At 63.4% G+C, this 55,910-nt stretch carries 60 protein-coding genes and 1 tRNA gene (2 of these 61 cut by a window edge); 31 read left to right on the forward strand and 30 right to left on the reverse strand.

Annotated elements, in window-relative coordinates; genetic code table 11:
• The 5 genes from HB681_RS22415 to folC all read right to left on the reverse strand — a co-directional run.
• A protein-coding gene (locus HB681_RS22415; protein ID WP_213957069.1) for an O-succinylhomoserine sulfhydrylase crosses the window boundary here: on the reverse strand, positions 1-915 show its 5' portion. 303 nt of this gene lie to the left of the window's left edge; 915 of the gene's 1,218 nt are visible here — the first part of the coding sequence; it begins with the start codon at positions 913-915; the stop codon falls past the left edge of the window.
• A gap of 8 nt (positions 916-923) precedes the next feature.
• Entirely contained in the window at positions 924-2,441 is a 1,518-nt protein-coding gene (gene purF, locus HB681_RS22420; RefSeq protein WP_213957070.1) for an amidophosphoribosyltransferase, read from the reverse strand.
• A gap of 12 nt (positions 2,442-2,453) precedes the next feature.
• Positions 2,454-2,939, reverse strand: a complete 486-nt coding sequence (locus HB681_RS22425) for a CvpA family protein (RefSeq protein WP_213957071.1) — start codon at positions 2,937-2,939, stop codon at positions 2,454-2,456.
• Between the two features lie 12 nt (positions 2,940-2,951).
• On the reverse strand, positions 2,952-3,866 hold the full coding sequence (locus tag HB681_RS22430; RefSeq protein WP_213957072.1) for an SPOR domain-containing protein: 915 nt from the start codon (positions 3,864-3,866) through the stop codon (positions 2,952-2,954).
• Positions 3,867-3,961: 95 nt separating this feature from the next.
• Complete coding sequence (gene folC / locus HB681_RS22435; RefSeq protein ID WP_213957152.1) at positions 3,962-5,269, reverse strand: bifunctional tetrahydrofolate synthase/dihydrofolate synthase; 1,308 nt, start codon at positions 5,267-5,269, stop codon at positions 3,962-3,964.
• A gap of 34 nt (positions 5,270-5,303) precedes the next feature.
• On the opposite strand from folC, the gene HB681_RS22440 reads away from it, so the two are divergent.
• From HB681_RS22440 to HB681_RS22450, 3 genes are all read left to right on the forward strand, one after another.
• Complete coding sequence (locus tag HB681_RS22440; protein ID WP_213957073.1) at positions 5,304-5,675, forward strand: ArsC family reductase; 372 nt, start codon at positions 5,304-5,306, stop codon at positions 5,673-5,675.
• 110 nt (positions 5,676-5,785) lie between these two features.
• A complete protein-coding gene (locus tag HB681_RS22445) occupies positions 5,786-6,349 on the forward strand; it encodes a hypothetical protein (protein ID WP_213957074.1) in 564 nt (187 codons plus the stop codon).
• Positions 6,350-6,377: 28 nt separating this feature from the next.
• Positions 6,378-6,695 (forward strand): pyrimidine/purine nucleoside phosphorylase, encoded by a 318-nt coding sequence (locus tag HB681_RS22450; RefSeq protein ID WP_213957075.1) that lies wholly within the window; start codon positions 6,378-6,380, stop codon positions 6,693-6,695.
• Between the two features lie 65 nt (positions 6,696-6,760).
• Here the strand turns inward: HB681_RS22450 and HB681_RS22455 are convergent, their stop codons facing one another.
• Genes HB681_RS22455 through murB form a run of 3 tightly spaced genes read right to left on the reverse strand, consistent with a single transcriptional unit; the run spans position 6,761 to position 10,107 of the window.
• A complete protein-coding gene (locus tag HB681_RS22455) occupies positions 6,761-7,582 on the reverse strand; it encodes a hypothetical protein (protein WP_213957076.1) in 822 nt (273 codons plus the stop codon).
• A gap of 13 nt (positions 7,583-7,595) precedes the next feature.
• Positions 7,596-9,014, reverse strand: coding sequence for a DUF945 family protein (locus HB681_RS22460; protein WP_256735060.1), 1,419 nt, complete (start codon positions 9,012-9,014; stop codon positions 7,596-7,598).
• A gap of 40 nt (positions 9,015-9,054) precedes the next feature.
• A complete protein-coding gene (gene murB / locus HB681_RS22465) occupies positions 9,055-10,107 on the reverse strand; it encodes a UDP-N-acetylmuramate dehydrogenase (protein WP_213957078.1) in 1,053 nt (350 codons plus the stop codon).
• Positions 10,108-10,159: 52 nt separating this feature from the next.
• Here murB and HB681_RS22470 point away from each other — a divergent pair, with 52 nt between their 5' ends.
• Together HB681_RS22470 and HB681_RS22475 are read left to right on the forward strand one after the other, a co-directional pair.
• The gene (locus tag HB681_RS22470) at positions 10,160-10,645 is read left to right on the forward strand and encodes a YajQ family cyclic di-GMP-binding protein (protein WP_213957079.1); all 486 of its coding nucleotides are present in this window, start codon (positions 10,160-10,162) and stop codon (positions 10,643-10,645) included.
• A 47-nt stretch (positions 10,646-10,692) separates the two neighbouring features.
• Positions 10,693-11,292, forward strand: coding sequence for a retropepsin-like aspartic protease (locus tag HB681_RS22475; protein WP_213957153.1), 600 nt, complete (start codon positions 10,693-10,695; stop codon positions 11,290-11,292).
• Positions 11,293-11,361: 69 nt separating this feature from the next.
• Here HB681_RS22475 and HB681_RS22480 read toward each other — a convergent pair whose 3' ends face one another.
• Genes HB681_RS22480 through HB681_RS22495 form a run of 4 tightly spaced genes read right to left on the reverse strand, consistent with a single transcriptional unit; the run spans position 11,362 to position 13,964 of the window.
• On the reverse strand, positions 11,362-11,715 hold the full coding sequence (locus HB681_RS22480; RefSeq protein ID WP_213957080.1) for a RidA family protein: 354 nt from the start codon (positions 11,713-11,715) through the stop codon (positions 11,362-11,364).
• A 6-nt stretch (positions 11,716-11,721) separates the two neighbouring features.
• Positions 11,722-12,360, reverse strand: coding sequence for a glycerol-3-phosphate 1-O-acyltransferase PlsY (plsY, locus tag HB681_RS22485; RefSeq protein WP_213957081.1), 639 nt, complete (start codon positions 12,358-12,360; stop codon positions 11,722-11,724).
• Positions 12,361-12,388: 28 nt separating this feature from the next.
• Entirely contained in the window at positions 12,389-12,880 is a 492-nt protein-coding gene (locus HB681_RS22490; RefSeq protein ID WP_213957082.1) for an aminoacyl-tRNA deacylase, read from the reverse strand.
• Positions 12,881-12,887: 7 nt separating this feature from the next.
• On the reverse strand, positions 12,888-13,964 hold the full coding sequence (locus HB681_RS22495; RefSeq protein ID WP_213957083.1) for an aldo/keto reductase: 1,077 nt from the start codon (positions 13,962-13,964) through the stop codon (positions 12,888-12,890).
• Between the two features lie 190 nt (positions 13,965-14,154).
• Here HB681_RS22495 and HB681_RS22500 point away from each other — a divergent pair, with 190 nt between their 5' ends.
• The 19 genes from HB681_RS22500 to HB681_RS22590 all read left to right on the forward strand — a co-directional run bounded on the left by HB681_RS22500 (position 14,155) and on the right by HB681_RS22590 (position 38,559).
• Positions 14,155-15,072 (forward strand): alpha/beta hydrolase, encoded by a 918-nt coding sequence (locus HB681_RS22500; protein WP_213957084.1) that lies wholly within the window; start codon positions 14,155-14,157, stop codon positions 15,070-15,072.
• Positions 15,073-15,221: 149 nt separating this feature from the next.
• A complete protein-coding gene (locus HB681_RS22505; RefSeq protein ID WP_213957085.1) occupies positions 15,222-18,719 on the forward strand; it encodes a response regulator in 3,498 nt (1,165 codons plus the stop codon).
• On the forward strand, positions 18,716-19,567 hold the full coding sequence (locus tag HB681_RS22510; RefSeq protein ID WP_345944726.1) for a protein-glutamate O-methyltransferase CheR: 852 nt from the start codon (positions 18,716-18,718) through the stop codon (positions 19,565-19,567). The genes HB681_RS22505 and HB681_RS22510 overlap by 4 nt, the downstream gene beginning before the upstream one ends.
• A 58-nt stretch (positions 19,568-19,625) precedes the next feature.
• The gene (locus tag HB681_RS22515) at positions 19,626-20,210 is read left to right on the forward strand and encodes a chemotaxis protein CheB (protein WP_213957087.1); all 585 of its coding nucleotides are present in this window, start codon (positions 19,626-19,628) and stop codon (positions 20,208-20,210) included.
• On the forward strand, positions 20,200-21,399 hold the full coding sequence (locus tag HB681_RS22520; protein WP_213957088.1) for a hybrid sensor histidine kinase/response regulator: 1,200 nt from the start codon (positions 20,200-20,202) through the stop codon (positions 21,397-21,399). The genes HB681_RS22515 and HB681_RS22520 overlap by 11 nt, the downstream gene beginning before the upstream one ends.
• Before the next feature lie 69 nt (positions 21,400-21,468).
• Positions 21,469-22,050 (forward strand): ABC transporter ATP-binding protein, encoded by a 582-nt coding sequence (locus HB681_RS22525; protein ID WP_213957089.1) that lies wholly within the window; start codon positions 21,469-21,471, stop codon positions 22,048-22,050.
• Positions 22,051-22,189: 139 nt separating this feature from the next.
• A protein-coding gene (gene prfB / locus HB681_RS22530) for a peptide chain release factor 2 (RefSeq protein WP_213957090.1) occupies positions 22,190-23,294 on the forward strand; the annotation gives its coding sequence in 2 pieces (ribosomal slippage) (positions 22,190-22,270 and positions 22,272-23,294; 1,104 coding nt in all).
• Positions 23,294-23,968 (forward strand): HAD family phosphatase, encoded by a 675-nt coding sequence (locus tag HB681_RS22535; protein WP_213957091.1) that lies wholly within the window; start codon positions 23,294-23,296, stop codon positions 23,966-23,968. The genes prfB and HB681_RS22535 overlap by 1 nt, the downstream gene beginning before the upstream one ends.
• Complete coding sequence (gene pepN / locus HB681_RS22540; RefSeq protein WP_213957092.1) at positions 23,955-26,639, forward strand: aminopeptidase N; 2,685 nt, start codon at positions 23,955-23,957, stop codon at positions 26,637-26,639. The genes HB681_RS22535 and pepN overlap by 14 nt, the downstream gene beginning before the upstream one ends.
• Before the next feature lie 15 nt (positions 26,640-26,654).
• Positions 26,655-27,662 (forward strand): class 1 fructose-bisphosphatase, encoded by a 1,008-nt coding sequence (locus tag HB681_RS22545; RefSeq protein WP_213957093.1) that lies wholly within the window; start codon positions 26,655-26,657, stop codon positions 27,660-27,662.
• Positions 27,663-27,672: 10 nt separating this feature from the next.
• Positions 27,673-27,748 (forward strand) — tRNA-Thr (locus HB681_RS22550).
• Between the two features lie 197 nt (positions 27,749-27,945).
• Entirely contained in the window at positions 27,946-29,688 is a 1,743-nt protein-coding gene (locus tag HB681_RS22555; RefSeq protein WP_213957094.1) for a class I SAM-dependent DNA methyltransferase, read from the forward strand.
• On the forward strand, positions 29,685-30,662 hold the full coding sequence (locus tag HB681_RS22560; protein ID WP_213957095.1) for a restriction endonuclease subunit S: 978 nt from the start codon (positions 29,685-29,687) through the stop codon (positions 30,660-30,662). The genes HB681_RS22555 and HB681_RS22560 overlap by 4 nt, the downstream gene beginning before the upstream one ends.
• A gap of 75 nt (positions 30,663-30,737) precedes the next feature.
• Entirely contained in the window at positions 30,738-30,995 is a 258-nt protein-coding gene (locus HB681_RS22565) for a hypothetical protein (protein ID WP_213957096.1), read from the forward strand.
• Between the two features lie 4 nt (positions 30,996-30,999).
• Positions 31,000-31,665, forward strand: coding sequence for a hypothetical protein (locus HB681_RS22570; RefSeq protein WP_213957097.1), 666 nt, complete (start codon positions 31,000-31,002; stop codon positions 31,663-31,665).
• Positions 31,666-31,675: 10 nt separating this feature from the next.
• Positions 31,676-34,828 (forward strand): DEAD/DEAH box helicase family protein, encoded by a 3,153-nt coding sequence (locus tag HB681_RS22575; RefSeq protein WP_213957098.1) that lies wholly within the window; start codon positions 31,676-31,678, stop codon positions 34,826-34,828.
• Positions 34,829-35,248: 420 nt separating this feature from the next.
• Entirely contained in the window at positions 35,249-36,277 is a 1,029-nt protein-coding gene (locus HB681_RS22580) for a hypothetical protein (RefSeq protein WP_213957099.1), read from the forward strand.
• A gap of 93 nt (positions 36,278-36,370) precedes the next feature.
• Positions 36,371-37,276: a hypothetical protein gene (locus tag HB681_RS22585; RefSeq protein ID WP_213957100.1), complete on the forward strand. Its 906-nt coding sequence runs from the start codon at positions 36,371-36,373 to the stop codon at positions 37,274-37,276.
• A gap of 80 nt (positions 37,277-37,356) precedes the next feature.
• Positions 37,357-38,559 carry a hypothetical protein gene (locus HB681_RS22590; RefSeq protein ID WP_213957101.1) on the forward strand — a complete coding sequence of 401 codons (1,203 nt, stop codon included), beginning with the start codon at positions 37,357-37,359 and terminating at the stop codon, positions 38,557-38,559.
• Between the two features lie 125 nt (positions 38,560-38,684).
• Here the strand turns inward: HB681_RS22590 and HB681_RS22595 are convergent, their stop codons facing one another.
• Complete coding sequence (locus HB681_RS22595; protein WP_213957102.1) at positions 38,685-39,047, reverse strand: GNAT family N-acetyltransferase; 363 nt, start codon at positions 39,045-39,047, stop codon at positions 38,685-38,687.
• Positions 39,048-39,312: 265 nt separating this feature from the next.
• Between HB681_RS22595 and HB681_RS22600 the strand changes: the two genes are divergently transcribed.
• Both HB681_RS22600 and HB681_RS22605 read left to right on the forward strand, forming a co-directional pair.
• Entirely contained in the window at positions 39,313-41,937 is a 2,625-nt protein-coding gene (locus tag HB681_RS22600) for a DEAD/DEAH box helicase (RefSeq protein ID WP_213957103.1), read from the forward strand.
• A gap of 221 nt (positions 41,938-42,158) precedes the next feature.
• Complete coding sequence (locus HB681_RS22605; RefSeq protein ID WP_213957104.1) at positions 42,159-42,572, forward strand: hypothetical protein; 414 nt, start codon at positions 42,159-42,161, stop codon at positions 42,570-42,572.
• Between the two features lie 324 nt (positions 42,573-42,896).
• On the opposite strand, the gene HB681_RS22610 is transcribed toward HB681_RS22605, so the two are convergent.
• The 5 genes from HB681_RS22610 to HB681_RS22630 all read right to left on the reverse strand — a co-directional run bounded on the left by HB681_RS22610 (position 42,897) and on the right by HB681_RS22630 (position 46,682).
• Positions 42,897-43,172, reverse strand: a complete 276-nt coding sequence (locus HB681_RS22610; protein ID WP_213957105.1) for a nucleotidyltransferase domain-containing protein — start codon at positions 43,170-43,172, stop codon at positions 42,897-42,899.
• Between the two features lie 11 nt (positions 43,173-43,183).
• Positions 43,184-43,822: a hypothetical protein gene (locus tag HB681_RS22615; RefSeq protein WP_213957106.1), complete on the reverse strand. Its 639-nt coding sequence runs from the start codon at positions 43,820-43,822 to the stop codon at positions 43,184-43,186.
• A 3-nt stretch (positions 43,823-43,825) separates the two neighbouring features.
• Positions 43,826-44,521: a hypothetical protein gene (locus HB681_RS22620; protein ID WP_213957107.1), complete on the reverse strand. Its 696-nt coding sequence runs from the start codon at positions 44,519-44,521 to the stop codon at positions 43,826-43,828.
• Positions 44,522-44,811: 290 nt separating this feature from the next.
• The gene (locus HB681_RS22625; protein ID WP_213957108.1) at positions 44,812-45,510 is read right to left on the reverse strand and encodes a hypothetical protein; all 699 of its coding nucleotides are present in this window, start codon (positions 45,508-45,510) and stop codon (positions 44,812-44,814) included.
• Positions 45,511-46,262: 752 nt separating this feature from the next.
• The gene (locus HB681_RS22630; protein ID WP_213957109.1) at positions 46,263-46,682 is read right to left on the reverse strand and encodes a hypothetical protein; all 420 of its coding nucleotides are present in this window, start codon (positions 46,680-46,682) and stop codon (positions 46,263-46,265) included.
• Positions 46,683-46,949: 267 nt separating this feature from the next.
• Here HB681_RS22630 and HB681_RS22635 point away from each other — a divergent pair, with 267 nt between their 5' ends.
• Together HB681_RS22635 and HB681_RS22640 are read left to right on the forward strand one after the other, a co-directional pair.
• Positions 46,950-47,219: a hypothetical protein gene (locus tag HB681_RS22635; protein WP_213957110.1), complete on the forward strand. Its 270-nt coding sequence runs from the start codon at positions 46,950-46,952 to the stop codon at positions 47,217-47,219.
• A 20-nt stretch (positions 47,220-47,239) separates the two neighbouring features.
• Positions 47,240-47,689, forward strand: a complete 450-nt coding sequence (locus tag HB681_RS22640; RefSeq protein WP_213957111.1) for a hypothetical protein — start codon at positions 47,240-47,242, stop codon at positions 47,687-47,689.
• Between the two features lie 5 nt (positions 47,690-47,694).
• On the opposite strand, the gene HB681_RS22645 is transcribed toward HB681_RS22640, so the two are convergent.
• Both HB681_RS22645 and HB681_RS22650 read right to left on the reverse strand, forming a co-directional pair.
• Positions 47,695-47,889 carry a hypothetical protein gene (locus tag HB681_RS22645; protein ID WP_213957112.1) on the reverse strand — a complete coding sequence of 65 codons (195 nt, stop codon included), beginning with the start codon at positions 47,887-47,889 and terminating at the stop codon, positions 47,695-47,697.
• Between the two features lies 1 nt (position 47,890).
• Positions 47,891-48,112 carry a hypothetical protein gene (locus HB681_RS22650; protein ID WP_213957113.1) on the reverse strand — a complete coding sequence of 74 codons (222 nt, stop codon included), beginning with the start codon at positions 48,110-48,112 and terminating at the stop codon, positions 47,891-47,893.
• A 51-nt stretch (positions 48,113-48,163) separates the two neighbouring features.
• On the opposite strand from HB681_RS22650, the gene HB681_RS22655 reads away from it, so the two are divergent.
• The gene (locus HB681_RS22655) at positions 48,164-48,610 is read left to right on the forward strand and encodes a hypothetical protein (RefSeq protein ID WP_213957114.1); all 447 of its coding nucleotides are present in this window, start codon (positions 48,164-48,166) and stop codon (positions 48,608-48,610) included.
• Between the two features lie 177 nt (positions 48,611-48,787).
• Here HB681_RS22655 and HB681_RS38260 read toward each other — a convergent pair whose 3' ends face one another.
• Positions 48,788-48,922, reverse strand: a complete 135-nt coding sequence (locus HB681_RS38260; protein WP_256735053.1) for a hypothetical protein — start codon at positions 48,920-48,922, stop codon at positions 48,788-48,790.
• A 433-nt stretch (positions 48,923-49,355) separates the two neighbouring features.
• Here HB681_RS38260 and HB681_RS22660 point away from each other — a divergent pair, with 433 nt between their 5' ends.
• The gene (locus HB681_RS22660) at positions 49,356-49,778 is read left to right on the forward strand and encodes a hypothetical protein (RefSeq protein ID WP_213957115.1); all 423 of its coding nucleotides are present in this window, start codon (positions 49,356-49,358) and stop codon (positions 49,776-49,778) included.
• 23 nt (positions 49,779-49,801) lie between these two features.
• On the opposite strand, the gene HB681_RS22665 is transcribed toward HB681_RS22660, so the two are convergent.
• Positions 49,802-50,197 carry a hypothetical protein gene (locus HB681_RS22665; protein ID WP_213957116.1) on the reverse strand — a complete coding sequence of 132 codons (396 nt, stop codon included), beginning with the start codon at positions 50,195-50,197 and terminating at the stop codon, positions 49,802-49,804.
• A 134-nt stretch (positions 50,198-50,331) separates the two neighbouring features.
• On the opposite strand from HB681_RS22665, the gene HB681_RS22670 reads away from it, so the two are divergent.
• Entirely contained in the window at positions 50,332-50,682 is a 351-nt protein-coding gene (locus HB681_RS22670; RefSeq protein ID WP_213957117.1) for a hypothetical protein, read from the forward strand.
• Here HB681_RS22670 and HB681_RS22675 read toward each other — a convergent pair.
• The 8 genes from HB681_RS22675 to HB681_RS22710 form a co-directional block, all read right to left on the reverse strand.
• Positions 50,679-51,254: a hypothetical protein gene (locus HB681_RS22675; RefSeq protein ID WP_213957118.1), complete on the reverse strand. Its 576-nt coding sequence runs from the start codon at positions 51,252-51,254 to the stop codon at positions 50,679-50,681. The two genes, HB681_RS22670 and HB681_RS22675, sit on opposite strands and share 4 nt — an antisense overlap.
• A 40-nt stretch (positions 51,255-51,294) precedes the next feature.
• A complete protein-coding gene (locus HB681_RS22680) occupies positions 51,295-51,462 on the reverse strand; it encodes a hypothetical protein (protein ID WP_213957119.1) in 168 nt (55 codons plus the stop codon).
• Between the two features lie 344 nt (positions 51,463-51,806).
• On the reverse strand, positions 51,807-52,307 hold the full coding sequence (locus HB681_RS22685; RefSeq protein WP_213957120.1) for a hypothetical protein: 501 nt from the start codon (positions 52,305-52,307) through the stop codon (positions 51,807-51,809).
• 121 nt (positions 52,308-52,428) lie between these two features.
• Entirely contained in the window at positions 52,429-53,394 is a 966-nt protein-coding gene (locus HB681_RS22690) for a hypothetical protein (protein WP_213957121.1), read from the reverse strand.
• Positions 53,391-54,278 carry a terminase small subunit gene (locus tag HB681_RS22695; protein ID WP_213957122.1) on the reverse strand — a complete coding sequence of 296 codons (888 nt, stop codon included), beginning with the start codon at positions 54,276-54,278 and terminating at the stop codon, positions 53,391-53,393. Before HB681_RS22695 ends, HB681_RS22690 begins: the two co-directional genes overlap by 4 nt.
• A 134-nt stretch (positions 54,279-54,412) precedes the next feature.
• Positions 54,413-55,246, reverse strand: a complete 834-nt coding sequence (locus tag HB681_RS22700; protein WP_213957123.1) for a hypothetical protein — start codon at positions 55,244-55,246, stop codon at positions 54,413-54,415.
• A gap of 1 nt (position 55,247) precedes the next feature.
• The gene (locus HB681_RS22705) at positions 55,248-55,454 is read right to left on the reverse strand and encodes a helix-turn-helix domain-containing protein (protein ID WP_213957124.1); all 207 of its coding nucleotides are present in this window, start codon (positions 55,452-55,454) and stop codon (positions 55,248-55,250) included.
• 75 nt (positions 55,455-55,529) lie between these two features.
• Positions 55,530-55,910: the end of a helix-turn-helix transcriptional regulator gene (locus HB681_RS22710; RefSeq protein ID WP_213957125.1), read on the reverse strand. 393 nt of this gene lie beyond the right edge of the window; the window shows 381 of its 774 coding nt (coding positions 394-774); its start codon lies beyond the right edge, outside the window — the gene reads right to left on this strand; its stop codon occupies positions 55,530-55,532.

Here is a 55,910-nt window from a genome sequence, read left to right on the forward strand (position 1 = left end):
CTGCATCGCCAGTGCATGCTGCGGATGCGATGCCAGGCCGGGGTAATAGACGCGCTTGACCGCTGGTTGGGTTTCCAACCACTTTGCCAATGCGAGTGCGTTGTCGCAATGCGCCTTCATGCGCAGGCCAAGTGTTTCGAGGCCTTTCAGCACGACCCACGCATTGAACGGCGAGAGCGCCATGCCTGCAGTGCGAACCACCGGTCCGAAGACTTCGTTGACGAGCTTTGCGCTCGTGCAGATGGCGCCGGCCAGCACGCGGCCCTGCCCGTCCAGGTACTTGGTGCCAGAGTGCAGCACGAGGTCGGCGCCAAACTCGATGGGTCGCTGCAACGCCGGCGAGCAGAAGCAGTTGTCAACCGCCAGCAGCGCGCCGACACCATGCGCGATGTCGGCCAGCGCGCGGATGTCGCAGACCTCGGTCAGCGGATTGGTCGGCGTCTCGGCGAACAACAGTCGCGTGCTGGGCCGGACGGCAGCGCGCCATTCGGCCACGTCGGACTGGGATACGAAGGTCGTCTCCACGCCAAACTTGGCAAATTCGCGGCCCAGCAGGTTGAAGGTCGAGCCAAACAGCGAACGCGAACTCACCACATGGTCGCCCGCCTTGAGCAAGCCCATGCACATCATGAGGATCGCGCCCATGCCGCTCGATGCGCCGATGGCTGCCTCGGTGCCCTCCAGCGCGGCCAGGCGGCGCTCGAAGCTGGTCACGGTCGGGTTCGATGTGCGGGTGTAGGTGAAGCCCTCCTCCGTGCCCGCGAAGCGTCGCGCCGAGGTCTCGGCATCCGGCTGCACGAAGCTGCTGGTGAGGAACAGCGCCTCGGAGTTTTCGCCGTACTGGCTCGGCTCCAAGGACGTGCGCACCGCCAGCGTGTCGCGGTGCAGGCCCGCGGGCAGGGATCGATCTGTCACGGGGTCTTTCAGTTCAGGTTGGGCAGTGCCAGGCGGGAGGCGTCTTCCTCGGTCTCTTCGACGCGCGGGCGGTTGTTGTTCATGCGGTTGATCGCATCGGTGTCGATGTCGCCGGTCACGTAGACGCCGTCGAAGCACGAGGCCTCGAAGCCCGCGAACTTCGATGCGCCTGCGGCCACGGGCGCGGCCTTCATCACCGCGCGCTTCATGGCGTCGACGTCCTGGTAGATCAGCGCGTCGCAGCCGATGAGGGCGCGGATTTCCTCGATCGTGCGGTCATGCGCCACCAGCTCGCCCTTGGTCGGCATGTCGATGCCATAGACGTTGGGATAGCGCACGGGCGGCGCGGCACTGGCAAGGTAGACCTTGCGCGCACCGGCGTCGCGCGCCATCTGCACGATCTCGCGGCTGGTGGTCCCGCGCACGATGGAGTCGTCGACCAGCAGCACGTTGCGGCCCTTGAACTCGCTCGCGATCGCATTGAGCTTCTGGCGCACCGACTTCTTGCGCTCGCCCTGCCCGGGCATGATGAATGTGCGGCCGACGTAGCGGTTCTTGACGAATCCTTCGCGGTAGGGAATGCCCAGCAGGTGTGCGAGCTGGGTGGCGCTGGGCCGGCTCGACTCGGGGATCGGAATGATCACGTCGATGTCGCTCGGCGGCACCGTCGAGACGACCCGCTTGGCCAGTGTTTCGCCAAGGTTGAGGCGTGCCTGGTAGACCGAGATGCCATCCATCGTCGAGTCGGGGCGCGCGAGATAGACGAACTCGAAGATGCACGGATTGAGCGTGGCCGCCTCGGCGCACTGGTGCGCATGCACCTGGCCCTGCATGTCGATGAAGACCGCCTCGCCGGGCGCGATGTCGCGCTCGAACTTGAAGCCCAAGCCTTCCAGCGCGACCGACTCGCTGGCCACCATCACGGTGCCTTCCGCATTGCGGCCGAGGCACAGCGGCCGGATGCCGTAGGGGTCGCGAAACGCGAGCAGCCCCTGTCCGGAGATCAGCGACACCACGGCATAGGAGCCGCGCAGGCGCTTGTGCATGCTCTTCACCGCGGTGAAGAGTTGCTCGGTGTGCAGCTGAACGCCGCGCGTGGCACGCTCCAGCTCATTGGCAAGCACGTTGAGCAGCACTTCCGAGTCGCTCTCGGTGTTGGTGTGCCGATGGTCGGTGGTGAACAGTTCGGCACGCAGCGCATGCGCGTTCGTGAGATTGCCGTTGTGCACCAGCACGATGCCGAAGGGCGCATTCACGTAGAAAGGCTGTGCCTCTTCCTCGCTGTAGGCATTGCCCGCGGTCGGGTAGCGAACCTGGCCGAGGCCCACGCTGCCGGGCAGCGCGCGCATGTTGCGGGTGCGGAACACATCCTTCACCATGCCCTTGGCCTTGTGCATGAAGAACTTGCGGTCCAGCAGGGTCACGATGCCGGCCGCGTCCTGGCCCCGATGCTGCAAGAGCAGCAGCGCGTCGTAGACCAGTTGATTGACAGGGGCGTTGCTGACAACGCCGACGATTCCACACATGAAGCGATCCTCTCAGGGCAAATAGCTTGCCAATTTCTCGGGCAACGCAGGCTTGATGGCCTGCAAGGCCGTATCCAGAACAGTGGCACTGCGCGACTCGCGCCACCAGGCACTGTCGCTCAGCGAAAAAAGGTGGATCCCTGTGGCCACCGCGAGCAATGCGACGGCCCCACGCACAAAACCAAAAGCGGCACCCAGGGTGCGGTCGACTGGCCGCAGGCCCGCCGCCACAACCATCTTGCGCACCAGCGCGGTGATCAGTCCGGCGGCGAAGGCCACCGCCACGAACACCAGCACGAAGGCCACCGCGTAGCGCCACACCGCATCGGGCGCCCCCACCGGCAGCCAGGCCGCGACAGGATCGGCGAACAACTGGGCACAGACGAAGGCCACGACCCAACCCGCCAGCGACATCAACTCGAACACCAGGCCGCGCACCATGCCGACCAGGACCGACAGCAACAGGAGCGCGACGACAACCCAATCCAGCAACGCCACGGAACGCGCTGCTTACAGCGTGAGCACGGCCGCGGACAAGGCCAGGCCCTTGACGCGGGCGGCGGCCTTGTCGGCATCGGCACGCGTGCTGAACGGGCCCACGCGCACGCGCGTGCGCTCGCCATCGGCCGTCTTCGCGACGTGCGTATAGGTCTTCAACCCGGCCCGCTCCAGTTTCTGGCGTACCTCGCGCGCCTTGTCGGCATCGGCGAAAGCGCCCACCTGCACCACGAAGCGGCCCGCTTCGTCGGCGGCCGATGCCGGCTTGGCGGCGGCGGCATCGGCAGACCGGCCATCGAGCAGGGCGCGAGCGCGTGCTGCATCGTCGTCGGCCGGCTTGGGCGTCTTGGGGTCGGGTTTGGCCTCTGCCTTGGCTTCCTTCGTGTCGGGCTTGGGCTTGGTCTCGGGCTTTGTCTCGGGCTTCCGTTCCGGCTTGGCCTCGGCCTTCTTGGGCTCGGGCTTGGGTTCGGGCTTGGCCTCCGGCTTCGGTTCCGGCTTCGCCTTGGCTTCCGGCTTTGGTTCGGGCTTCGGCGGCGCATCGGCCATTGGCTTCGAAGGCCCGATTTCCGTGCCGTCGGCTGCCTCTGTGATCATGCCGCCGCCCGGGGGAGCAGCCGCCACGCGGGTCGATGCGTCCTTGCCAGGCGCGGCGGATGTGGTGGGTGCGGGCGCGGCCGGCAGGGCCAGCGGCTTGACCTTGTTGCGGTCGGGGATCTCGATCGGGATGTCGACCGCCACGGGGCGTGGCTGCGTATCGAACAGCAGCGGGAATCCGACCACGCCCAGCAGCACCAGCACGGCCGCGCCGAGCAGGCGGTGGCGGGCGCGGCGGCGCATGGTTTCGACGCTTTCCGCAGGCACCGCACCGGCGACGTTGCGGGCTTCGTTGCCTTGCGGACCGCGTGCGCGGAACTTGAAAAACGCCATGAAAGTTCGATTCCTGATGGAGAGAAGCGTGGGTGCGATGATGCGGCGGAAATCAGGCCTTGTCAGGCCCTTCAGGTCCCATTTCAAGCCCCATTTCAAGCGTCTCGCAACAGGTGTCTGGCTTGCAGGCGGGGTGTTCCGTTTACGAGCACGCCACCGACGGTAAAGAACGATCCGAAGACCACGATTCTATCAGTGGGGTCTGCCTGATCGATGGCCGCCTGGAGGGCCTGCATGGGGCTGGCGCACGCCGTCCCGGACGCATCCTTGCGCGTGTTTTGCGCCTGCCAGCGCGCCAGCAGATCCGCGGCCGGCGCGGCGCGCGGCGTGGGCAGGTCGGTGAAGTACCAGCGGTCGATCAGCGGCCCGATGCGCGCGAAGATCGGACCCAGGTCCTTGTCCGCCATCACGCCGAACACCGCATGCGTGGTCGGATAGAAGCCCATCGCATCGAGGTTCTCTGCCAGCGCCGCCACGGCATGGCCGTTGTGTGCCACGTCGAGCACCAGCGTCGGCTCGCCCGGCACGATCTGGAAGCGGCCGGGCAACTCGACCATGGCCAGCCCCGTGCGCACGGCTTGCGCGGTGATCGGCAGCACGGGTCTCAGCGCCTCCAGCGCTGCAAGAACGCCCGCCGCGTTGATCAACTGGTTGGCGCCGCGCAGCGCCGGATAGGCCAGCCCGCTGTAGCGCCGGCCGCGACCGCTCCAGCCCCACTGCTGCTTGTCCCCCGCCACGTTGAAATCGTGGCCGAAGCGCCAGAGATCGGCGCCAATGGCTTGCGCGTGCGCGATGACGCTGTCCGGCGGCATCGGGTCGCTCACGATGGCGGGACGGCCGGCGCGCAGTATGCCGGCCTTCTCGTAGCCGATGCTCTCGCGATCCGGCCCGAGGAAATCCATGTGGTCCAGATCGATGCTGGTGATGACGGAGCAGTCGGCATCGACGATGTTGACGGCATCGAGCCTGCCGCCGAGGCCGACTTCGAGGATGGCGACCTCGACGCCGGTGGCCGCCATGCAACGCAGGAGCGCCAGCGTGGTGAATTCGAAGTAGGTGAGCGAGGTCGATCCGCGCGCCTCCTCGACCGCGGCGAAATGCGGCAGCAGCGCGGCGGCATCGACTGACTCGCCACGCAGGCGCAAGCGCTCCTCGAAGTGCACCAGGTGCGGCGAGCCATAGACGCCGGTCCGGTAGCCGGCATGCCGCAGGATCGATTCGAGCATGGCGCAGGTCGAGCCCTTGCCGTTGGTGCCGGCCACCGTGATGACGGGGCAGTCGAAGCGCAGGGCGAGCCGGTCGGCCACGGCGCGCACGCGGTCCAGGCCGAGGTCGATGTTCTTGGCGTGCAGTTGCTCGCAGTGGGCGAGCCAGTCGGCGAGGGTTTCCATGGCGGGCGGAATTGTCGCCGACCCGCCGACGCGGCATCATTCCGGGATGACAACAACCCTTTTCGGCATCCCCAACTGCGACACGGTCAAGCGTGCCCGCACCTGGCTGGACACGCAAGGCGTGCCCTACACCTTCCACGATTTCCGCAAGAACGGCCTGCCTGGCGCCTCGCTGGACCGCTGGTTGCGGGCCCCGGGCTGGGAGGCGCTGCTCAACCGGCGGGGAACCACGTGGCGGCGACTGGACGAGGCCACGCGCGCTTCGGTGGTCGACGCGGCGTCGGCTCGCACGGTGCTGGTCGCGAATCCGACGCTGATCAAGCGTCCGGTCGTCGAATGGCAGCCCGCGAGCGTTGTGACTGTCGGCTTCGACCCTGCCGAGTGGGCGGCCCATGCTGCCGAGAAGGCGACGCGGTAAGGCTTCCGCAAAAGCCAGGCAAAAAAATGTGAAGCAGTGAACCCGGCGCGTCGGACTGCATCCAACCCACGTGAACAAGCGGAAGCGCCGCGATCTTGAGGAGAAATTTCATGCGCACCCCCACCCGAACCATCATCAGCCTCGCCCTCGTCGGCCTGCTCGGCGGCGCCGCGTCGCTGGCACAGGCGCAGCAGGTCTCCGGCCGCGTCATCTCCAGCACCCCGATACACGACGCGAACGGCCAGGCGGGCTACAGCGTGACCTACGAATACGCCGGCCAGCGCTACACCACGCGCACAGACAGCCCGCCCGGCCAGACCATTGCGCTGCAGCTGAGCCCGATGGGTGTTGCCACCAACTCGCCCGCGCCCGACCAGCCGCCGCCGGCCGCGTACAACGACGGCAATCCGCAGAACTGGAACAACGTGGAGGCGCAGCCCGGCGTGGTGGTCGGGGCCGGCGGGGCGCCGGCGCCCGCTTACGGCGCTCCCGTCTATGGCGGCCCGGTCTACGGCGCGCCGGGCTACGCGCAACCCATGTATGTGCAGCCGGCCTACGGTTACGGTTACGGCTATGCGGCACCGTGGCTCGCGGTCGCGCCCATCGGACTGTCGCTCAACTTCGGCTATTCGCACGGCTGGGGCGGCGGCTACTACCGGCACGGCTGGCATTGAGCGCCTGCGCGCTGGATAAACTCGGGCGATGACCGAAACCATCCAAAGCGTGGCCGTGGCCACCAAGGCCAATGTTTATTTCGACGGCAAGTGCGTGAGCCACAGCCTCACGCTGGCCGACGGCACGCGCAAGTCCGTGGGCGTGATCCTGCCCTCGACGCTGACCTTCAACACCGGCACACCGGAAATCATGGAAGGCACCGGCGGTGCCTGCGAATACCTGCTGAACGGCACCACCGAGTGGAAGAAGGCGGGCGTTGGCGAAAAGTTCAGCGTGCCGGGTGATTCGTCGTTCCAGATCCGCGTGGCGGGCGAGCCGTACAGCTACATCTGCCACTTCGGTTGAACGATTCATTGCGTCCCATCCACCGAGCCACCTCCGGGTGGCTTTTTTGCGCCCGGCCGGGCTCGTCAGTCGCCTCCGCCGCCGCAACCGCCGCCACAGCCGGAACCGCCGTCTCCACCTCCGCTGTCGCCTCCTCCGCTGTCCGAGGAGGACGACTCGCTGCCGCCGAAGCCGCCCGCGTCACCCGATCCAGAATCGGAGTCGCTGAAGCTGGTTCCGCAGTACGCGTCGGAGCCGGCAGCGCGGTCGATGGCTTTGCAGTCGGGCGTGTACCTGAAGCCGCCTTCGACGTCGAATTTGGCATCGAGCGCGAACAACAGCGGCAGGCGCGTTGGCTTGCGCGGGTCGATGCTCTCCTCCTTGCAGGCCCAGTACCAGGTACGGCGCAGGCCATCGTTGCGACGTGCATCGTTGCCGAGCACTTCGGCCGGCGTGTGGTGCAGCATCCCGCCGAAGGCCGCCTTGCACCAGCGTTCGTAGCCCCGCGTATGGAGGATGTACTCGTGCCAGGCTTCGTCCACGATCCTCGATGGCATTGCCACGAACTTGCGGCCCGAGCGCAGGTGCGCCATGAAGAACTGCCGCAGGCCGCGCAACACCAGATCGGTGTCACGCCGCTGCAGTTGCGGGAAGGCGGCCGTCAGCTTGCCGACGAGGAATCCCGGGAATTCGGCCTCCCGAATGAACTGGCGCCGCAGGCTCGCTTGCCATGACACCAGCGCGCCGAGCAGCGTCATCACCAGGATAGCCCCTGCCACCAACCAGCCGAATCGGCCGGTCCAACCCAGGACCAGCCCTGCCGAAACGCCGCCAAGAATCGACAGCCGGCGAGCCCACGACAGCAAATGGATGCGACGGCGAAAGTTGAGCTGCGGCAGAACATTCATCGTCGACTCCCCGTCACTTCCCCTCGCTCATCGGCTTGCCGTTGAGCAGCACCGCGCCCTTCTCCAGGACAACGGTGCTTGCCAGGAATTCGCCAACGCGCACGGCGAAGCCCTTGCCGACAGCCAGGTCGACCATCGAGTGGGCCTGCGCCACGCGCTGCGGTGCGCCGGCCGGGTCGCCGCTGCGCTCGCCGAGCAACTGAACCCAGGCTACCGGCAGCCTGGCACTGGCCTTCACCAGCAAATTGGCCTGCAGCTTGGCCTTCATGACCACCGGCTCTTCGACGTCCTCGGCCACGAGGCCCGGCGCGCTGGCCGAGAAAGACATCTCGCCGCGCTGGCCCTCGTAGGTGACGGCCAGTTTGTCGACCGATATCTCGGGTGCGTGGGGCAGCAATTGCGCCAGCGTCTGCATCATCTCCAGGCCCAGCGCGGCGGCGTCTTCTTGCGACAGCTTGCCGCCCTCGCAGGTCGACGACAACTGCGCCATCGACGTTTCCAGGACCTTCTGCAGGGTCGGCCCGTGCAGATGCCTGACCGCCTCCTGGAACTCGAAGTTGTCGAGCTGGATCGGCTTGGCGTCCTCGCCGATGCGCAGCGTGGCATCCGCGGTGAAGGCGGCCTTGGCGTCAAGCAGATCCTTGTCGGCCTTCACTTCAGCGAGGTACCTGAACTTGCCGATCTGCGCCGGGACCGGCTTGCTACCGGCGTTGGCCAGGACTTCCAGGCGCTCGATGTCCAGGGTGCTGGTGCCGGGGCGCAGCCAGAAGCTGTCCGCGGGCAGCGAGGTGCCTTGCCAGCGCAGCTTTGCCAGCTTGACGTCCAGCGTGGATTTGCCGCCTTTCTCCGCGCCGACGAAGGCCAGCTCTGGCAGTGTGCCGTCGAAGGTGAAGGCGCCGCCGTCGAAGTTGCCGGCGCCGCTCAGGTGCACGTCGGGCCAGGACAGCTTGCCCGTTGGCAGCGCGATGTCGCCGCCCGGCAGGCGCACCCTGGTGTTGTAGTCGCCGCCGTAGCCGACCACCGTGCGGATGTCTTGCGGCTTCATGCCGGCGAGGTATTTGCGCACGCCCTCCGGCACTTCGTCTGGCAGGACGACTTCGGATTCGATCACCGCCGCGCCGATGGTGCTGAAGCCCGGCAGCGGACCGGCAAGCACACGGTCCCGGAAGCCGATGTCGAGGGTCTTGCCCGCCTTGGCCGCCTCGCCGCCCGCTCCCGCGGCCGGCGCGCAGCCGATGCGCAGCTTGCCGCTGTAGGTCGACGAGAACATGCCCTTCTCGGCCTGCCGGTGCACCACACGCACGAACGGAAACTGCTTTTCCAGCTTTTCCGCGCGCGCATCGTAGGCCGCCGCGATCTTGTTGCCCGTGACGACCGTCGCGCCCAGGTACCCGCCCACCACGACGACCGCAACGGCCGCCAGTGCTTTCATCTTCACTTTCACACTCCCTGTTGTTGACTCTTTGTTCTGGCTATACGACGACCGGCTCGGGCTCGAGCAGGATGCCGAATCGCTCGTAGACGCTGGTCTGGATGGCCTTTGCCAGCGTCATCACCTCGCCTCCGGTGACCGGATGCGTCCGGCCGCCGCGGTTGACCAGCACCAGCGCCTGCTTCTCGTAGACGCCGGCATTGCCGACCGATTTTCCCTTCCACCCGCACGCGTCGATGAGCCAGCCGGCCGCCAGCTTGATGCTGCCGTCGGCCATCGGGTAGTGCACGATCTTCGGGTCGCGGGCGATGATATCGGCGCACTGTTCGGCCGTGACGGTCGGGTTCTTGAAGAAGCTGCCTGCATTGCCGAGTTGTCGCCAGTCGGGCAGCTTGGCGCGGCGGATGGCGCAGACCCAGTCGAACACCTCGCGCGCGTTGGGCGTGAAGTTGCCGGTTTCGGCCATCTTGCGTTCGAGGTCGAGGTATCCCATGACGGCCTTCCACGGCTTGGGCAGGCGGAAGCGCACCCGCGTGATCAGCGCCCTGCCCGCCAGGCCGAAGCTGTTGGTCCCGCTGGCGACGTGCTTGAACACCGAATCGCGGTAGCCGAAGGCGCACTGCCCCGCATCGAGGGTGAAGCTGCGCCCGGTGTCCAGCGCGATAGCGTCCAGCGACTCGAACCGGTCCTGCAGCTCGACACCGTAGGCGCCGATGTTCTGCACCGGCGACCCGCCCACCGTGCCGGGTATCAGCGCCAGGTTCTCCAGGCCAGGGAAGCCGTTGTCCACCGCCCACTCGACGGCCTCGTGCCAGTTTTCCCCGGCGCCGGCCTCCACGATCCAGGCGCGCGGCGTGTCTTCGACCAGGCGCAGGCCCTTGATCTCGACCTTCAGCACCAACGGCTTGACGTCGCCGGTCAGCACGATGTTGCTGCCCCCGCCGAGCACAAACTTGGGTGCATCGCGCCATGCCGCATCGGCCAGCACAGCCAGCACGTCGGCCTCCGAGGCGATGCGCGCAAGGTGCTGCGCGCGCGCCACGATGCCGAAGCTGTTGTAGGGCTGCAGCGGGACATTGTGCTCAACGATCATGGGAGAATTGTCTCATTCAAGCTTGCGCCATTGGCCTTACAGGAGGCATCACATGCCCTCATTCGATACCGTCTGCGAACCCAACCTCCCCGAAGTCAAGAACGCCGTGGAGAACACGGCCAAGGAAATCGGCACCCGCTTCGACTTCAAGGGCACCTCCGCCGCGATCGAACTCAAGGAGAAGGACATCACCCTCATCGGCGATGCCGACTTCCAGCTCGTGCAGGTGGAGGACATCCTGCGCAACAAGCTCACCAAGCGCAGCGTGGACGTGCGCTTCCTCGACAAGGGCGACGTGCAGAAGATTGGCGGCGACAAGGTCAAGCTGGTCATCAAGGTCAAGAGCGGCATCGAGAGCGAGCAATCGAAGAAGATCCAGCGCCTGATCAAGGACAGCAAGCTCAAGGTGCAGGCCGCCATCCAGGGCGATGCGGTGCGCGTGACCGGCGCCAAGCGCGACGACCTGCAGGCAGCCATGGCCCTGATCAAAAAGGATCTGGCTGACATGCCGCTGAGCTTCAACAACTTCCGGGACTGATCTTGCAGCGAACCCTCCTCGTTGCCGCGGCTCTGTTCGCGGCCAGCATGCTGGCGCATGCCGATTCGGTGATGCTCACCGGCACCATCGGCAGCCGCGCCATCCTCATCGTCAACGGCGGCGCGCCAAAGACGGTGGCGGTGGGTGAGACCTGGCAAGGCGTGCGCGTGGTGTCGGTGCAGTCGGACCAGGCGCAGGTCGAGATGGGCGGCAAGCGGCTCGCGCTGCGGATGGACACGCCGGTGAGCGTGGGCGCTTCCGGCGGTGGCAAGCCGGAGGGCAAGCGCATCGTGATGACGGTCGACAGCCGTGGGCACTTCATGGGCGGCGGCATGATCAACGGACGACCGGTGAGCTTCATGCTCGACACCGGCGCCACCAGCGTGTCCCTCTCGGCCGCGGACGCGGTGCGCATCGGACTCGACTACCAGAAAGGCACCGCGGTGCAGATGAACACTGCCAACGGCGTGATCCAGGGGTATCGGGTGAAACTGGGTTCCGTGCGCGTGGGCGACGTCGAGGTCTACGACGTCGATGCGGTCGTGTCGCCGCAGCCAATGCCCTACGTGCTGCTGGGCAACAGCTTCATCAACCACTTCTCGATGCGGCGCGACGCGGACCAGATGGTCCTCGAGAAGCGCTTCTGATAAAAAGCGCGCGGCCCCTCGTCTCGGTTTTCCACCGCGCGACCCGAGGCTTCGGGGGTGGGTTTCGTTTCAGCCCTGCGCGGCAGTGACCACGACCTCGATCTTGTAGCCCGGGTTGGCCAGCTTGGCCTGCACCGTGGCGCGCGGCGGTGTGTGGCCGGGGGCGACCCACGCATCCCACACCTCGTTCATCACGGTGATGTCGGCGATGTCGGGCAGGAAGATCTGCACCATCAGCATGCGCGACTTGTCGCTGCCCGCTTCGGCCAGCAGGCGGTCGATCATGCCGAGCACCTGCTGCGTCTGGCCGCGCATGTCGGCGGTGGTGTCGTCGGGCACCTGGCCCGCCAGATAGACGGTGCCGTTGTGGACAGCCGTTTCGCTCAGGCGCGGGCCGACGTGGAAGCGCTGGAGTTCAGCCATGGTGTGTCATTCCTTCTTTTTCTTCGAGCCGAGCTTCGACTCCGTGCCGGCAATGAGCCGCTGGATGTTTTCGCGATGACGCCAGGCGAGCAACAGGCTCATGCCGACCATCGCGACGAATGCCGTGGCGTCGAGCTTCCAGACGATGCCGCCGCCGAGCAGGTAGTAGGCCGGCGCGAACAGCGCCGCAGCGAGCGAGGCCAGCGACGAATAGCGGAAGAACAGCGCCACGATGAGCCATGTGCCGCCCGTGGCCAACCCGAGCAGCCAGTCGAGCCCCAACAGCACGCCGGCCGCCGTCGCCACGCCCTTGCCGCCCTGGAATCCGAAGAACACCGGATAGAGGTGGCCGAGGAATGCTGCCAGGCCAGCCAGTGCGGCGATGCCCATGTCCATGCCCCATGCAGCGCCGAAATGCATGACCAGGAACACCGGCAGCCAGCCCTTGATGGCGTCGAGCAGCAGCGTGGCCAATGCGGCGGCCTTGTTGCCCGAACGCAGCACATTGGTCGCGCCGGGATTGCCGCTGCCATAGCTGCGCGGATCGGCCATGCCCATGGCCTTGCTCACGATCACCGCGAAGGACAGCGAGCCGATCAGGTAAGAGGCAACGATGGCGACGACAGACGGCCAATGAAAATTCAACGTGGACTCCGACCGGAAAAATGGTCGCTCATTCTGCCAGCGCGCACTGCCCTGGTTTCGCGCCCAGCAAGGTGATGCACACCTGAGGGTCGATGCCAACGAGATAGCCGCGCCGGCCGCCGTTGATGGCAATCCTGGGCAGCTCGAGGATGCTCGACTCGATGTACACCGGCATGCTGCGCCTGGTGCCGAAGGGTGACGTGCCGCCCACCAGGTAGCCGCTGTGCCGGTTCGCGACGTCCGGCTTGCAGGGCTCGACCGACTTCGCGCCGATCTGCCGCGCCAGGTTCTTGGTGGACACGGTGCGGTTGCCGTGCATCAGCACCAGCAACGGCTTCGCGTCCTGGTCCTGCATGACCAGCGTCTTGACGACCGTGAACGGGTCGAGGCCGAGCGTGGCCGCGCTGTGCTGCGCGCCGCCGTGCTCGAGGTACTCGTAGGGGTGCTCGGTAAAGGCGATCTTGTTCGCACGCAATAGTTGCGTGGCGGGGGTTTCGCTGACGTGCGCTTTCTTCGCCATCGGCCGGTCACATCGCAGGGTCGCGAATCTCCCAGCGGATCTTGTCGATCTCGACCAGAACTTCCGCCGGCAGCGTGGTGCCGAACGCATCGATGTCCTCGTCGAGTTGCGCCACCGTGGTGACGCCGATGATGGTGCTCGTGACGTGCCACTTCGTGTAGCAATAGGCGAGCGCCATCCGCGTGGGCGTGAGGCCGTGGTCGCGCGCCAGCTGGTTGTAGCGGCGCGCGGCGCGCAAGGCGTCGGGGCGGCCCCAGCGTTGCTTGCGCACCGATTCGAAGCTGGAGATGCGCGCACCCTTCGGCGCATCCGGGCCGTCGATGCCGCCCTGGTCGTACTTGCCGGTAAGCAGCCCGAACGCGAGCGGCGAATACACGAGCAGCGACACATGGAGCCGATGCATCGCCTCGTCCATGCCGTTCTCGTGCGCGCGGTTGACTAAATTGAACGCGTTCTGCACCGAGGCCACGCGCGGCAGGCCGTGCTGTTCGGCCAGGCGCACGAACTCGTGCACGCCCCAGGGCGTCTCGTTCGACAGGCCGATGTGGCGCACCTTGCCGGCCTTGACGAGGCCCGCCAGCGCTTCGAGCTGGTCATGGATGGGCGTGGCCGACGTCTCCTTCGCCGGGTCGTAGTAGATGTTGCCGAACTGCGGGACATGGCGCTCCGGCCAGTGGATCTGGTAGAGGTCGATCACGTCGGTCTTCAGGCGCTCCAGGCTGGCGTCGCACGAGGCCACGATGTCGGCCGGCGTCATGCCCTTGCCCTCGCGCACCCACGGCATGCCGCGCGACGGGCCGGCGACCTTGGTGGCCAGCGTGACCTTCTGGCGCACGCCCGGGTTGGCCGCGAACCAGTTGCCGATGATGGTCTCCGTGGCGCCGCAGGTTTCCTTGCGCGTCGGCACGGCATAGATCTCGGCCGTGTCGATGAAGTCGACGCCGCGCTCCAGCGAGCGGTTGAGGATCTGGTGCGAGGTCGCTTCGTCGACCTGCTCGCCAAAGACCATGGTGCCGAGGCAGATCGGCGTGACGTGAAGCTTGCTCTGGCCGAGCGGGACTTTGCGGAGTTCGGTTTTTTGCATGCGCGGGATGCTACCGCCGCGATCGGGAACGCGTGACCTCGCCGCCAGAAACCCGCGCGGGCACGGGCCGATGCCGCATGGCAGGGCCGCGCCAGGCCGCGCCCGCGCAGTGGCGCTGCAGCGCCACGAGCCTTCGAAGGTGTCACGTGTGGCTCCGCCTCTCGCGGAGTCGCTGCTTATGATCGGCCGCATGTACCAGCCTCTCCGTCCTGCCCGCAGCGAATTCATCCCGGTGCGCGGGCTCCAATATCACGTGTTGCATTGGGGCGATCCGACGCCCGGCCAGGCGCCGCTGGTGCTGCTGCACGGCTGGATGGACGTGGCGGCGTCCTGGCAGTTCGTGGTGGACTCGTTTGCCCAGGAACGCCACGTGATCGCCCCCGACTGGCGCGGCTTCGGCCTCACCGAGGCGCCGGGCGTGGACAACTACTGGATCGCCGACTACATGGCCGACCTCGACTGGCTGCTCGACCACTACGCGGGCGAGGCCAAAGTCGACATCGTCGGCCACAGCATGGGTGGCAACGTGCTCATGCAATACGCCGGCGTGCGGCCGCAGCGCGTGCGTCGCGTGGTCAACCTCGAAGGCTTCGGCATGCCGGCCGCACAGGCCGATGAAGCGCCGGCGCGCTACGGCAAGTGGATGGACGAGATCAAGCGCATGCACCGCGGCGAACTGGACCTGCACCCCTACACGACGCTGGCGGGCGTGGCGCGGCGGCTCATGAAGACCAACCCGCGCCTGAGCCCCGACAAGGCCCACTGGCTGGCCAGCCAATGGGCGCGCGAGACCACCACCGAGGACGGCCGCCCTCAATGGCAGATCCGCGGCGAACCGGGCCACAAGATCACCAGCGCGCAGAACTACCGGGTCGATGAAGTCCTCGCGATGTACCGCCGCATCACGGCCCCGGTGCTCGCGGTGATCGCTGACGGCAACAGCCTGGGCGGCTGGTGGAAAGACCGCTACACGCTCAACGACTACCACGAGCGCCTCAAGTCCGTGCCCGATGCGCGCGTGGAGACGGTGGCGCAGGCGGGTCACATGCTGCATCACGACCAGCCGGCCCGGGTCGCCTCGCTGATCGCCCAGTTCCTGGCGGGCTGAGCGGCCAGGGGAACGCGCGGCTCGCGCAGGGCGCGAGGCGTGGGTGCCGTTTCCCTCTTGACACGTGCCGCAACGCGCGGTCTTCTCCGACACGGCGAGCGGGCGGGCTCGGGCAGACTCCTCAGGTTTTGCCCCACCCGCCCTTGCCCATGAATCGCCAGACCCTGATCGACAACCAAGCCTTCCAGCGCGTGCTGAGCCGCAACGTCAAGTTGCCGCTGATCGCGGGCCTCGTGGGGGCAGTGATTTTCGCGGGGCTGATCTTCTACCTGCTGTCCGTGATTGCCTGGGTGGAGCACACCGACCAGGTGACGCGCAGCGCGACCGAGGCGCAGCGCCTGTCGGTGGACATGGAGTCCAGCATGCGCGGCTTCCTGATCAGCGGGGACGCACGCTTCCTGGAGCCCTACGAGTCGGCCCAGGCGCGCATCGAAGGCAGGCTGTCGGCCCTGCGCGAACTGGTTTCCGACAACCCGCAGCAGGTGCAGCGCGTCGACCGCATCACGGCGGAGCAGAAGAGCTGGCTCGCCTACGCCGGCGAACTGATCGCTGCACGGCGGCTCGACGAGGACTATCGCAAGGCGGTCGTCTCCGGCCGCGGCCGTGCGCTCAGCGAGGCCATGCGCGACGAGTACACGGCCTTCCTCGAAACGGAACAGGCCCTGCGATTCCAGCGCAACAACACCGCCAACAACACCAGCATGGTGGTGGTCGGCTCGTATGTCCTGTTCAGCCTCCTGCTGACCGGGCTGCTGGCCTACTTCGGCCGTCGCCAGCTCACGCAGCTCTCCGGCAGCTATGAGGCCGCGCTGGCCGAGCAGGCCGCACATGCCGAGATCCTGCACCAGCAAGCCTGGTTGCGCAGCGCACAGACCGAACTGGCGGCCGAACTGGTGGGCCAGCTCAGCGCCCGCGAGTTGGGCCGCAAGGCGCTGGCATTCTTCGGGCGCCACGTCGGCAGCGGCGTCGGCGCCTTGTATGTGCGCGAGCCGCACGGACAACTGCGCCGCGTCGCGAGCTACGGATTTTCCGCGGAGGCGGAGGCCAGCCCGCAGGTCTTCGCGCCCACGGAATCCCTGCTCGGCCAGGCCGCGGCGGAGAAGCGGACGATGCTCGTGGAGCCGGTCGCGGCCGACTACCTCAAGGTCAACTCGGGCCTCGGCGACACCGCGCCGCGCGCTGCGCTGCTGCTACCGGTGACCAATGAAGGCCAGGTCAACGGCGTGATCGAGCTGGGCTTGATGCACCGGCCGAACGACCGCGCCTCCTCGCTGCTCGACGCCGTGGCCGGCAACATCGGCAGCGCCGTCGCCGCGGCGCGCTATCGCGAGCAGCTGCAGGACGCGTTGGCCGAGACGCAGCAACTCAACGAGGAGCTGCAGGTGCAGCAGGAAGAGCTGCGCACCGCCAACGAGGAGCTGGAGGAACAGTCGCGCGTGCTGCGCCAGTCGCAAGCCACGCTGGAAAACCAGCAGGCCGAACTGGAGCAGACCAACAGCCAGCTCTCCGAGCGCACCGAGGCGCTGGACCAGCGCAATGCCGCGCTCAAGCGCGTGCAGCTGGACCTGGAAGACCGTGCCGACGAGCTGCAGCGCGCCAGCCGCTACAAGTCCGAGTTCCTGGCCAACATGTCGCACGAGCTGCGCACGCCGCTCAACAGCGCACTGATCCTGGCCAGGCTGCTCGGCGACAACCCGCAAGGCAACCTGACGCCGGAGCAGGTGAAATTCGCCGAATCGATCTATTCGTCCGGCAACGACCTGCTGGTGTTGATCAACGACATCCTCGACATTGCCAAGGTCGAGGCCGGCAAGCTCGACGTCGTGCCGGAGATCATCACGCTCGCAAGCCTGGCCCAGGGCCTGACGATGACCTTCACGCCGCTGGCCCAGAACAAGAAGCTGGACTTCAAGCTCGAGGTCGCGCCCGACGCACCCACCAGCCTCGTCAGCGACCGGCAGCGGGTCGAGCAGATCCTGAGGAATCTGATGTCGAACGCCATCAAGTTCACCGACCGCGGCGCCGTGCGCCTGCACGCGATGCGCGGCACCGATGGCGGCGTGCGCCTGGCCGTGAGCGATTCGGGCATCGGCATCGCACCTGACCAGCAGGAGGTGATCTTCGAAGCCTTCCGCCAGGCCGACGGCACCACCAGCCGGCGCTATGGCGGCACCGGCCTGGGCCTGTCGATCTCGCGCGACCTCACGCGGCTGCTCGGCGGCACCCTGTCCGTCGACAGCGCGCCCGGCGAAGGCAGCACCTTCACGCTGGAACTGCCGGCCGACATCGACAAGCCGCTGGAAACATCCGGCCGCAAGGGCGACGCCGTGCCGGCCGCGCGGACCGCCCCGGCCATGCGCTCGCTCCATGTGCCCGCGGTCGCCAAGCCAGTGTCGTCGCCAACCGTGCCGGCCCCCGAGATCCCGCAGTTCTCCGATGACCGCGAACTGCCGCCCGACCCGTCGCGCCGCGTGCTGGTCATCGAGGATGAGCCGCAGTTCGCCCACATCCTCTACGACCTGGCCCACGAGCTGGGCTACCGCTGCCTGGTCGCGCACGGCGCCATCGATGGCTTCGACCTGGCCGCGAAGTTCGTGCCGGACGCGATCCTGCTCGACATGCGCCTGCCCGACAGCCCCGGCCTGCAGGTGCTGCAGCACCTCAAGGACGATCCGCGCACGCGGCACATTCCGGTGCATGTGGTCTCGGCCCACGACCAGTCGGAGGCCGCGCTGCACATGGGCGCGATCGGCTATGCGCTGAAGCCCACCACGCGCGAACAGTTGAAGGCCGTGTTCCGCAAGCTCGAGGAGAAGCTCGCGCAGAAGGTCAAGCAGGTGCTCGTGGTGGAAGACGACGACCTGCAGCGCGACAGCGTGATCCGGCTCATCTCGGACGAGGACGTCGCCATCACCGCGGTCGCCACCGGCGAGGAAGCGCTGGCCCTGCTGCGCCAGCGCGTATTCGACTGCATGATCACCGACCTGAAGCTGCCTGACCTGCAAGGCAGCGAACTGCTGAAGCGCATGGCGTCGGAGGAGATCGTCTCGTTCCCGCCCGTCATCGTCTACACCGGCCGCAACCTCACGCGCGACGAGGAGGCCGAACTGCTGCGCTATTCGCGCTCGATCATCATCAAGGGCGCACGCTCGCCGGAGCGGCTGCTCGACGAGGTCACGCTGTTCCTGCACAAGGTCGAGTCCAAGCTGTCGAGCGAGCGCCAGACCATGCTGAAGACCGCGCGCGGGCGCGACCGCGTCTTCGAAGGCCGCCGCATCCTGCTGGTGGACGACGACGTGCGCAACATCTTCGCGCTGACGAGTGCGCTGGAGCAGCGCGGCGCCGTGGTCGAGATCGGCCGCAACGGCGTGGAGGCGCTCGACAAGCTCGACCGCGTGCCCGACATCGACCTGGTGCTGATGGACGTGATGATGCCGGAGATGGACGGCCTCGAGGCCACGCGCCGCCTGCGCCGCGACCCGCGCTTCCAGAAGCTGCCGGTCATCGCCGTCACCGCCAAGGCCATGAAGGACGACCAGGAGCAATGCATCGCCGCGGGCGCCAGCGACTACCTGGCCAAGCCGGTCGACCTGGACCGCCTGTTCTCGCTGCTGCGCGTGTGGATGCCGAAGATGGAGCGCCTGTGAACCAGTCCGCGGCGTCCTCGAAGGCGCAGCCGCCCGACAACACCGCCATCGAACTGCGGCTGTTGATGGAGGCGATCTACCTCAAGTACAACCACGACTTCCGGGACTACACCGGCGCCTCGCAGAAGCGCCGCGTGTTGTACGCGCTGGACCAGCTCGACCTGCCGACCATCTCAGCGCTGCAGGAGAAGGTGCTGCGCGACCCGGCCCTGTTCGCGCGACTGCTGCAGTTCCTCACGATCCCCGTGAGCGAGATGTTCCGCGACCCGGCCTACTTCCTGGCGCTGCGCCGGCAGGTGGTGCCGGTGCTGCACACCTATCCGTCGATCAAGGTCTGGGTGGCCGGGTGCAGCACCGGCGAAGAGGTCTATTCGCTGGCCATCCTGCTGCGCGAGGAAGGCCTGCTGGAACGCGCGCTGATCTACGCCACCGACATCAACCCCGCCTCGCTCGACAAGGCGCGCCAGGGTATCTTCGGGCTCGACGCGGTGCGCGGCTTCACGGCCAACTACCAGCGCGCCGGCGGCCAGCGCGCCTTCTCCGACTACTACACCGCCGCCTACGACGCGGCCCGCTTCGACCCGAGCCTGCGCGCCAACGTGATCTTTGCCGACCACAGCCTGGCCACCGACAGCGTGTTCGCGGAGACGCAACTGGTGTCCTGCCGCAACGTGCTGATCTACTTCAACCGGCAGCTGCAGGACCGGGCGCTCGGGCTGTTCCACGAGTCGCTTTGCCATCGCGGCTTCCTTGGCCTCGGCAGCAAGGAAAGCATCGATTTCTCGGCGTACGCCGAACGCTTCCGTGCGCTCTCGCCGCTCGAGCGGATCTACAGGAAGGCGCAATGAGCCAGGCGTTGCCGTCCGGAACTGCCCGCACCGAAGCGCAAGCCCCGGAGCTCGGCTCATGAACGGCCGCATGTTCGAAGCCATCGTGATCGGTGCGTCGGCGGGCGGCGTCGACGCACTGATGGTGCTGCTGGCCGACCTGCCTGTCGGCTGGCGCATCCCGCTCGTGGCGGTGCTGCACCTGCCCGAAGCGCACGAAAGCCGACTGCCCGAGGTGTTTCGCCCGCGCCTGCCCATGGATGTTCGCGAGGCCCGTGACAAGGCGCCCATCGCGCCTCGCACGCTCTACTTCGCGGCGCCGGGCTATCACCTCTCCATCGAGCGCGACCGCTGCTTCTCGCTGAGTTGCGAGCCGCCGCTGCACTGGTCCCGCCCTTCCATCGACGTGCTGATGGCTTCGGCGGCCGATGCCTATGGCCCTGCACTCGCCGGCCTCGTGCTGACCGGCGCCAACGAAGACGGCGCCGACGGCCTCGCCCTGATCCACCGCGCGGGCGGCTTCACCGCCGTGCAGGATCCCGACGAAGCCCAGGCACCCACCATGCCCCGCGCCGCGCTGGCGCGACATCGGCCCGACCACGTCCTTCCCTTGCGCCAACTGCGCGACCTGCTCCTGAAACTGGATTCCGCCCATGCCCCTTGAACACGAAAGCAAGCTGTTGCTGGTCGACGACTTGCCTGAGAACCTGCTGGCGCTCGACGCCCTGGTGCGGGGCGAGGGGCGCACGGTGTTCCAGGCATCGTCAGCCGATGCGGCGCTTGCGCTGATGCTGGAGCACGAGTTCGCGCTGGCGATCCTCGACGTGCAGATGCCGGGCATGAACGGCTTCGAGCTGGCCGAGATGATGCGCGGCACCGAGCGCACGCGGCACATCCCGATCATCTTCGTGAGCGCCGCGGGCAGCGAACTCAACTATGCCTTCAAGGGCTATGAAAGCGGCGCGGTCGACTTCCTGCAGAAGCCGCTGGATGGCCACGTGGTGCAGAGCAAGGTCAGCGTGTTCGTCGACCTCTACCGGCACCGCAAGGCGCTCAGGCGCGAGATGGACGCGCTGGCCGCCTCGCACCGGCAGACCGAGCAGCTGGTGAAGCAGTTGCAGGCCGCGCAATGCGAGCTGGAGCGGGCGGTGCGCATGCGCGACGACTTCATGTCGATGGTGTCGCACGAGTTGCGCACGCCCCTCAACACGCTCTACTTGGAGACGCAGGTGCGCAAGCTGCACCTGTCGCGCGGCAACAGCGCACCCTTCGAGGCGGAGCGGCTGCCCGCGATGATCGAGCGCGACCAGCGCCAGATCCAGAACATGGTGCGGCTGATCGACGACATGCTCGACGTGTCGCGGCTGCGCAGCGGGAGCCTGTCGATCCAGCCCAAGCCCGTGGATGCCGCCGCGCTCGCACGGCGCGTCGTCGAAAGCCTGGCGCAGCAGGCCGAAGCCGCCGGCTGCGTCATCACGCTGGGAGCGCCGCTGGCGGTTCATGGCGCGTGGGACGAATTCCGCATCGAGCAGGTGCTGACCAACCTGCTCACCAACGCGATGCGCTATGGCGCCGGCAAGCCGGTCGCGGTGACGGTCGCGGCGAGCGACGGCCAGGCGCACATCAAGGTGCGCGACAACGGCCTGGGCATCGCGGTGGTCGACCAGGAGCGCATCTTCGGCCAGTTCGAACGCACCGAATCCAGCCGCAAGCAGGCTCCGGGCCTGGGTCTGGGCCTCTACATCGCGCGGCAGATCGTTCATGCCCATGGCGGCGAGATCCTGGTCGAAAGCACACCCGGCCAGGGCGCCTGCTTCACCGTGGTGCTGCCGCTGCAATCCCCGGGGGGGTAGACCCGCAGCGGGCGGTCCCGCCGGTTGGCCGACAATCTCGGGTTTCGAAAATCACGACTCGGGATGTTCATGCACAAGAAATCGAAAAGGCTGGGGAAAGTCGCGCTGGCCCTCGGCTGCCTGGTCGCGCCCGCCGCGTGGGCGCAGGATGCTTCCGTTGCCACGCCTGCCGACCCCGCTCCCGCTACCGGTCCCGCTACCGCCACGGTCCAGCCCAGCGCCCCCGCGGCCTTTCCGACACTGAAGGACGGCGCCAAGTGGGAATTCACCTTCTCGCCCTACAGCTATCACTTCCACAGCGATCCGGAACACAAGAACGTCTGGCTGGTCGGGCTGGCGCGGCTGCGGGAAGACGGCCAGATCTGGGGCTTTGCCGCTTTCACCAACTCCTTCGGCCAGCCTTCGGCCTATGCCTACTACGGCCATATCTGGGAAAACCTCTTCGATCAGCCGAAGCTTTATGCCAAGCTCACCGCGGGCATCCTGTACGGCTACAAGGGCAAGTACAAGGACAAGGTCCCGTACAACCACAACGGCTGGTCGCCGGGCCTGATCCCGTCCGTGGGCTGGCGCGTCACGCCCAACGATGCCTTCGAGCTGGCCACCCTGGGCACTGCGGGCATCACCTTCATGTACAACAGACGGTTCTGACCCTCCCGGGCCGGGCGGCACCCGCCCGCCGCGCGCCCTCGCTTGTGCCCTTCGCCGCAGACAGTATTCCAGCGTGAGAAAATACCGGGTTGCCTCCCGGTCACGCCGGGCCACCGAACACACACAAGCAGGACACATCATGGACGCAGAACAAATCAACCAGATCGGCACCAACCTCGCGGACCTGAGCGTCCGGACAGTCGATCTCCGGAGGTATCTTTGACTACGATGCCAAAGCTGAACGACTGAGGACAGTCAACGCATCGCTCGAAGACCCGACGGTCTGGAACGACCCCAAGAAAGCCCAGGAACTGGGCCGCGAGAAGAAATCGCTCGACGACGTGGTCGAGACGATCAGCAAGCTCACGAGCGAGCTGGCCGACAACACCGAGCTGTATGAGATGTCGAAGGCCGACGGCGACCTCGACGGACTGCAGGCCATCTCGGACGACGCCGGCAAGCTGGAAGCGCTGATCAAGCAGCTCGAATTCCGCCGGATGTTCAACAACCCGGCCGACCCGCTCAACGCCTTCGTGGACATCCAGGCCGGCGCCGGCGGCACCGAGGCCTGCGACTGGGCCAGCATGTTGCTGCGCCAGTACCTCAAGTACGCCGAGCGCAAGGGCTTCAAGACCACCATCGAGGACGAGTCGCCCGGCGACACGGCCGGCATCAAGGGCGCGACCATCAAGGTCGAGGGCGACTACGCCTTCGGCCTGCTGCGCACCGAGACCGGCGTGCACCGCCTGGTGCGCAAGTCGCCCTTCGACTCGTCGGGCGGCCGTCACACCAGCTTCGCCAGCATCTTCGTCTACCCGGAGATCGACGACTCGATCGAGATCGACATCAACCCATCCGACGTGCGCACCGACACCTTCCGCGCCAGCGGCGCCGGTGGCCAGCACATCAACAAGACCGACTCGGCGGTGCGCCTCACGCACATCCCGACCGGCATCGTGGTGCAGTGCCAGGACGGCCGCAGCCAGCACAGCAACCGCGACGTCGCGTGGAAGCGCCTGCGCTCGCGCCTGTACGACCACGAGTTGCGCAAGCGCCAGGAAGAGCAGCAGAAGCTCGAAGACAGCAAGACCGACGTGGGCTGGGGCCACCAGATCCGCAGCTACGTGCTGGACAACAGCCGCATCAAGGACCTGCGCACCAACGTCGAGATCTCGGCCACGCAGAAGGTGCTGGACGGCGACCTCGATGCCTTCATCGAGGCTTCGCTGAAGCAAGGCGTCTGATGAAGGTCGAAGCGCTGATCTTCGACATGGACGGCACCATGATCGACTCCATGCCCTGGCATGCGAAGTCGTGGGTGGTGTTCGCGCGCAACCACAAGCTCGACATCGACGTGAGCGACCTGCTCGCGCGCACCACCGGCCGCACCGGCGTCGAATGCATGCGCGTGCTGTTCGACGACCGCGTGCTGAGCGACGCCGAATGCGAGGCGCTGGTGCACGAGAAGGAAACGATCTACCGCGATCTGTTCCACGACAACTTCACGGAGGTCGCGGGCTTCACTGCCTTTGCCAAGGCCGCCGTAGCACGCGGCCTGAAGATCGCCGTCGGCACGGCCGGCGACAAGCACAACATCGAGTTCGCGATGTCGCGCCTGAAGATGGACCCTCTGCCGCTGGCCATCGTCGGTGGCGACGAGGGCTTGACCGGCAAGCCGACGCCGGCCATCTTCCTGGAGGCCGCGCGCCGCATCGGCGCCGACCCGGCCCGCTGCATCGTCTTCGAGGATGCGCCCTTCGGCATCGAGGCCGCGCGCCGCGGCGGCATGCGCGCCGTGGCCGTCTGCAGTACCCACACCACCCAGGAGCTGGCCGGCCCGCATGTGATGGCGGCGGTCAAGGACTACGAAGAACTCGCTCAATCAAATTTTCTGGAGACACTCGATGCAACTGCGTGATGCACAACCCGTGGCGGTTCGTCGCGAGGACTACGCCGCACCGGCGTGGTGGATCGACACCGTCGACCTCACCTTCGACCTGGACCCAGCCAAGACCCGCGTGCTCAACCGCATGCGCATGCGCCGCAACATGGACGTTCCGGCACAAGCGCTGCGCCTGGACGGCGACGAACTCAACCTGGCGCGCGTGCTGGTCGACGGCCAGGGCGCATCCTTCCGCATGGAAGGCGACCAGTTGGTGATCGACACCCTGCCCGACGCCTTCGAACTGGAACTCTTCACCACCTGCTGCCCGAGCAAGAACACCAAGCTCATGGGCCTGTTCGTGAGCGAGGACACCTTCTTCACCCAGTGCGAGGCCGAAGGCTTCCGCCGCATCACCTACTTCCTCGATCGTCCCGACGTGATGGCGAGCTACCAGGTCACGCTGCGCGCCAACAAGTCGCTCTATCCCGTGCTGCTGTCCAACGGCAACCTGGTCGACCAGGGTGACCTGCCCGAGGGCCGCCACTTCGCGAAGTGGGTCGATCCGTTCAAGAAGCCCAGCTACCTGTTCGCCCTCGTGGCCGGCAAGCTGGTCGCACGCGAGCAGCGCATCAAGGCGCGCAACGGCAAGGAGCACCTGCTCCAGGTCTATGTGCGTGCCGGCGACCTCGACAAGACCGAGCATGCGATGAACTCGCTGATCCATTCGGTGACGTGGGATGAGGCCCGCTTCGGCCTGCCGCTGGACCTGGACCGCTTCATGATCGTCGCCACCAGCGACTTCAACGCGGGCGCGATGGAGAACAAGGGCCTGAACATCTTCAACACGAAGTATGTTCTGGCCAACCAGGCCACCGCCACCGACGCCGACTACAGCAACATCGAAAGCGTCGTCGGCCACGAGTACTTCCACAACTGGTCGGGCGACCGCGTCACCTGCCGCGACTGGTTCCAGCTCTCGCTGAAGGAAGGCCTCACCGTCTTCCGCGACCAGGAGTTCAGCCAGGACCTGTGCGCCGACGCCTCGGCGCGTGCCGTCAAGCGCATCGAGGACGTGCGCGTGCTGCGCACCGCCCAGTTCCCCGAGGACGCCGGCCCGATGGCGCATCCGGTGCGGCCTGACAGCTACATCGAGATCAGCAACTTCTACACCGTCACCATCTACGAGAAGGGTGCCGAGGTGGTGCGCATGATGCAGACGCTGGTCGGCCGCAAGGGCTTCGAAAAGGGCATCACGCTGTACTTCGAACGCCACGACGGCGACGCCGTGACCTGCGACGACTTCGCGCAGGCCATCGCCGATGCCAACCCCGAATCCGAACTGGCCGCCCTGCTGCCGCAGTTCAAGCGCTGGTATTCGCAAGCCGGCACGCCGCGCGTCACTGCACGCGGTCTCTACGACGCCGCCGCGCGCACCTACACGCTGGACTTCACGCAGAGCTGCGCGCCCACGCCCGGCCAGGCGCACAAGGAACCCTTCGTGATCCCGGTGACGCTCGGCCTGCTCTCGCAGGACGGCCGCGAGCTGCCGCTGCACCTGCAGGGCGACGAAGACGCGGCCACCGTCCAGTCGCACACGCTGGTGCTCACGCAGCAGCACGAGAGCATCACCTTCAACAGCATCGACAGCGAACCGGTGCCGTCGATCCTGCGCGGCTTCAGCGCGCCGGTGGTGCTCGACTTCGAGTACACCGATGCCCAGTTGCTCACGCTGCTGGCCAACGACCCCGATCCGTTCAACCGCTGGGAGGCCGGCCAGCGCCTGGCCATGCGTCGTGCGCTCGGTGCCATCATCGGGCAGGCGGCGGATGCGGCCGGGCTGGACGATGCCTACATCCAGGCCATGCGCGGCGTGCTGCGCGACCCGAAGCTCGATTCCGCCTTCAAGGAACTGGTGCTCACGCTGCCGTCGGAGACCTACATCTCTGAACAGCTCGAGGTGGTCGACCCGCAACGCGTGCATGCCGTGCATGAGGCGATGCGCGCCCAGCTCGCCACCGCGCTGCTCAGTGACTGGGAATGGGCCTATGAGCAGAACCATGACACCGGCGCCTATCACCCCGACCCGCTGTCGGCCGGCCGCCGCGCGCTGTCCGGCCTGGCGCTGGACAACCTGTGCCTGGCGGCGCGTGCATCGGGCGACACCGTGTGGCCCGGCAAGACGCTGCAGCGCTTCAAGGACGCGGGCAACATGACCGACCGCTTCAACGCGCTCTATGCGCTGGTGTCGTCGGGCCATGCGCTGGCGCAACAGGCGCTGGCGCGCTTCCACGCGATCTTCAAGAACGAGGCACTGGTGCTCGACAAGTGGTTCTCGCTGCAGGCCGGCGCGCCCGACCGCGGCGGCGACGTGCTGCCGCTCGTCAAGCAGTTGATGAAGCACCCGGACTTCTCGCTCAAGAACCCGAACCGTGCGCGCAGCGTGATCTTCAGCTATTGCAGCGCCAACCCCGGCGCCTTCCATCGCACCGACGCCGCAGGCTACGTCTGGTGGAGCGACCGCGTGATCGAACTCGATGCGATCAACCCGCAAGTGGCGGCCCGCCTCGCCCGCTCGCTCGACCGCTGGAGCAAGCTGGCCGAACCCTACCGCAGCGCCGCCCGCGAAGCCATCGCGCGTGTTGCGGCACGGCCAGACCTCAGCAAGGACACGCAAGAAGTCGTCAGCCGCGCCCTTGCAGGCTGAAAAACTTGAATTGATATGCCACAGAACATTTCACTGACCCGCTACCTCGTCGAACAGCAACGCATCGACGACAAGATCCCCGCGCAACTGCGCCTACTGCTCGAAGTGGTCGCGCGCGCCTGCAAGAGCATCAGCCAGGCCGTCAACAAGGGCGCGCTCGGCGGCGTGCTCGGCACGGCCGAGAGCGAGAACGTGCAGGGCGAGATCCAGAAGAAGCTCGACATCATCGCCAACGAGGTGCTGATCGAGGCCAACGAATGGGGCGGCCACCTGGCAGCCATGGCCAGCGAGGAAATGGACACCATCCACCTCGTGCCAAACCGCTATCCGCAAGGCGAATACCTGCTGCTGTTCGACCCGCTCGACGGCTCCAGCAACATCGACGTGAACGTCAGCATCGGCACCATCTTCAGCGTGCTGAAAAAGCCGGAAGGCCAAGCCGGCGTGCAGGAGTCCGATTTCCTGCAGGCCGGCAACAAGCAGGTCGCGGCCGGGTACTGCATCTACGGCCCGCAGACCACGCTGGTGCTCACGGTCGGCGACGGTGTCGCGATGTTCACGCTCGACCGCGAGCAGGGGTCCTTCATCCTCACCGACGAGAACCTCACGATCCCCGCGGACACGAAGGAGTTCTCGATCAACATGAGCAACAAGCGTCATTGGGCGCCGCCCGTGACGCGCTACATCGACGAATGCCTGGAAGGCAAAGACGGCCCGCGCGGCAAGGACTTCAACATGCGCTGGATCGCCAGCATGGTGACGGACGTGCATCGCATCCTCATGCGCGGCGGCATCTTCATGTACCCGTGGGACAAGCGCGAGCCCGAGAAGGCCGGCAAGCTGCGCCTGATGTACGAGGCCAACCCGATGAGCTGGCTGGTCGAGCAGGCCGGCGGCATGGCCACCAACGGCCGACAGCGCATCCTCGACCTGGAGCCGGGCAAGCTGCACGAACGCGTGGCTGTTGTTCTGGGCTCAAAAAATGAGGTCGAGCGCGTGACTCGGTATCACGACACGCTATAATGGAAGGCTAGCCGGTGTAGCTCAGTCGGTAGAGCAGCTCATTCGTAATGAGAAGGTCGGGTGTTCGATTCATCTCTCCGGCACCAATACAGATAAGGCCTCGTAGCTATCAAAACGATAGCAACGAGGCCTTTCTCATGGGCGATGTAACGGCCGATGTAAGAGGATTTCTTGCGATGCACTCGCCGCGCTGCGCCCGACCGCATTCGACGCCGCCGTCCGCGCGCACGCGCTTGCCCCGTAGACTCCCGCGGAGCACGACAGCTATTTCCCTCTTGCAAGAATGAATCAACAAGCCCTCTCTTCGTTCATCTGGTCCGTCGCCGACCTCCTCCGCGGCGACTACAAGCAGTCCGACTACGGCAAGGTCATCCTGCCCTTCACGGTCCTCCGGCGCCTCGACTGCGTGCTGGATCCAACCAAACCCGCGGTTCTGGAGCAGAACGCCAGAAGGCTGAAGGAAGGGCTCAATCCAGAGCCGTTCTTGCTGCGCGAGGCGGGCCATACCTTCTACAACACGTCGCCGATGGACATGAAGGTGCTGCTCGGCGACGCGGACCACATCGCCCAGAACCTCTACAGCTACATTCAGGGCTTCTCGCCGGCCGTGCGCGACGTGTTCGAGCGTTTCGAGTTCCAGGCCCAGGTCGACCGCTTGTCTAAGGCCAAGCTGCTGTACCAAGTGGCCGAGAAGTTCGCCAACATCGATCTGCATCCCGATCGCGTGAGCAACGCGCAGATGGGTCACGTGTTCGAGGAGTTAATCCGAAAGTTCGCGGAACTCAGCAACGAGACGGCCGGGGAGCACTTCACGCCACGGGAGGTCATCCGCCTCATGGTGAACCTGATCTTCATCGAGGACGACGAGATCCTGAGCAAGCCCGGCGTCGTGCGGACCATCTATGACCCGACGGCCGGCACCGGCGGCATGTTGACATTGGCCGGCGAGTACTTGGCCGAGCACAACCCGAAGGCGCGGCTCACGGTGTCAGGCCAGGAACTCAATCCCGAGTCCTATGCGATCTGCAAGGCGGACATGCTGATCAAGGGCCAAGACGTTGCGAATATCGCCTTCGGCAACACCCTGAGCGAGGACGGCCACGCTCACAAGCGCTTCGACTACATGCTGTCGAACCCGCCCTTCGGTGTCGAGTGGAAGAAGGTCGAAAAGGAGGTCCGCAAAGAGCATGAGCAGCAAGGATTCAACGGGCGTTTCGGCCCGGGCCTGCCGCGGATATCGGACGGCTCCATGTTGTTCCTGCTGCACCTGTTGTCGAAGATGCGCTCTGCGGCTGAGGGCGGCAGTCGATTGGGCATCGTGCTCAACGGCTCCCCGTTGTTCACCGGCGGCGCCGGCAGCGGCGAGAGCGACATCCGGCGCTATGTGGTGGAGAACGACTTGTGCGAGGCCATCGTCGGGCTGCCGACGGACATGTTCTACAACACCGGCATCAGCACCTACGTCTGGATCGTCAGCAATCGCAAGCCCGTCGCGCGCAAGGGCAAGGTGCAACTGATCGACGCCTCGGGCTTCTGGCAGAAGATGCGAAAGAGCCTCGGGTCCAAGCGCAAGGAGCTGAGCGACGACCACATCGACCAGGTGACGCGCCTGTTCGGTGACTTCGTGGAAGCCGAGCAGGACGGCAGGCCGATCAGCCGCATCTTCAAGAACGAGGATTTCGGGTATCGAACCATTACCGTCGAACGCCCGTTGCGCGACGGCGATGGCAAGCTGGTCCTGGGCGAGCGCGGCAAACTCAAGGGTAAGCCGCAACCCGATTCAGCTCTGCGCGATACCGAGAACGTGCCGCTGAGCGAAGACGTGGAAACCTACTTCAAGCGCGAGGTGCTGCCCCATGCGCCAGATGCGTGGATCGACCACGACAAGACCAAGGTGGGCTACGAGATTCCTTTCAACCGACACTTCTACGTGTTCCAGGCGCCGCGCCCGCTGGCCGAAATCGATGCTGAACTGAAGGTGACCACCGATCGCATTCTCGAAATGATTAGGGGCCTGACGGCATGAGATTTTCGCGCTATCCGGAGTACAGGGACAGTGGGATTGAGTGGCTGGGCAAAGTGCCCGCGCATTGGGAGGTGCGCTCCTTTAAACATATCGTGTCAACGCCGATCACAGATGGCCCGCACGAGACTCCAATTTTTACTGACGAAGGGATTCCGTTTGTTTCGGCGGAAGCGGTCTCATCAGGAAAGATCGACTTCAACAAGATCAGAGGATTTATCTCGGAGACAGCCCATGTACGGTATTCGCAAAAATACCGACCCCAGATCGGTGATATCTATATGGTTAAGTCGGGTGCGACGACTGGCATCACGGCGATCGTTGAATCCGATGCGGATTTCAATATTTGGTCGCCCTTGGCGGCCATCCGGTGCTCGGACCTGGCCGTGCCGAAGTTCGTCTTGAACTTCATGAGGTCAAAGAACTTTCAAGAAGCAGTGACGTTGAACTGGAGCTTTGGCACGCAACAAAACATCGGCATGGGTGTCATCGAGAATCTTGCCGTGCCACTACCGCCGGTTGCTGAGCAGGCCGAGATCGCGTCGATCCTTGGCAACCAAGCCGCCAAGATCGACGCACTGGTCGCCGAGCAGCAGAAGCTCATCACGCTCCTCAAGGAAAAGCGTCAGACCGTCATCTCCCATGCCGTGACCAAAGGGATTGACCCGACAGTGCCGATGAAGGATTCGGGGGTGGAGTGGCTAGGCCAAGTGCCCTCGCATTGGGAAGTTGTTCGCAACAAGACCGTACTCTTCGAAGTAGATGAGCGGCACGACGAGGCCGACGGAACATTGATGACCGTCTCCCACCTAACTGGAGTGACGCCCAGATCGGAGAAGAACGTCAACATGATCATGGCCGAGACTTTGGAGGGCTATAAGCGGGCTCGCACGGGCGACTTGGTGATCAATACCATGTGGGCGTGGATGGGTGCTCTGGGCACCACACCTTGCGATGGGCTCTTCAGCCCCTCGTAAAACGTTTATCGGATTCGAGAAGAATCTAAGTTGGTTCCGAGGTACTTCGACTACCTGTGCAGGATTCGATCGCACGTGACTGCAATGAAAGCGAACTCGACGGGCATTTGGGAGTCGCGCCTTAGGCTATACCCCGACGTTTTTCTCGGGATGTTTATTTGCCTTCCTCCGATTGCAGAGCAGGTGACACTCATCGAAATGCTAGACGAGCAGTTGAGCGCGTTTGACGCCCTGATCGCTGAAGCCTCAAGAGGGATCCAGTTGCTGGATGAACGCCGCACTGCCCTGATCTCCGCTGCAGTCACCGGCAAGATCAAAGTCACCGCCGATTGATGCAATGACCGGCGCAGCCCTTCTGACCGTCGTCGAGGTGCCCAAGGAAGAACGCGTGCTTTGCGCCGCATGCGGTCATTCGGTCTATCGGCGCATCCATGTTGTTCAGGACGGCGCCGGACTCAGGGTGCTCGGATCGGACTGCTTCAAGCAACTCTACGGCCATCTCGACCAAAGCACGTCGACGCCACGCTACGGCAACTCCGAAGGGCGCACGCTCACCGAGGCCGAGCGCCAGATGCTCGTGGACAACACTCAGCGCTTTATCGACCAGTTGGAAGTGGAGCGCCTCCAACAGGATCAGCAAGAGCTTCATCGACGGGCGATCGAACAACAAGAAGCCGCTCAACGCGAGGCGGCCGATCGTCAGCGTCTAGCCGCGCTGAGAGCCTCACACCGACGGCGCCTTCGATTTCCTGACTGGTTGGCGGAATTGACGCCTGCTGAGCGCGAAGCTTTCGAGCGTGTGCGCCGGCAGGCCAGTGACGCCATGCGCGCCAAATTCAACATCGACCCCGAGCTTCCAGGTTGGCTCGGCATGCTAAACCATGAGGCGCGTACGGCGTTCGAGTCACAGCATGCAGTGCCGACGTCCTCGACAGGCGAGCCATCGTCGCAATCAGGCGACCTGTTCGGGGATCCCGACACCAACGCATCCGAGTCCAAGTAGTGGAGCCCGCATGAGCCTGCACAAAGAGATCGAGTTCGAGAACGACATCTGCAATCATCTGGGGGCGCACGGCTGGCTCTACGAAGAGAACGCACAGCTTTACGACACCCCGCGCGCCCTCTTCCCTTCCGACGTGATCGCATGGGTGCAGACGACCCAGCCGAACGCATGGGAAGCCCTCGGCAAGAATCACGGCGCCGCCGCCGAGGCCGTGCTGCTCGACCGCCTGCGCAAGCAACTCGACGAGCGTGGCACCCTAGAAGTGCTGCGTTTCGGCATCGACATGATCGGCGTGCGCGAATCCCTGAAGCTGGCTCAGTTCAAGCCCGCGCTGGCGATGAACCCGGATCTGCAGGCCCGGTACGCCGCCAACCGTCTGCGCGTCGTGCGCCAGGTGCGCACCAATCACGACGACGTGATCGACCTCGTGCTGTTCCTGAACGGCATCCCCGTCGCGACCGCCGAGATCAAGACCAACTTCACGCAGAACGTCAACGAGGCCGTCGACCAGTACCGCTTCGATCGCCAGCCCAAGCCCAAGGGAAAGTCGTCCGCCGAGCCCCTGCTCGAATTTCCTCGCGGCGCGCTGGTCCACTTCGCCATCAGCAACAGCACGGTCATGATGACCACCAAGCTGCAAGGCCCGACCACCAGCTTCCTGCCCTTCAACCTGGGCGACGACGGCGCCGCCGGCAACCCACCCAATCCGAAGGGCCACCGCACGGCCTACTTGTGGGAACAGGTCTGGCAATCCGATAGCTGGCTGGAGATCCTCGGCCGCTACCTTGTCACCAAGCGCGACAGCAAGAAGAAGCCCGTAGGCATCATCTTTCCGCGGTATCACCAGCTCGACGCCACCCGCAAGCTGCTCGCGGCCGTGCTGGCGGAAGGTGCCGGGCACAAGTACCTGATCCAACACTCGGCCGGCTCCGGCAAGACCAACTCGATCGCGTGGACCGCCCACTTCCTGGCGGATCTGCACGATGCCCAGCACAAGAAACTCTTCGACAGCATATTGGTCGTGAGCGACCGCAACGTTCTCGATGCCCAGTTGCAGGAAGCCATCTTCGACTTCGAGCGCACCGCGGGCGTGGTCGCCACCATCAAGGGCGAGAGCCAGAGCAAGAGCGGTGAACTCGCCGCAGCGCTGTCGGGCAGCAAGAAGATCGTGGTCTGCACGATCCAGACCTTCCCGTTCGCGCTCAAGGCGGTGCAGGATCTTGCCGCCACGCAGGGCAAGCGCTTTGCCGTGATCGCCGACGAAGCGCATAGCTCGCAGACCGGCGAGGCGGCATCCAAGCTCAAGCAGGTGCTCAGCGCCGAGGAACTCAAGGAGCTGGCCGACGGCGGCGAGTTCGGTACCGAAGACCTCCTGGCTGCCCAGATGGCCGACCGTGCCAATGTGGCTGGCGTCACCTACGTCGCCTTCACGGCCACGCCGAAGGCCAAGACGCTGGAACTGTTCGGCCGTCGGCCAGAGCCGGAACAAGCCGCCGGACCAGACAACCTACCGGCGCCCTTCCACGTCTACTCGATGCGCCAAGCCATCGAAGAGGGATTCATCCTCGACGTGCTGGAGAACTACACGCCCTATAAGCTCGCCTTCAGGCTGGCGAATGAGGGGAAGGAGTGGGACGAGAAGGAGGTTGAGCGCAGCGAGGCCATGAAGCACCTGATGCGATGGGTTCGCCTGCACCCGTACAACATCAGCCAGAAGGTCGCGATCGTCGTGGAGCACTTCCGCGAGAACGTGGCACCACTGTTGAACGGTCATGCCAAGGCCATGGTCGTAGTCGGCAGCCGTGTCGAGGCCGTGCGGTGGCAACTGGCGATCGACAGGTACATCAAGGACAGCGGCTACACCCTCGGCACGCTGGTGGCGTTCTCCGGCGAGGTCAATGATTCGCAGTCGATTCCCGAGCCCGTCACGGAGAACAGTTCCAAGCTGAACCCAAACCTGAAGGGCCGCGACATGCGCGAAGCCTTCGCCACGGATGAATATCAAATCCTCTTGGTCGCCAACAAGTTCCAGACCGGCTTCGATCAGCCGCTGCTGTGCGGCATGTACGTCGACAAGCGCCTGGGCGGCATCCAGGCGGTGCAAACGCTGTCTCGGCTGAATCGAGCCTACAGCGGACCGTTCGGGGTCAAGGACACGACCTACGTGCTCGACTTCGTAAACGAGCCCGATGAGGTGCTGGCGGCATTCAAGACCTACTACGCGACTGCCGAACTGGCCGGCGTGACCGATCCGAATCTGGTCTTCGATCTGCGCGCCAAGCTCGATGCGTCGGGCCACTACGACGATCACGAGGTCGATCGGGTGGCGAAGTTGGAGTTGAACCCCAAGGCGACGCAGGCCGACCTGATCGTCGCGATCGAGCCAGTAGCGGACCGGCTGCTCAAGCAATTCAAGGCCGCACGTCAGAAGCTGCTCGACAGCGAGGCATCGGGAGCCAGCCAGGACACAAAGGCCGCGAAGGATGCCAAGGATGCGCTCGATGCCCTGACCTTGTTCAAGCGCAATCTCGGCGCCTTTCTGCGCGTGTACACATTCCTGAGCCAGGTCTTCGATTACGGCAACATGGCAATCGAGAAGCGCGCCATCTTCTTCAAGCGCCTGCTGCCGCTGCTCGACTTCGGCCGTGAGCGCGAGGGGATCGACATGTCGAAGGTGGTCTTGACCCACCACAAGCTCAAGGACGACGGCAAGCGCCACCTGGCCCTGCATGAGCCGGGCGGTGACTACAAACTGCAGCCGTTGACCGAAACGGGCGCAGGGGAGGTTCAGGACAAGGTGAAGGAGCTGCTGTCTGAGATCGTCGCCAAGGTCAACGACCTGTTCGAGGGCGAGCTGTCGGACGACGACAAGTTGGTCTACGTAAACAACGTCCTCAAGGGCAAGTTGCTGGAGTCCGATCTGCTGGTGCAGCAGGCCATGAACAATTCGAAGGGGCAGTTCGCCAACTCTCCGGACCTGACCTCGGAGCTGATGAGCGCGATCATGGATGCGTACGCTGCGAACACGTCCATGAGCACGCAGGCGTTGGACTCGGAGCGCGTGCGCAACGGCCTGAAAGACATCCTGCTCGGGCCGGCGCAGCTCTACGAGGCATTGAGGTCGCGTGGCCAGTTTGGCGCGAGCAGACCCACCCCTTTGTAGATCTGAATCGTCAACGCGATCGCTGGCCGGAGTAACCGCCAGTGCGCCTCGTGGGCCTTAATTTTCTCCCGTCCGTCGGCCCAGTTTCAAAAACCTCGACCGACGCAGGCTTGAACAGCGGCTTGCGCACCCGCAATGGTCCCCGCTAGCCACCGGGTCGGAATCGAGCTTCCCGATCGGAACGACACTTCGCTCGTCTTGTTGGCCGCACGCGAGCCTCGGCTGCATCGACTCACGAGCGGGTGCCGCGCCGCGATCATCCGATCTCATGTCGCTCCGTCTCGTTCCGCGACACCCGCCGCCAGGAAGGAACGATCCCGATAGCTCATCTGTCGGAGGGATGATCTTCCTTTCCGCGAGAGGGCTTTTCCTATAGGCTCGGAGCGAGTTCGGCCCGCGGATCGGTGAACGGAGGCAAAAATGAGACGCATTGCATCTCCATCAAGACTCTGGAAACGCATTTTCCTAAGCCCTCTGTTTCTAGCACTACTATTAACCGCGCTCGCCGCATTAGCAGGCCCCCCACTTACTTTTCGCTCGGATTTGTGGGAGGCGATGGGGATACACGCGATTCCCAGCCACGAAGCAAAGACATTTAGCTTTTCAGTCGACTCGACGGACAAGGGCCCCGATCGAATTTTCAACCCCGAAGCGATGAAGAAGCTCGGCGGAGTCGTCTTCGTTGAAGAAGCAAGGCCGGCACATGGGGTAGATGCTTGTCCGAAGTTAAAATATCAACTCGAACAACCAAATGGCTCACGCCTTCAATTTGTGTTTCCATCTAAAGGCGAGGGCCACGGTGTAATCTATGAATGGGAGATCATACCGACCATTAATATGGTTAATAGCGGAGAAAACGGTCTATTTACGGATATGGAAGGATATGCGCAATATCACGCCGCATTCTCGAATAACCTAGCGGGAGTAAATCTCTTTTTCCTTGATAACGCTGTCCCACTTGAATTGAAATTTCCCTTCGCTCATCTATCTCTCGGCAAAGATGGCATTCCGGGTTACCCTCAAACACCGCCGACCGAAGAGTCACTGGAGGCTGCTCGGGCTGTATTGATTGATCTAGTGGGACTCGATCAACCAAATCACGAGGAGCTTACCCAGTGGATGTTTACAGACGAAGGAATTCCATTTCGCTTTCAACTAGACAGCGACGGCACCGTGAGGATTTCGGGCTCCCCCTATTGGGTCGCGCTCGGCAAGAATTCGAACGGACACGGAAAGAAATTATGGGGGCTTGGCGACACGGCCAGAACGCTAAAGGCAAATCAGGTTATCTATAGTAGTGCATACAGAATTGCCAGGTATGCAGCATTCTTTCGATATATGAAAAATCATTGCGGGCCGGAGTGGTCGGAGTTTCTGTCGGATTTCAATTCAAAAAAATCGTCGTTAGACGAAGCCATTGTCACCAAAATGCCTCATCAATTACGTTAACAAGTGGCTCAGTACCACTTGTACCACAGCTTCCCGCGTGGCACTTTCGAAAGGTCACGTGAAATAAAGTATGGAATTTCCTCCTTACTTTCAATGCTGGACAACGGACTGCTTTTGGTGCCTGAAAAAATCACTTTTCCTCAAGTGACGGAGGACGGCCTGGATTATCCCGGTGGCTCGTTCATTTGGCAGTTGCGGTGTTGCTTCACCCTGCTTCAAGAGAACGAGCTTATAAAGCATTCGGCAAAATTCGGCTGTTTTTCGTTTCAGTTCGAAGTGGAAGCGCTTCGAGCCTTGGGCGCTTACCCTGTTTTCTATATTCCAAGACCCACAGGCAAAGACTTCGAATGGTCGATCAGTTCCTTTGGGATCAATTTAGTGCACCAAATCCGGGACATGGTGACGCTTCTCCGAAATTTATTGGACCTACAGCAAATGGTCCAAGCTGTAGAAGACAAAAATGCGATGGTTCGATTCCACGGAGATGCGCCTGGAAAAATGACAGTTGGAGATCTGGAGATGATTCTTGGTCACCTCGGCGCCCCGTCTGAAGGTTTTCAAAACTTATATGACTATGGGCAAGCGCTGACCAACCTCTTCTATCACGCAGATAGCGCTCGCCAGGGAAATCTCGGAGCGGCACCAGATCTCAATTATTATTCGCAACGAGAGTGGCGCGTTATATCCGGATTTGTCGCGCACGGGAAACTAGCCGACAGAGAACTTAACGGCGACGAAATACAAAGATTAGAAGAACTGTTTCCGATGCTCGGAGCGGGTATTGAGTTGCCAAACGGCAGAAACGTATCGCGTGCTCAAATTTCGAGATTGCTGATTGACTCGTCTAACAGGCCTTGGTGGACCCGTATTCGTCGCATATTTGTTCCGGACCTAGCCTATGGCGAGGTCGCACAGGAGCTAAAAACTCGGGCGATCCCTGAACACTTGCTAGAGGCCGTGGATTACAGAGAGATACTTAATTTTCGCGCTGGGAAATAGCGTTTTGAATAATTTACAAATCGGTCGTGGCGAAATGAAAACGCTGGACCGCAGTCAATGACATCTATTGGAGTTTCCGAATGTCAATGAACTCACCAAGTCGATGGCCCTTTCTCTCAAGAATCGCAGAATCTTTAGGACTGAACAATCGAGCAAACCAATCCATGCAGGACAAAGATATTACCCGGGTAAACTCGGTGCTCCTGCCCGTCTTAGTGGTGGGGTTACTCGCTATTCTCTGCAGAGGCTGGTTGGTTGGCGCAACTTGCTCTATCCTATTGTGGGCCTTAGCGAGCCTGTCTGCCGGGGGGTTTACTGGATTTCTTTTTGGCATTCCAAAAAGCAATTCGATCACGACCAAACCGAATTCGCTGCAAGCATCGACAGCGCCTATAGGAGGACAAGACTCGGGCAACACTCATAACGACTCGCGGCCCAACACAAACCTCGAAGAGATCTCTGACTGGATAACCAAAATTATCGTCGGCCTGACACTCGTGAATCTTTCAAATATTCAGAAAGAGGTTCAGTCTATCAGCTCAAATGCGGCAGCGTCATTTTCCGCTAATCCAACCGACGGAGATGCATCGTTCGCCACTGCGCTGCTGGTGTCGTTTTCAATTTTGGGATTTTTTGCGGGTTACCTGTACACAAGACTCTTTCTGCAGGGCGCATTTGCTCGCTCAGATGCTGATCTGAAAAAAGATTGGTTGAACATCGTGAACCAGGAAACTAGGAAGGGGCTGAACGAGCCATCGGACGATAGCGGACGTTCTGCACTTCCCACGGTAGATCAAATTCAATCTGCGGAGCGCGTTCGACAAGCCGCGCCTGCTGGCAGCCCTGACATCGTTCTTAGTCCCATCAAGGCGCTAGGCGCCGAATACGAGTCGCTTCGGCAAACGATGCCGCCTGGGCGCGAGCGAACACGAGCAATGACGGAGATCGTCAAAAGAATGTCACCGCTCGCACTGACCGCCGCGCCTTTCCTTCAACAACTCTCGAGGAGCGAATCTGCTGGCGATCGGCTTGCAGCCATCATCGTCCTAAAGTTTAAATTTGACTTTGCCTATCTGGACTGGCTGGTAGCGAGACTCAAAACTGAGACGGCATTCATGGCCTTCCACGCGGCGGGTGCCTTGCTCGCAGGCGCTCGCTTACTTGGGCCGGATCAGAAAAATCTGTTGAAAGACGCGGTCCGCGAGGCTCAAATCGAGCTGCGGAATATGGGCTTGAACGATGAGGCAGTTCAATCACTGCTGACACAAATTTTGAACACCTGATTTAACCCGATTGCGAGGGCATTTTTCGACCTGTTGGCGTCAGACGCCGCTCCCCGACGCCGGAGCCTTGACCGGCGAGCCTTGCTTACTGCTCGAACCAAATGACATTCGTCATTCGCCGGGCACTACCTTGCGAAAATATTGGCGTGCGGCTGCTCCTGAGGCTTCGCAATCGACTTACCTTCGCTGGCGATCGATCGCTCGGCGACGCGGCGAGAGGCAGCGTTATCTTCGCCAACGACAGCCTCAATGTAGGAGGTCGGCACGCGATTGCGACCGAAGCCGCGCTTCATTTCGGCGAGTGCGGCCTCCACGATCGCGGTCGCCCGGCCTTGGTTGCGAAACGCGCTCGGAACTGCCCATCCCGCCTGAAAGCAGGGAAGTCCATCGCACGGTTCCACCAGCCCGAAGGTGGCGTAGGCCGTCACAGTCTTGCCGTCCATCTTCACGTAGGTCATGCGCGGGATGCCCCTGCGGGCGATCGGCATGGACGGCGCATCCTCATATTGTCGATTCGTCCACACGCCGATGAACGACTTAGAACGCCGATAGCGTGTTTGTTCCTCGGGACAACTGCCGGACCGGAGGGCGTGTCCCGGGACATCACGGCCAAGTCGCAGGAAACATCTTCGCTATGGCGTCGCGGCGTCCTAAGGCGACAGACAGTCATCGACGCGGTAGACCCGATGGCGTCACGGCTAGACAGTCAGTTGCGCGGGATGCGCGGCCCGCGATCGGCGGCATGCGTCCACCATGCTTCTCCCTCAGAAGATTCAGGCGCAGCTCAAGACCCGCATTCTCTGCGGTGACGAGCGCGCAGTTCACGATCCCAACAGAGCTATCCTTCGCCGTGGACCGACATCCCATACCCAGCCTGAATCAAGGAAAAAAATGCCGCTGAATCTTGAGGCGTTGAGCGATCAGTCTCTGGTCGACACAGAGACCAACCCTCGCGAAATCTTTAACCTTCTGCCCGACAAAGACGTTCGCTACAAGTACCCCCGAGACGTGCAGACGCAGGTTTGGGACAAGTGGATAGCGCGCCGCGATGACCGTGACATCGTCATCAAGATGAACACCGGCGGTGGCAAGACCGTCGTGGGGCTGTTGCTCTTGAAGAGTTGTCTCAATGAAGGCAAAGGACCGGCTGTCTACGTAGCGCCGGACAAATACTTGGCCCTGCAAGTCGTGAAGGAAGCCAAAGACCTCGGAATCGCGGTCGTGACCGATCACACGGCCCCTGCGTTCCTGCAAGGCAAGGCTCTCTTGGTCACGAACATCTACCACCTCGTGAACGGCCTCTCCGTCTTCGGCACCTACGACACCGGCAGCAAGATTCCCATCGGCACGCTGCTTGTCGACGACGCTCACGCCTGCTTGGCGACGACCGAGAACCAATTCACGGTGACTGTCAACGCGGGGACAGTGCCTTACGCTGAAATCCTGAAGATCTTCCGGGACGACCTCATCGCGCAAAGTGATGTCAAGCTGCTTGAGCTTGAAGACGGAGCATCTGACAGCGAAATGCTCGTGCCGTTTTGGGCTTGGCAGGCCAAAGGCACCAAGGTGGCGAAGATTCTCACCGAGCACCGCAACAGCGACGAGATCAAATTCAACTGGCCGCTGCTGAAAAACCACCTGGAGCAGTGTCGCTGCGTGATCTCCGGCAGCCGGCTCGAAATCTCGCCCAAGTGCCTTCCGATCGAGGCGATCCCTTCCTTCACGAACGCCAAGCGACGCATCTTTCTGACGGCGACGCTCGCGGATGATTCCATCCTCGTATCGGACTTCGGCGCCGACCCGAAGCTCGTGCCGAAACACATTACGCCGAACGTCGCCAACGATATCGGCGATCGAATGATTCTCGTGCCGCAAGAGATCGATCCCGGGCTCACGGATGATCAACTGAAGGCGTATCTCAAGGAGAAGTCCAAGACATACAACACGGTCGCGATCGTGCCTTCCGAGTATCGTTTGAACTACTGGAAAGGCGACGCTGACTTGGTGGTGACGGCGGACAATTTGGAGGCCGCCGTGGAGGCGCTAAAAAGCGGCCACGTCGGTCTCGTCGTGATGCTCAACAAGTACGACGGGATCGACTTGCCCGGTTCGGCGTGTCGAATCCTCGTATTGGATGGGCTTCCGCAAGCGCGGCGCCTCTACGAGCGCGTCGAAACCAATTTGCTGATGGGCAGCGATCAGATCATCGGTCGGCAGATACAGCGCATCGAACAGGGCATGGGCCGAGGGGTTCGCGCCAACGATGACTACTGCGTCGTACTTCTGATGGGGGCGTCGCTGATTCGAACGATGTATCTGGCCGACGCGAAGAGCAGGTTCTCGCCAGCCACCCGGGCTCAACTCGACATGTCGATGAAGGCTGCGGGACAACTCAACGAAGGCATCAAGGAACTCGACAGCGCCGTGGAGACGTGCTTGCAGCAAAGCGTTGGCTGGCGCAAGGTCGCGCGTCAGGCGGTCGCCAACATCGGCTATCCGGCAACGGGATCGATCAGGCCAATCGCGATCGCGCAGCGTGCGTCCTTCGATCTCGCATCGGTGCATTCGTTCAAAGAGGCTCGCTCGACCATGCAAGACGCCGTTAACTCGGCGGCCGGTGGCGAAAATGCCTGGACGATGGGATGGCTGAAATGGCAGCTTGCCGAATACACGCAGTTCGTTGACGCTGTCCAGGCGCAACAGGTCTTGAAAGCGGCGTTGGCGCTCAATCGACGCGTGACACGGCCCATCGATGGCGTCGAATACGAGAACCTCAAATCGAAGGACGTGGAGCAGGCCAAGAACATCGTCTGGAAGTTCCGCGCCTATGAGGGCAAAGTCAACGCACTGTTGCTGCAAGTCAATGGCTTGCTGGACGACCTGAGTTTTTCTCAAGGCAATGCCAACCAGTTCGAGGCCGCGATGCAAGAGTTGGCGGGCTTCCTCGGCTTTCTTTCTCAACGCCCGGAGCTCGACTTCGGCAGCGGCCCCGACGTTCTCTGGGCGGTCGGAAACCTCGACTACTTCGTGATCGAATGCAAGAGCGGCGCAACCAATGCCACGGTGTCGAAGTACTACGCCAACCAACTGAGCGGGTCGATGAACTGGTTCACCAAGCGGTACGACCAGACCTGCAAGGCAATTGCCGTCCTCGTTCATCCGTCAAGGCATTTCGAGGCCGCGGCCACGCCTCATGCGACAACCCGGGTCTTCACGGAACACAAGCTGCCCTTGTTCAAGGACGAAATACGCGCGTTCGTCCAAGCGTGCATGGCCTCGATCGCGACGCTCGACAGCAAGCACGTCCAGGGGTTACTTGATCAGCATGGCTTGACGCCGGACAAGATCATCCAGAAATTCACCGAGTCTCCAAAATGATTGGCGAGCGGGTGCTGTTCCGCCTGGATGTCAACGAGCCTCGGGCTACCTGATGCGGAGGACGCGAGCGAGCATTGATCGCGCGCTCACGTCTTCAACCCGCGCCCATCCCGCCGGTAACGGACCGTTCCCCGCCCATTGCAGGTCGTGCGCGGTCCCGGTCCGTCGCCGGCACCATCTCGCGCGCGACCTTAGCATCTCAGCTTCAGTCATCTTCCTCTATGTTCGAAAACATTCCACCCGCAGTGATAACCGCCGCCATTGGTGGCCTTGCCGGCTTCGCCGCAGGCCTGGTTAGCCCGGTCTTCAAGCTTGTAGAAAGTCGATTTGCCAAGGCAGATGCCGAACAAGAACGACGGCGAGCGCAGATAGCGACATGGCGTCAAATGCTCCTGGATATTCGGCATCAAGCGACTGATGACCAGGGCAACTGGTACATGGATGTGAGTCAGCATACGCAGCTTCACCCCGACTATTTGGCGCTGCGGCCCCACCTCTCTTCGGAAGCCCGCCGCAAGGCCGAAAGCGAGCACAGCGGTCGTACCCTGACGGTCGGCAGCGCATTGGGGACGCAACTTGAATGTCTCAACGAAGAGATCAACAGGCTGGAACTCCTTTGGGGACTGCGGAGGTAGGGCGCGGTCGCAGCGCGACTTTGCCAAACTTAGCGAGCGCGATTTGCACGCTCTCATGCTTAAGGACAAGGCATCCACGCGAAGCGAACGGCGAAGGCATCACCCGTGAAAATCTCCCGGGACGGCGCAGTGCGGCGATGTTCGCTGCGACCAATCAAGAATCCACGGTTGACAATTCAGACCACTTGACGAGAGATTGAAAAATGAAGATCGCCGATCACATCAAGCAGTCGATAGATGCAGCGGACAAGAAAGAGTTGGATCAAGCGATGCTGTCGGCCGCCGCCCGTGATGGAAAGCTCTGGTGATCGCGGATGCGGCAGCTCACGGGAAGATGAGGCGGCTGCACTGCATGCGGACGGCGTCGACCTCGGTTGCCTCGTCAAAGGTCAGCAGGGCCAGATGAAGCGGCAGTGCTAAAGCATCAGAGTCGATGGCTCGTCGAAGTGTGTCGGCCTGAACGTCGCTTTTGCAGAGGATCATCAAGTCGATGTCCGTTGCATGCGCCTCGTCCCGGTCAACTGAGCCAAAAAGATGCCACTGAGTTCCTTGGGCCTCTGGGCCAAGCGAAACAGCAAGGTCACGAAGGCTGGTGACCACGCGCCGGCGAATCAATGGGCCAGCCACTGCATCAGCTCGCGAAACGTCAAAGCCACCGCACCCATCGACTTAGCAGCCGCTTCCGCTTGGCCGGTTATCGACCCATAGCTCGATGACTTGACAACAACGTCAAAGTGACCGAATCGAGCCTTGGCGTTACGCACGTCCTCGGCGCTCATGTTGTACGCGTCGATAACAGCAACGATGACGCTTGCGCCAATCCTGCAATCGACTTTGAAAACCGACTCATAGATGTACGAGACACTGGTCACATTCGAGTGCTGTTTCATCGCGTTGATGAAAAAGCCTATGTTCTTATTCCGAAAGGAACCGGCGTCCTCCATATCTGCAGCCCGAGCTATGTCGCCAAACGTTCCGAACGCGGCAGAGGCCGCGTGGATGTAGTCAATTGCTGTGCCGCTCCACAAGGTCTTAGAAGGAACGTTCACTACGAGCTGTGGTTTGGTGGCGCCATCGAAGAGAGGCGCCACTTCCGACCGTCCAATCACGTTCTGCATGCCCAGGACTGCTACCACGAACGTGCAACCGTGCCTCGAGCTGACGACCAAGAAGCCCTCAGGAGTGCGACCGACAACCGCAGATTCCTTCTCTAGCCTATTCGCCACCCAATCGGTCTCTTTGTTGTTCATTTGTCAGTCCTCCAGAATCTTGGGCAAGTCACCGGGGAATCGAGAAGCATCTTCTCTATTTCCTTCGATATGAAAGGCTTCCAAGTCGTCTATGTGTTGCCGGAACTGCTCCAGCGTCGCCTTCTCATTGTCACCAAGCAGATGGCGGTTGGCGTCGAGGATCGCGAGCATTCGCCTACTGTTGGGGAGGATGCGCGTCAACATCTTGCGCTTCCACTGCTCAGCGGCGCCGCTCTCCGGATTGTTGGCGGCTTCGATGTGAGGTCCGTACCGTTTGAAAATCGCATGATTCTCCGCCAGGAGCGGTTCAACAACCTGGCGTGCGCCAGCGCGGTCGAAGAACTTCACTGCGCCGAATAGCCCTTGGAGCTTGTTCGCATGCTCGCGCTTCCAGCCCAGCATCATCTTGTCAGGGAAGGCGTCAGGCGCCTTGTCCACCAACGTGTGGCAGTTCGCGCAGAGCATGACCAGGTTTTCGAAGGCGCCGCGCTCCTCCTTGCTGAGCGCCGGCTTAGCCCGAGGCCCGCCATCGTTGGCCGCAAACACGTGCGCCATCTCGGCAACGTGAATGGACTCGCCCGCAGCGTCGACGAACAGCTCTTTGGAGCATCCTGGGTTTTGACAGTAGCCGGCCGATGCGGCGAAGAGTCGGCGCTGCGTATGCGCATCAGGTGATGCGGCGCCTCTGGAGCAAGCCATCTTGGAATCCCTATACATCGCGTGTCACCGCGATCTTATTGTCTCAAGGTGGGGCCTGTCCGACTGCCTTCGCGCCGACGACAAGAACCGGCCGGTCGCGATCTGGCTCAGCAAGGGCATTACCTGTCGACAGTCGCGCGGAACGTTCTGCCCTGACGCCCGTCGCCGGAGTCAGGGAGGTCATGTCCCTAGGGACAGTTCGGCGACACCACATCCACTGGGGACAAAAACGGGACGCGCGGCCTTGCCCCATTGCGCGACAGCAACTTAGCTGCGCGTGGGTCCGGCAGTCACAGATCACCCGAGAAACTAGGTCTCTTGGTTTCTGTCGCAGACGTTTGCGCGGGATACGCGGCCGCGATCGGCGGCATGCATCGACCATGCTTCTCCCTCAGAAGGTTCAAGCGCGGCCTGAGACCCGCGTTCTCCGCGGCGACCACCGCGCAGTTCGCCGTGAACCACTGCAAGAGATTGCGGTTGAAAAGAGCCCTCGTGAGATTCTCGGCAGGGTAGCCGCCCATCAGCGCGTGTACGACGGCCTGCGCGCCGCCGTGGACGAACGAATGCATGCCCTCTATAGTGCCGTACAGCTTGCGAAACTCCGCTGCGACGTGCGGTGCGTGCAGTGCGAAGGTATCGAGCATGGCCGGGATGGGCGGGCCCATGATCGGCTCCTTGTGCCCCTCAGCGTCGACGGGCGTAGTGAACGCTTTGATCCACTTTTCGGTCGCGCCTTGTCCGGTCCATGCCGCCCGCACGACCGCTTCGAACTGCAACCGGCAGAGCGCCATCGCAGTACCGCTCAATCCTCTTTCCAGCAGCACCCGCTGGCTGATCGCGTGCTCGAACGCGGCGCGGCAAAGTGCCACGCTGATCGCCGCGCGCGTGCTCGCGGGCGGGCATTTGCGAAGCAGCTTGGCTACGTCGTCGTCCAGCGCCTCGGATAGCGCCAGCAGACGGTGCAGTCGATCTTCGGCCGATTCACTCATGCGGGTAGTTCGTGGGGCGGATGTGCATCGGTCAAGGCTACTCGATTGCTGCTACATGTCCGAGATTGGAAAGAACGCCCAAACTGCTTTGGGTCGGCGATCTAAGCCGAGCCCGTCGATGCCAACGACTCACCTAGGGCCGATCAGGCATTGCACGATCGATGCGTTCCAAGAGAGCTGCTGCGTCGGCGATAGCTGATGCAGTAGCTCTTGAGCCGATCGACGGGTGATCGCGAAGTGCCCACGATGAGACGACGACACGAAGTGTCGCTTCCAGCGTAATCCATCAAGGTATCCCGCAGGTCCCAAGCATGCGATCAGCGGCCAACAATGCGCGTTGGCTCCCTGCACGTCGGTGCGCCTCAAGCCCGGCAAATGCTTCGTCACGTTCCCTCGTAAGCCGGCTGATTAGGTGCTCTGTACTTTCCATCTTGGGTGTCTCCTTACAAGGCAAGAGCGGCGTGCTCGGCAGCATGATGTGATAGGAGCGCGTCACCAGCCGGCCGCTGTCGCCCGGGCGAGGGAGGATTGACAAACAACGATGAGTTGCGGGAGGCTTACTCGTCGGTCAAATGCAGGAAGGGGCCGAAGACCTGATCACGCCGGGCAAACTGGAATCCGAGCGCGGCTTCGGCGGCCAGCTTCGCCGTCATCAGATGGAGTGGCTTCGGGGCCTCTACGTCGTCCTCGATGTATGACCGAAGGTAGGCGGCGCCCTGCGCGTCATCCCGCCAGTTTGACGGTGGGCTTGCCTATTGCGAATCGCGCCACAGACAGGCCTCTACTGCCTTTTGATCTTTGACAACAGCCATACACGGCCCCTTGCCTGCAAAAAGTTCGGCTGCTCGCTCGCGATAGGCGGCTAGGGCTAGCTCACTAAACTTGGCTTGGATCGCTGCAATGTCCCGTTGGGAAACCGCTCGACCTTGCTCATACGACATTGCGGTGATTTCCCGAAAGCTCACGGGCGGAGCGTTGTTCACCCTTGCCATGAGTGCGTTCCGCTTCGCGGCCGCACGTTCGCAGATCGGAAGCATGACGCTGTCGGGCGACGAACTAGCAGCGCGCTGGCAGTCAATCTGCGCCGACCGCAAGGCTTCCCATTCTGCTTGGAGGGATTGGGGGGTCAGGGATTCTGCGCGGGCCAACGAGACAACTGCAATGGCGGTCATGATGATCATCTTTCTCATGCCCCGAATTTTCGCGGTGCGACTGTGCTGCTTCCAAAGGGGGACATGAGATTTGTCTCACAGGCGTGAACTACGCCCACTGGAGGCGCCGCCACAATTGACCAGCCCCCGCCGGTACTTCGAGCCAATACCGAGCCGGCCTGAGCATTTCGAGCAAATACCGCCGTGAAGTCATCGCGAGGCGGCTGATATCCTCGGCCTCCAACAAAGGAGCCGCCAGTTGATCGAAGAGCCGAACTATTTGACGCCTTGGTAGACGAGATCATGCGGGTCATACCCGACTTCGACGGCTCGCCCGCCGAGTACGAATGGCTGCTCGCGAATGTCGGCGTCACCGAGGAAGACGACGTGCGATGGATCAACGTGACATCGTGGCAGCTAGGCACCTTTGAAGAGGACGGCGACCACTACAGGTCGGAGGAATGGGCCGAGTGGGCGGCCTTCCTTGAGGACGATGCCGCCGTGATCGCCTTCCTCGAATCGATGCTCGCGCGGTACCGCGCCTGCGCGACCAGCTAAGCCGGAGCCCGTGAACGAACATGCCCAAGACGACAGACGGACTTGAATACCTCCGGGTGATCGTGCCCAACCCCACGAGCGCCGACACCACCCTCGGCGCGCATCGGATGGTGCGCAAGATGATGGTCGAGAACGGCTTCAAGAGGCCGACGCCGCGCCAGTTGAATGAGCCGTCCCGGATGGTGACGGCTGACAGCATCGAGCAGGCCGTGATCACCATTCTCACGAACGGCGCCGTCGTGACGGCCTTGACGAAGGTCGCCCTCGCATTCATCAAGGCGCGCTACGGTCGCAAGGTCAAGATCGCGAATAGGAAGACGGGCAAGCAAGTCGAGATTTCGGGCTTGACCGCTGCCGAAGTGCAAGCCCTGCTGAGCGATGCGCGCTTCGTTCAATTCAGCGAGCTATCGGACCCGCCGCCACCGAAGAAGACGACCAAAGCCGTCAGCGCGAAGAAGGTCGTCGAGTAGGCCGCCTAGAGCCCGAGCGCGGCTTCCAGTTCGGCCGCGAGCGCGTTGACCACGGCTTTGCTTGCGGGCGCCTCGCGCGGCCCGGTCGCCTCGGCCTGCACGTAGTGCGCGTCTTCGAGGAATGCCATGCACACCGCGTCCCACAAGTCGGGCGACGGTAGCCCTTCCTGCTCCTTCATCTGCTCCTTCTTGGTCGCCATGTCACGCTCCCCCGGTGATTGGAAGCTTGATCGTCTTTCCTGGCGCGATACGGCCGGTGATGGTGATCGGGATCGTTTGGTCGGCGATCGGATGACGGATCGAGTGCGCGATCAGTGCGAAGGCGAAGACCGCCTGCGTGAACACCATCAGCGGCGTGAGCGTCCAATGGCGCTCGACGAAGATCAGACGGCCGCCGTATTGGCCTGCGGAGTAGATCGGCACCGGGCCGAACCATCCTTTGTGCGTGAGAGGGATGCGAGTCATGGTGCGCGCATGCTCGCGCGCGTGCGCACCAATGTTCCGGCCGACTTTCCGGTTTACGATCGGCGTCGCGCGAGGGCGCAGGAGGAAGACGACATGATGAGGCGAAGTCTCGTAGCCGCAGCACTGTTGCTGTCAGGCGTTTACGCATCCGCACAACAGGCGTCTTGGAATGGCGCAATGGACTATGTGACGACGATCACGGGACAGCAGGGGGTGAGGTGCGGCTACCAGTACAACGGACAGGAGTTCAGCCGGGTTTTCAGGGCCAGCAATTGCCCGCGAGTGATTGACGTGGAAGTTCCGCAATCGTCACGAATGACGCTTGCCGACTGCGAGGGCATCGAACCATCGCTGTACCAGCAGTGCATCCGAACAGCCGGGCCGACGCCGCTCACTCAATGCTCGGGGTTGAGCTTCGAGTTGAACCAAGTGTGCGTTGAGCGGGGCGGTCGCTGAAAAAAGCCGCCCCACCGTTGCCAGTGAGGCGGCCAAGGCCGGGAACCACCCCGGCACATCCCACGATGAAACTCTTTCGTTAGATCGACACCGGGTTGAGATCGGCGCCGAGGCCGTAGCCTTCGCCCGTGATGTCGTCCCAACCTTCTTGGTTGATGCCGTCCCACCCGTCGCGCATTACTGGCAAGCCTCGCACGTGCCTTCGCCGGACAGGTCGCATGCCTTGCTGCCCGACAGGAAGTCTTGATCGTCTTCCTGCGCGGCGGGTTGTTCCTTGACGGGCTCTTCGCCCTTCTGCTTGTCTGCGTCCATGTGCGTCCTTGGTTCGATGAATGGTTGCGAGAGAGGGATTTGAACCCCCGACCTATGGGCTTGATGAGTGCGCCGCTCTACCGAACTGAGCTACCCCGCGAAGACCCTATTGGGCTTTCGCGTCCAGGCCGAGATCAGTGCGTTTTTCCGCTTTGGCCGGATGCGCTCATCCCCTAAGCGGATGGCTCGTATGGCCCACACCAGAAGTCCGCGCTTCTCGAAAGCCGCCGCTCTTCATGCTCGGGAGGCAGAACGCTACGCGGCCACCGCCGACCACAAGGTGTGATGTTTTCCTCCTCCGCCGGCTTTCCTATGGCCCGGCTTCACAGGCCCACGTGGCAACGATCCCCTGGGCGTCTTTTCCGGCTAGCATCGCCGGCTATACGCAGACGCCTCAGCGGCGCAGCAAAACAACTGGAGCGAGGAGTGCGCAGTGCATATCAACTGGCGCGAAGCGGTTCTGACCCCAAGCAAATGGCAAGACAGGGCCTCGCGCCTGTTCCTTTTGGCCTTGGTCATCGGCGGACTCTGGTACGCGCTTCAGCCGACGCCAGCGGAGAAAGCGGCCAAGGAGCGCGCTGACAAGGAAGCCCAAATGGGTAGCCAAGCCACGGTGGTGGGGTCAATGATTGCCGCGGGCGGCAAGGCATGCCTAAGCATCGGCATCCAGACCATCGATGCCTGCATGACGTCGGACGGCATCCTGACACAGGAAGTGACTGCCCGGGAACTCGCTAAGGTCGCGGTCAAGGACCGGGATGACTTCCTTGCATGGTGCCCAGGCCCTCGCACGCGCGAGCAATGCGCCGATCTCTTGAACCGCTCGATTCGGCTCGCCTGGTACGCGAAGGACTAATCGCCAATCTCGCGCAGAAGCGCTCAGACGAGCCCGTCGGCGGCCCACCGGTCCCATTCGATAGGTCGAATGGCCGCCTCGATGTGACTGGGCAGGTCCGATGGGAGTTGGTCGGTCATCCAGCAATGCACCAAGCTCGAAAAGTCGCCGTCGCCCAGTGGCTCGTCCGAATGAAGCGCGATGAAGACGGTGTAGACCGGTAACTCACCGGCACCAACTGGCGCGATGCTCAACCCCGCAGTTCCAGGGAAAAGCGTCCTGGCCCGATTGGGAAGATCGGCAAGGACCTGCTGTCGAACTGTCTCGAACGAGCCTTCCAACACCCCCAATGTCGAAAGTTCAATGTGAACTTGCTCCACGAGCACAACCCGGCCGGAACCAAGCTTGATTGTCGCGCCTAGGCGAAGATGCCATTCCATAGATTTCCCTTTCTTCTCCAACGTGGTCGAGTCGCTTTATAGCTGGTTGGACAGATCAACCTTTCGTGGGTGAACGCCCGCGCAAAAATCCGGCTCGGACCGCTAACATATGGGTTTTTATCCAGTGTTTTGGCATGTACCCGCTCATGGACATGGTCCGCTCGCGCGATCACGGCCGCGTCATTCCCGGTTGGCAAGCCGGCCGGCTCGGTGCGTTCCGTGGCGTCCTGACCGTCCGGCAGGTTCACCAGCCGCACCTACACCGCTACGTCATGACGGCGCAAATGACGATGCAGGACAAGGCCGCTGCGCCGCCGCCCGACTTATGGGATGTCCCGCTCGTGGAAGTCACGCGGGAGCGCTGGATACTGACTGGCTTCGAGCGCATCAGCGACGGCTTGACCGCCACCGACTATGCGCAGACGTGGGTGTTGATCACGCCGCGCGTCATCACGAGCGGCTATCACGGCTGCGAGGTGATCTAACTTTCCTTCAGATTTTTCTTTTCTGCTTCAGTCATGGGTGGCAACTGAACCGCAGCGAGTATCTTGTCTCCGGCGGCCTCGATCGCAATGAGTATGTCCGCGACAACCTCTGGATGCGTAACCCGATGCTCTTGAAAATACTGAGCATGGAGAACCGCCTCGTGAAACGCAGTTCGTACATCGGGTTCGAGGTAGATGCAACTTGCATCCCACCAGCGCTGGCACTCCAGGGCCACTTCCGCGATTCGGCCTCGCTGCACATCGGCCAGCACTCTGTAAAGCTCCATCCAGTGCGTGAATGCCTCCTGATGCTTCTCCAGCCGTTTGTCCAAGGCCGCGAGGCGAAGCTGATGCGTCGCCTTGAACTGCTCGACCACCATGGTCGATTGCAATTTGGCCTCTTCCACCAGCTTCGTGATCGCTGCCACGTCCTCCTTGGTGGCGAGATTCTTGCCCTTCTCCGTGAGATAGCTGGGCAAGTAGTGCTTCACGAGCATCTTGAATGAAATCCACGCCACGCCCATCGCCACGGCAAGGCAGATCACCAACACTTCCCAGAATTCAAGTTTCATCGTCGCATTGTGTGGCGCCGCCCGTGCCGCGGGACGGCGGTCAGCAGGCGCTCGACAGCGAAAGCACGGGCTCGGCGCCGGGATCACCGGGCAGGCATTCCGTGCCGGTCGGATTGCGATAGGCGACGAGTGGGCGCGTCGTTTCGCGGAACGCCGATCCTTCCGCCGTGACCACCGTCATCGCCAACGGTTCGGGCGGCATCGTCACGGTCTTCCTTTAGGCGCCGCGCGCAGCACGCTCGCCCGTTGTTGAAATGCCCACCACGTGCAGGGATGCATGCGGCGCACGCCGCCAGGATTTGATCCTGCGTCTTGATGATCTCGCCGATGAGACAGCCTTAGGCGTCGCTCTTCATTGCCATTACTTGCTCCCGTGACGTTGGACAACGGTGGGCCGCACGTCGCCCTCGACGGCAGATAGGGGCTTCGCCGGCAGAATGCCGGGCGCGCCAGCCAACGTCATTCCCACGCGACGGCCGTTCTCGAAGGGGGCCAGGACGGCGCGCGAGCGTTTGAGCAAGGCTTGTCCGGTAGCAATGCGATTCGGGACGTTCACGGCGCATCCTCCGCGTCCATCACCTGCACGAGCAGCGCTTGATGCGGAGCGATCGAATCGAGCACGGGGTTGGGCACGGCATTGGGGCCAAGGTCCGGGGCTTCGGGCGCATGCAGATCGGCATGCGTCAGCCAGACTCCGAACGCCAGCGTGACGCCGGGCTCGACGGTCGGCACCACGACGACTTGTCCGAGGGCAGGCGTGGCCGCGCCGACAGACGTGTCGAACTCGACCCGCAGGCACAGCGTTATGTCGCCCGGCTCGATCGCGCCGGCAGCGACAGCCAGGTCAACGGCGTCCGCATCAACGATGTGGAAGCGCACCTCGCCGAGCGAGACGACCTTGGGGACGGCCGCATCGGCTTCGCCCCACGTCTCGGGATCGTCGTCGTTGAATGGCACGCCGGATGCATCGAGCGCGATGCGCTGCAGCAGTTCGGCCGCGACATTGCGCGCGTGATCGTCGGTCGCGGGTTCGGGATCGGTTTCAGGCTGCATGCCGGGAATCTCCGGTTTGGACTTGTGGATGGACGAGGCGGCAACGGCACGCCCCTGAAGGCGAGCGCGCCCAACAGCGACCAGCGTGCGAAGCCGGGCAGCTTGACGCAGAAGGATTTCGTTATGCACGGCCGCTTCCTTGCTGTATAGAAAGAAGCGCCTGCAATGCGCGGGCGATCGCGGCCGAGTTCGGGTCGGCGCGGCCGGTGTAGACAGCCATGGCCTTGCGGATGTCGGCAACGCTGGCGGGCTTCGGCAGCGACGCGCCGCGCGAGGCCGCCGGCACCACGATGCGACGCGAGTTCTTCGGCAGCATGGCCTCCGCGTCAGACTGCCGCACGATGAAGGCTTGCGGTTTGGCCCGGCCCGGATGGTCGATTCGCGCACGGTCCGCCGCGATCATCTTGGCGATGTGCTGGCGGAAGCCGATACTCGATTGAACGTCCGTCATGACGCGTGCCAGATGCTTGCAGCACGCGCCGTCAAGCGTCGGGTTGGTGAGCTTGGGCATACCGTGCTCACTTCTGCCGGCTACCCAGCCGCCCGCCGTCGCCACGAAGCGCAGGAAGTACCGGAAGTGCTGGCAGTCACACTCGAAACGCAGGGCGCTTTCCTTGCACAGCCACTTCGCCGAATCGGCCGGCGTCCCGGGCCGCGCTAGCGCCGCCGAATACGCTGCAAATTCGATGTTCACATGGTGGCGAGTCACCTTCGAGCGCGGGCCGCTGTCCGTCACGAGATGGACCTTCCCGGCTTGCAGGCGGGCTGGCATCGAAAAACGGATTTCACTCTTTGCGCGCTCGATGTCGATGGCCCGCGACAGACCCAGCGCCTCCTTCGCGGTCAAGCCCCGCTGCGCCTTGTCCCCCAGCGCGGCGACGGCTTTCTTGAATTGGGCAAGGTCGGCGGGCGTGATGGCCCGCACACCCGCACCGCCGAGCGTCGTCGTCAGCATGCGAGCCGGGCTCAAGCCGCCAGCAACCTCGCCGGGTTGCAGAATCGTGCGTGCCTGCCGCCGGCTGTCGAGTTCGATTTGCCGGATGCGGTTGAGCGCCGACTGCGCGTTTCCGATGCGCGGGGCCTTCACTTTGAATCTCCACGCACACGGACGCCCACCAGAGCGGTTTGGGTCGCGAATCCGATTTGCAGATCGTCCGAGCGAGCCTCGCGCGCCGCCCGGCGCTCCATGCGCATCTGCACCATGCGCTCTTGCGAAACGCGCATTGCTGCGCCGAACTTCGCGTCGAGTTCGGCCGCGTCGAGCACGACATTGACCGTCGTGCCGCCCTCGTCGTACAGGCGATGGTGACGGGCGAGAACGGCGAGCGCCGCCTCTTTCGAATGCGTCTTGACCTCGATGCCGTCCTTCGTCTCCTTCACACAGGCCAGCAGCGCACGAGCACGGCGGCTGATGTAGCGCGTGTCCTGCAGGACGACTTCGCCGACGCCGAGGCCGAAGCATTCGGGACAGTCCTGATCGATCTCGCGACGCTTGTCGTACCAGACCTTCGGCGTGGCGACCGAGAACTCTCCGATGTCGCCACGACCGGCGGCAATCAGTTCTTGCCGACGCGCTTCGTGCTTTTCACGGCGTTCGATCCACTCGCCGGGCGTGAACTGCCGCGCGCGCCCGCCGGTCGGCTTGTCGATGGTTCCGTGGCAGTAGCGGCAACAGTACCGGTGGTAGCCGGTGAGTTCGGTCGCGTCGGCCTCAACGATGTCGGCGAAGGCTTGCAGCACGTGGTCGCGGGTGGCGCGAACGGCCTCGATCTTGTCTTCGACGCGCGCTTGGACGATCGCCCGGATAGCTGGGCTCGCCAGCAGCTTGGAAGCGCGCGAGGCGGCGTCGCTGGCAAGATAGCCGGCGCGGATCGCGGCTTGGGTGCCGTTCCCGCACTCGACGAACTCGCTCACGAACAGTTGCTGCCGCAACGGCAGGCGGCTCACGTCGAGGTCGACAGCTTCTTCCACCGCCGGCGGGGTGCTGGCGCGCTCGCGCGAGCGCGAACGGCCGGATTTCTTGGCATTGATGGGCGAACGTGGGCCGACCTTGGCCGCGACGGCGCGTGTCTTGGCCGGCGTCTTCACGCTGGGTGCGGTCTTCTTCACGTTGCTGCCTTATCGCCCTCGCGGGCGGCGATCAGTTCATCGAAGCCCAGACCCGCCAGCGGCGCGGGATCGAAGGTCGGCGACACGCTGAAGGCGCGGAGCTTCTCGATGTGCGGCGCGATCTCGGCGATGCGGGCGCGACGGCGCTGGGTCAGAGCTTCCGGCGAAAGCGCCGTCGGTTCGGTGGCCGCCACCTGAGCCTCTGACATGCCTAGATTGCGCAGAATCGAGAAGCGCGTCGGCAGGCCCATCGCTGCGGCACGGGCGGCCGACTCGTCATCTTTGATCAGACGCTCACGCTCCGCGACCAACTGGCTGAGCAGCTTGCCAACCGCATCACGCAAGGGCTGGTGGCGCGCCATCGCCAACTTTTCGGCGAGGTCATGCGCGATCTTGTCGGCGCGCACGGCTTCAATCTCATCGTCGATCGCTTCGGCCATGCCTGAAAGAATTTCGGAGATGACTTCCGAGCTCAGGCCCAGGTCCTTCTGGCATGCGAAGCCGATGGCGCTCGCGATCGCGACCCGGTAACAGGCCACGTCGACAAGGCGCTCCACTTTCAGCTTGTACGCGGCGGCGGCCTTCTGAATAGCCGGATTGCGGTACAGCGCGACCATCTGGTCGACGATGGCCGGATTCTTTTCTTCGACCAGAGGGCTGCGGCGGACAAAGTTTTCGTAAATCGACACGGCGATCTCCAGGTGTTCACGTGCCGCTGGACGGCGTTGGGGTTGGACGTTGGCGTCGATGGGCGCCACGGGGCTGACGGAAGCCTTCGTTGCGAAGCGGCTGCGCGCAGCGTCGATCAATGCGGTGACAGCAAGCTGCATTTCAGACGCCTTCTGCTGCGGGCCGGTGCCCGGCGTTGATGAATGCCTGCACATCGCTACGCTTGTAGCGAACGAGGCGACCGCCGATGCGGACGTAGGGCAGTTGAACGCGGCCGGTGTGGCGCCATGCGGCCAGCGTCTCGACCGAAACTTTCAACGTGCTGGCGACCTGTTCGTCGTCAAGCAAGGGTTCGATGGATTGGTCCATTTTTAAGGTGCGGAAGTGGTTGGTTGGGTGATCGTCCCTGCGGATGGCTGCGCGACTGAGGCCGCTTTTCCCGTTTCAGGCCACGCCGCGTTCCGCGTCGTTCGCCGCTATTGCGCTGGCGACGCGCTCGCGCAGAGCAAGGTCCAGGCGGTCGAACTTCTCGATCGCGCGCCGCGTTTCGTGCAAGCGGGCTTCGAACTCCGACGAGAGGCGGGCCACAGCAGCGCCGCCCTTCATCTCATCGAACTCTGCTTGGCGCTGCAACACTGCAAGCGCATCGATCAGCGCTTGGCCGGCCGACAACACGGTGCGGGCGAGCACGACATCCGGACCGACGGCAGCAGCGTGAGCGCCGATCGAATCGACAAGCCCGCCCGCGAGGCCATCGAGCAGCCCGCGCAATCCGCGTACCGTCGCTGCGCGCAGCGAGCTGGCCGGGTCGCGCTCCGGCTCGCT

This window comes from Variovorax sp. dw_954 (assembly GCF_018449755.1).
GTDB lineage: Bacteria > Pseudomonadota > Gammaproteobacteria > Burkholderiales > Burkholderiaceae_C > Variovorax.

Bases quoted from the DNA above. Each gene is read 5' to 3' on its own strand.
- purF (WP_213957070.1), bottom strand. From the start codon at position 2,441: ATGTGTGGAATCGTCGGCGTTGTCAGCAACGCCCCTGTCAATCAACTG.
- HB681_RS22430 (WP_213957072.1), bottom strand. From the start codon at position 3,866: ATGGCGTTTTTCAAGTTCCGCGCACGCGGTCCGCAAGGCAACGAAGCC.
- HB681_RS22440 (WP_213957073.1), top strand. From the start codon at position 5,304: ATGACAACAACCCTTTTCGGCATCCCCAACTGCGACACGGTCAAGCGT.
- HB681_RS22445 (WP_213957074.1), top strand. From the start codon at position 5,786: ATGCGCACCCCCACCCGAACCATCATCAGCCTCGCCCTCGTCGGCCTG.
- HB681_RS22450 (WP_213957075.1), top strand. From the start codon at position 6,378: ATGACCGAAACCATCCAAAGCGTGGCCGTGGCCACCAAGGCCAATGTT.
- HB681_RS22455 (WP_213957076.1), bottom strand. From the start codon at position 7,582: ATGAATGTTCTGCCGCAGCTCAACTTTCGCCGTCGCATCCATTTGCTG.
- HB681_RS22460 (WP_256735060.1), bottom strand. From the start codon at position 9,014: ATGAAAGCACTGGCGGCCGTTGCGGTCGTCGTGGTGGGCGGGTACCTG.
- murB (WP_213957078.1), bottom strand. From the start codon at position 10,107: ATGATCGTTGAGCACAATGTCCCGCTGCAGCCCTACAACAGCTTCGGC.
- HB681_RS22470 (WP_213957079.1), top strand. From the start codon at position 10,160: ATGCCCTCATTCGATACCGTCTGCGAACCCAACCTCCCCGAAGTCAAG.
- HB681_RS22475 (WP_213957153.1), top strand. From the start codon at position 10,693: ATGCTGGCGCATGCCGATTCGGTGATGCTCACCGGCACCATCGGCAGC.
- HB681_RS22480 (WP_213957080.1), bottom strand. From the start codon at position 11,715: ATGGCTGAACTCCAGCGCTTCCACGTCGGCCCGCGCCTGAGCGAAACG.
- HB681_RS22490 (WP_213957082.1), bottom strand. From the start codon at position 12,880: ATGGCGAAGAAAGCGCACGTCAGCGAAACCCCCGCCACGCAACTATTG.
- HB681_RS22495 (WP_213957083.1), bottom strand. From the start codon at position 13,964: ATGCAAAAAACCGAACTCCGCAAAGTCCCGCTCGGCCAGAGCAAGCTT.
- HB681_RS22500 (WP_213957084.1), top strand. From the start codon at position 14,155: ATGTACCAGCCTCTCCGTCCTGCCCGCAGCGAATTCATCCCGGTGCGC.
- HB681_RS22505 (WP_213957085.1), top strand. From the start codon at position 15,222: ATGAATCGCCAGACCCTGATCGACAACCAAGCCTTCCAGCGCGTGCTG.
- HB681_RS22515 (WP_213957087.1), top strand. From the start codon at position 19,626: ATGAACGGCCGCATGTTCGAAGCCATCGTGATCGGTGCGTCGGCGGGC.
- HB681_RS22520 (WP_213957088.1), top strand. From the start codon at position 20,200: ATGCCCCTTGAACACGAAAGCAAGCTGTTGCTGGTCGACGACTTGCCT.
- HB681_RS22525 (WP_213957089.1), top strand. From the start codon at position 21,469: ATGCACAAGAAATCGAAAAGGCTGGGGAAAGTCGCGCTGGCCCTCGGC.
- HB681_RS22535 (WP_213957091.1), top strand. From the start codon at position 23,294: ATGAAGGTCGAAGCGCTGATCTTCGACATGGACGGCACCATGATCGAC.
- pepN (WP_213957092.1), top strand. From the start codon at position 23,955: ATGCAACTGCGTGATGCACAACCCGTGGCGGTTCGTCGCGAGGACTAC.
- HB681_RS22545 (WP_213957093.1), top strand. From the start codon at position 26,655: ATGCCACAGAACATTTCACTGACCCGCTACCTCGTCGAACAGCAACGC.
- HB681_RS22555 (WP_213957094.1), top strand. From the start codon at position 27,946: ATGAATCAACAAGCCCTCTCTTCGTTCATCTGGTCCGTCGCCGACCTC.
- HB681_RS22560 (WP_213957095.1), top strand. From the start codon at position 29,685: ATGAGATTTTCGCGCTATCCGGAGTACAGGGACAGTGGGATTGAGTGG.
- HB681_RS22570 (WP_213957097.1), top strand. From the start codon at position 31,000: ATGACCGGCGCAGCCCTTCTGACCGTCGTCGAGGTGCCCAAGGAAGAA.
- HB681_RS22575 (WP_213957098.1), top strand. From the start codon at position 31,676: ATGAGCCTGCACAAAGAGATCGAGTTCGAGAACGACATCTGCAATCAT.
- HB681_RS22580 (WP_213957099.1), top strand. From the start codon at position 35,249: ATGAGACGCATTGCATCTCCATCAAGACTCTGGAAACGCATTTTCCTA.
- HB681_RS22585 (WP_213957100.1), top strand. From the start codon at position 36,371: ATGCTGGACAACGGACTGCTTTTGGTGCCTGAAAAAATCACTTTTCCT.
- HB681_RS22590 (WP_213957101.1), top strand. From the start codon at position 37,357: ATGTCAATGAACTCACCAAGTCGATGGCCCTTTCTCTCAAGAATCGCA.
- HB681_RS22595 (WP_213957102.1), bottom strand. From the start codon at position 39,047: ATGCCGATCGCCCGCAGGGGCATCCCGCGCATGACCTACGTGAAGATG.
- HB681_RS22600 (WP_213957103.1), top strand. From the start codon at position 39,313: ATGCTTCTCCCTCAGAAGATTCAGGCGCAGCTCAAGACCCGCATTCTC.
- HB681_RS22605 (WP_213957104.1), top strand. From the start codon at position 42,159: ATGTTCGAAAACATTCCACCCGCAGTGATAACCGCCGCCATTGGTGGC.
- HB681_RS22615 (WP_213957106.1), bottom strand. From the start codon at position 43,822: ATGAACAACAAAGAGACCGATTGGGTGGCGAATAGGCTAGAGAAGGAA.
- HB681_RS22620 (WP_213957107.1), bottom strand. From the start codon at position 44,521: ATGGCTTGCTCCAGAGGCGCCGCATCACCTGATGCGCATACGCAGCGC.
- HB681_RS22625 (WP_213957108.1), bottom strand. From the start codon at position 45,510: ATGAGTGAATCGGCCGAAGATCGACTGCACCGTCTGCTGGCGCTATCC.
- HB681_RS22630 (WP_213957109.1), bottom strand. From the start codon at position 46,682: ATGACCGCCATTGCAGTTGTCTCGTTGGCCCGCGCAGAATCCCTGACC.
- HB681_RS22640 (WP_213957111.1), top strand. From the start codon at position 47,240: ATGCCCAAGACGACAGACGGACTTGAATACCTCCGGGTGATCGTGCCC.
- HB681_RS22645 (WP_213957112.1), bottom strand. From the start codon at position 47,889: ATGGCGACCAAGAAGGAGCAGATGAAGGAGCAGGAAGGGCTACCGTCG.
- HB681_RS22655 (WP_213957114.1), top strand. From the start codon at position 48,164: ATGCTCGCGCGCGTGCGCACCAATGTTCCGGCCGACTTTCCGGTTTAC.
- HB681_RS38260 (WP_256735053.1), bottom strand. From the start codon at position 48,922: ATGGACGCAGACAAGCAGAAGGGCGAAGAGCCCGTCAAGGAACAACCC.
- HB681_RS22665 (WP_213957116.1), bottom strand. From the start codon at position 50,197: ATGGAATGGCATCTTCGCCTAGGCGCGACAATCAAGCTTGGTTCCGGC.
- HB681_RS22670 (WP_213957117.1), top strand. From the start codon at position 50,332: ATGTACCCGCTCATGGACATGGTCCGCTCGCGCGATCACGGCCGCGTC.
- HB681_RS22675 (WP_213957118.1), bottom strand. From the start codon at position 51,254: ATGAAACTTGAATTCTGGGAAGTGTTGGTGATCTGCCTTGCCGTGGCG.
- HB681_RS22685 (WP_213957120.1), bottom strand. From the start codon at position 52,307: ATGCAGCCTGAAACCGATCCCGAACCCGCGACCGACGATCACGCGCGC.
- HB681_RS22700 (WP_213957123.1), bottom strand. From the start codon at position 55,246: ATGCAGCTTGCTGTCACCGCATTGATCGACGCTGCGCGCAGCCGCTTC.
- HB681_RS22705 (WP_213957124.1), bottom strand. From the start codon at position 55,454: ATGGACCAATCCATCGAACCCTTGCTTGACGACGAACAGGTCGCCAGC.